The sequence below is a fragment of the Pandoraea terrae genome (assembly GCF_902459695.1).
Classification (GTDB): Bacteria; Pseudomonadota; Gammaproteobacteria; order Burkholderiales; family Burkholderiaceae; genus Pandoraea; species Pandoraea terrae.
The window spans coordinates 57,672-114,334 of sequence record NZ_CABPRZ010000014.1 but is presented as its reverse complement, the minus strand read 5'-3'; the positions used below and the strand labels follow the sequence as shown (position 1 = coordinate 114,334).

Annotated in this window: 53 protein-coding genes and 1 pseudogene (2 of these 54 cut by a window edge); 32 read left to right on the top strand and 22 right to left on the bottom strand. The window is 63.6% G+C overall.

Translation table 11 applies throughout. From position 1 onward, the window contains the following. Positions 1-1,344, bottom strand: partial view of a glyoxylate carboligase gene (gene gcl / locus PTE30175_RS16965; RefSeq protein WP_150698245.1) — the 5' portion only. 423 nt of this gene lie to the left of the window's left edge; the window shows 1,344 of its 1,767 coding nt (coding positions 1-1,344); its start codon is at positions 1,342-1,344; the stop codon falls past the left edge of the window. Positions 1,345-1,465: 121 nt separating this feature from the next. Here gcl and PTE30175_RS16960 point away from each other — a divergent pair, with 121 nt between their 5' ends. The 8 genes from PTE30175_RS16960 to PTE30175_RS16925 all read left to right on the top strand — a co-directional run bounded on the left by PTE30175_RS16960 (position 1,466) and on the right by PTE30175_RS16925 (position 7,371). Beyond that, entirely contained in the window at positions 1,466-2,377 is a 912-nt protein-coding gene (locus PTE30175_RS16960; RefSeq protein WP_150698244.1) for a LysR family transcriptional regulator, read from the top strand. 109 nt (positions 2,378-2,486) lie between these two features. Beyond that, the gene (gene rpsF, locus PTE30175_RS16955; RefSeq protein WP_150698243.1) at positions 2,487-2,864 is read left to right on the top strand and encodes a 30S ribosomal protein S6; all 378 of its coding nucleotides are present in this window, start codon (positions 2,487-2,489) and stop codon (positions 2,862-2,864) included. 46 nt (positions 2,865-2,910) lie between these two features. Further along, positions 2,911-3,210 (top strand): primosomal replication protein N, encoded by a 300-nt coding sequence (priB, locus tag PTE30175_RS16950; RefSeq protein ID WP_150698242.1) that lies wholly within the window; start codon positions 2,911-2,913, stop codon positions 3,208-3,210. A 2-nt stretch (positions 3,211-3,212) separates the two neighbouring features. Beyond that, the gene (rpsR, locus tag PTE30175_RS16945) at positions 3,213-3,494 is read left to right on the top strand and encodes a 30S ribosomal protein S18 (protein ID WP_150698241.1); all 282 of its coding nucleotides are present in this window, start codon (positions 3,213-3,215) and stop codon (positions 3,492-3,494) included. Between the two features lie 27 nt (positions 3,495-3,521). Then, positions 3,522-3,974 carry a 50S ribosomal protein L9 gene (gene rplI / locus PTE30175_RS16940; RefSeq protein WP_150698240.1) on the top strand — a complete coding sequence of 151 codons (453 nt, stop codon included), beginning with the start codon at positions 3,522-3,524 and terminating at the stop codon, positions 3,972-3,974. Between the two features lie 225 nt (positions 3,975-4,199). After that, the gene (locus PTE30175_RS16935) at positions 4,200-5,585 is read left to right on the top strand and encodes a replicative DNA helicase (protein ID WP_150698239.1); all 1,386 of its coding nucleotides are present in this window, start codon (positions 4,200-4,202) and stop codon (positions 5,583-5,585) included. Positions 5,586-5,719: 134 nt separating this feature from the next. Next, positions 5,720-6,346: a DUF47 domain-containing protein gene (locus PTE30175_RS16930; protein ID WP_150698238.1), complete on the top strand. Its 627-nt coding sequence runs from the start codon at positions 5,720-5,722 to the stop codon at positions 6,344-6,346. A gap of 14 nt (positions 6,347-6,360) precedes the next feature. Continuing rightward, positions 6,361-7,371 carry an inorganic phosphate transporter gene (locus PTE30175_RS16925; RefSeq protein ID WP_150698237.1) on the top strand — a complete coding sequence of 337 codons (1,011 nt, stop codon included), beginning with the start codon at positions 6,361-6,363 and terminating at the stop codon, positions 7,369-7,371. A 73-nt stretch (positions 7,372-7,444) separates the two neighbouring features. Here PTE30175_RS16925 and PTE30175_RS16920 read toward each other — a convergent pair whose 3' ends face one another. The 12 genes from PTE30175_RS16920 to PTE30175_RS16865 form a co-directional block, all read right to left on the bottom strand. Beyond that, entirely contained in the window at positions 7,445-8,122 is a 678-nt protein-coding gene (locus tag PTE30175_RS16920; RefSeq protein WP_150698236.1) for a C40 family peptidase, read from the bottom strand. Positions 8,123-8,227: 105 nt separating this feature from the next. Next, positions 8,228-9,214, bottom strand: coding sequence for a hypothetical protein (locus tag PTE30175_RS16915; protein WP_150698235.1), 987 nt, complete (start codon positions 9,212-9,214; stop codon positions 8,228-8,230). 179 nt (positions 9,215-9,393) lie between these two features. Continuing rightward, complete coding sequence (locus tag PTE30175_RS16910; RefSeq protein ID WP_150698234.1) at positions 9,394-11,148, bottom strand: PhoH family protein; 1,755 nt, start codon at positions 11,146-11,148, stop codon at positions 9,394-9,396. Between the two features lie 181 nt (positions 11,149-11,329). Further along, the gene (locus PTE30175_RS16905; protein ID WP_150698233.1) at positions 11,330-11,791 is read right to left on the bottom strand and encodes a peroxiredoxin; all 462 of its coding nucleotides are present in this window, start codon (positions 11,789-11,791) and stop codon (positions 11,330-11,332) included. A 69-nt stretch (positions 11,792-11,860) separates the two neighbouring features. Beyond that, complete coding sequence (locus PTE30175_RS16900; RefSeq protein ID WP_150698232.1) at positions 11,861-12,763, bottom strand: polysaccharide deacetylase family protein; 903 nt, start codon at positions 12,761-12,763, stop codon at positions 11,861-11,863. A 151-nt stretch (positions 12,764-12,914) separates the two neighbouring features. After that, positions 12,915-13,958, bottom strand: coding sequence for a bifunctional UDP-4-keto-pentose/UDP-xylose synthase (locus PTE30175_RS16895; RefSeq protein WP_150698231.1), 1,044 nt, complete (start codon positions 13,956-13,958; stop codon positions 12,915-12,917). Positions 13,959-13,966: 8 nt separating this feature from the next. Next, on the bottom strand, positions 13,967-14,872 hold the full coding sequence (locus tag PTE30175_RS16890) for a formyltransferase (protein ID WP_150698230.1): 906 nt from the start codon (positions 14,870-14,872) through the stop codon (positions 13,967-13,969). Between the two features lie 52 nt (positions 14,873-14,924). Then, positions 14,925-15,920, bottom strand: coding sequence for a glycosyltransferase (locus PTE30175_RS16885; RefSeq protein WP_150698229.1), 996 nt, complete (start codon positions 15,918-15,920; stop codon positions 14,925-14,927). Then, positions 15,917-17,059: a DegT/DnrJ/EryC1/StrS family aminotransferase gene (locus PTE30175_RS16880; RefSeq protein ID WP_150698228.1), complete on the bottom strand. Its 1,143-nt coding sequence runs from the start codon at positions 17,057-17,059 to the stop codon at positions 15,917-15,919. The genes PTE30175_RS16885 and PTE30175_RS16880 overlap by 4 nt, the downstream gene beginning before the upstream one ends. Positions 17,060-17,108: 49 nt before the next feature. Further along, positions 17,109-17,480 carry an SMR family transporter gene (locus PTE30175_RS16875; RefSeq protein ID WP_150698227.1) on the bottom strand — a complete coding sequence of 124 codons (372 nt, stop codon included), beginning with the start codon at positions 17,478-17,480 and terminating at the stop codon, positions 17,109-17,111. A gap of 69 nt (positions 17,481-17,549) precedes the next feature. Then, entirely contained in the window at positions 17,550-19,238 is a 1,689-nt protein-coding gene (locus PTE30175_RS16870; protein WP_150698226.1) for a glycosyltransferase family 39 protein, read from the bottom strand. After that, positions 19,235-19,621: an Mth938-like domain-containing protein gene (locus PTE30175_RS16865; RefSeq protein WP_150698225.1), complete on the bottom strand. Its 387-nt coding sequence runs from the start codon at positions 19,619-19,621 to the stop codon at positions 19,235-19,237. The genes PTE30175_RS16870 and PTE30175_RS16865 overlap by 4 nt, the downstream gene beginning before the upstream one ends. A 231-nt stretch (positions 19,622-19,852) precedes the next feature. Between PTE30175_RS16865 and PTE30175_RS16860 the strand changes: the two genes are divergently transcribed. From PTE30175_RS16860 to moaE, 6 genes are read left to right on the top strand one after another with little or no spacing between them, the layout of a single operon-like run. Continuing rightward, positions 19,853-21,079 (top strand): pyridoxal phosphate-dependent aminotransferase, encoded by a 1,227-nt coding sequence (locus tag PTE30175_RS16860; protein WP_191629109.1) that lies wholly within the window; start codon positions 19,853-19,855, stop codon positions 21,077-21,079. A gap of 49 nt (positions 21,080-21,128) precedes the next feature. After that, positions 21,129-22,439, top strand: coding sequence for a homoserine dehydrogenase (locus PTE30175_RS16855; RefSeq protein WP_150698223.1), 1,311 nt, complete (start codon positions 21,129-21,131; stop codon positions 22,437-22,439). Positions 22,440-22,480: 41 nt separating this feature from the next. Further along, entirely contained in the window at positions 22,481-23,947 is a 1,467-nt protein-coding gene (gene thrC, locus PTE30175_RS16850; RefSeq protein ID WP_150698222.1) for a threonine synthase, read from the top strand. 3 nt (positions 23,948-23,950) lie between these two features. Next, on the top strand, positions 23,951-25,177 hold the full coding sequence (locus tag PTE30175_RS16845; protein ID WP_150698221.1) for a molybdopterin molybdotransferase MoeA: 1,227 nt from the start codon (positions 23,951-23,953) through the stop codon (positions 25,175-25,177). Positions 25,178-25,194: 17 nt separating this feature from the next. After that, a complete protein-coding gene (moaD, locus tag PTE30175_RS16840) occupies positions 25,195-25,452 on the top strand; it encodes a molybdopterin converting factor subunit 1 (protein ID WP_150698220.1) in 258 nt (85 codons plus the stop codon). A 14-nt stretch (positions 25,453-25,466) separates the two neighbouring features. Then, the gene (gene moaE, locus PTE30175_RS16835; protein ID WP_150698219.1) at positions 25,467-25,934 is read left to right on the top strand and encodes a molybdopterin synthase catalytic subunit MoaE; all 468 of its coding nucleotides are present in this window, start codon (positions 25,467-25,469) and stop codon (positions 25,932-25,934) included. On the opposite strand, the gene PTE30175_RS16830 is transcribed toward moaE, so the two are convergent. Then, positions 25,924-26,430 (bottom strand): group III truncated hemoglobin, encoded by a 507-nt coding sequence (locus PTE30175_RS16830; protein WP_150698218.1) that lies wholly within the window; start codon positions 26,428-26,430, stop codon positions 25,924-25,926. The genes moaE and PTE30175_RS16830 overlap by 11 nt on opposite strands. Positions 26,431-26,717: 287 nt before the next feature. Between PTE30175_RS16830 and clpB the strand changes: the two genes are divergently transcribed. From clpB to PTE30175_RS16805, 5 genes are all read left to right on the top strand, one after another. Beyond that, the gene (clpB, locus tag PTE30175_RS16825; RefSeq protein WP_150698217.1) at positions 26,718-29,318 is read left to right on the top strand and encodes an ATP-dependent chaperone ClpB; all 2,601 of its coding nucleotides are present in this window, start codon (positions 26,718-26,720) and stop codon (positions 29,316-29,318) included. Between the two features lie 179 nt (positions 29,319-29,497). Then, positions 29,498-31,096: a GMC family oxidoreductase gene (locus PTE30175_RS16820; RefSeq protein ID WP_150698216.1), complete on the top strand. Its 1,599-nt coding sequence runs from the start codon at positions 29,498-29,500 to the stop codon at positions 31,094-31,096. Between the two features lie 253 nt (positions 31,097-31,349). After that, on the top strand, positions 31,350-31,823 hold the full coding sequence (locus tag PTE30175_RS16815) for a DUF2306 domain-containing protein (protein WP_191629108.1): 474 nt from the start codon (positions 31,350-31,352) through the stop codon (positions 31,821-31,823). After that, positions 31,820-32,962, top strand: coding sequence for a sensor histidine kinase (locus PTE30175_RS16810; protein ID WP_150698214.1), 1,143 nt, complete (start codon positions 31,820-31,822; stop codon positions 32,960-32,962). Before PTE30175_RS16815 ends, PTE30175_RS16810 begins: the two co-directional genes overlap by 4 nt. Continuing rightward, positions 32,959-33,777, top strand: a complete 819-nt coding sequence (locus PTE30175_RS16805) for a LytR/AlgR family response regulator transcription factor (protein ID WP_150698213.1) — start codon at positions 32,959-32,961, stop codon at positions 33,775-33,777. The genes PTE30175_RS16810 and PTE30175_RS16805 overlap by 4 nt, the downstream gene beginning before the upstream one ends. Here PTE30175_RS16805 and PTE30175_RS16800 read toward each other — a convergent pair. Next, positions 33,740-34,666 carry an AraC family transcriptional regulator gene (locus PTE30175_RS16800; protein ID WP_150698212.1) on the bottom strand — a complete coding sequence of 309 codons (927 nt, stop codon included), beginning with the start codon at positions 34,664-34,666 and terminating at the stop codon, positions 33,740-33,742. The genes PTE30175_RS16805 and PTE30175_RS16800 overlap by 38 nt on opposite strands. Before the next feature lie 150 nt (positions 34,667-34,816). Between PTE30175_RS16800 and PTE30175_RS16795 the strand changes: the two are divergent. The 4 genes and pseudogenes from PTE30175_RS16795 to aceA form a co-directional block, all read left to right on the top strand. Continuing rightward, a pseudogene (locus tag PTE30175_RS16795) lies at positions 34,817-34,987 on the top strand (ribonuclease E activity regulator RraA); the annotation flags it as partial. 2 nt (positions 34,988-34,989) lie between these two features. Further along, positions 34,990-35,409 (top strand): gamma-glutamylcyclotransferase family protein, encoded by a 420-nt coding sequence (locus PTE30175_RS16790; protein ID WP_150698211.1) that lies wholly within the window; start codon positions 34,990-34,992, stop codon positions 35,407-35,409. A gap of 105 nt (positions 35,410-35,514) precedes the next feature. Next, positions 35,515-36,450, top strand: coding sequence for a DMT family transporter (locus PTE30175_RS16785; RefSeq protein ID WP_150698210.1), 936 nt, complete (start codon positions 35,515-35,517; stop codon positions 36,448-36,450). Positions 36,451-36,822: 372 nt separating this feature from the next. Beyond that, positions 36,823-38,133 (top strand): isocitrate lyase, encoded by a 1,311-nt coding sequence (gene aceA, locus PTE30175_RS16780; protein ID WP_150698209.1) that lies wholly within the window; start codon positions 36,823-36,825, stop codon positions 38,131-38,133. A gap of 94 nt (positions 38,134-38,227) precedes the next feature. Here the strand turns inward: aceA and PTE30175_RS16775 are convergent, their stop codons facing one another. Together PTE30175_RS16775 and PTE30175_RS16770 are read right to left on the bottom strand one after the other, a co-directional pair. Further along, on the bottom strand, positions 38,228-38,662 hold the full coding sequence (locus PTE30175_RS16775; protein WP_191629111.1) for a universal stress protein: 435 nt from the start codon (positions 38,660-38,662) through the stop codon (positions 38,228-38,230). A gap of 142 nt (positions 38,663-38,804) precedes the next feature. Next, on the bottom strand, positions 38,805-39,773 hold the full coding sequence (locus PTE30175_RS16770; protein WP_150698207.1) for a LysR family transcriptional regulator: 969 nt from the start codon (positions 39,771-39,773) through the stop codon (positions 38,805-38,807). Between the two features lie 119 nt (positions 39,774-39,892). Here PTE30175_RS16770 and PTE30175_RS16765 point away from each other — a divergent pair, with 119 nt between their 5' ends. The 3 genes from PTE30175_RS16765 to pip all read left to right on the top strand — a co-directional run bounded on the left by PTE30175_RS16765 (position 39,893) and on the right by pip (position 43,437). Then, positions 39,893-40,606 (top strand): haloacid dehalogenase type II, encoded by a 714-nt coding sequence (locus PTE30175_RS16765; RefSeq protein ID WP_150698206.1) that lies wholly within the window; start codon positions 39,893-39,895, stop codon positions 40,604-40,606. Between the two features lie 67 nt (positions 40,607-40,673). Next, a complete protein-coding gene (aceB, locus tag PTE30175_RS16760; RefSeq protein ID WP_150698205.1) occupies positions 40,674-42,260 on the top strand; it encodes a malate synthase A in 1,587 nt (528 codons plus the stop codon). Positions 42,261-42,417: 157 nt separating this feature from the next. Then, on the top strand, positions 42,418-43,437 hold the full coding sequence (gene pip / locus PTE30175_RS16755; protein ID WP_150698204.1) for a prolyl aminopeptidase: 1,020 nt from the start codon (positions 42,418-42,420) through the stop codon (positions 43,435-43,437). A gap of 129 nt (positions 43,438-43,566) precedes the next feature. Here pip and PTE30175_RS16750 read toward each other — a convergent pair whose 3' ends face one another. After that, the gene (locus PTE30175_RS16750; RefSeq protein WP_150698203.1) at positions 43,567-45,378 is read right to left on the bottom strand and encodes a DEAD/DEAH box helicase; all 1,812 of its coding nucleotides are present in this window, start codon (positions 45,376-45,378) and stop codon (positions 43,567-43,569) included. A 462-nt stretch (positions 45,379-45,840) separates the two neighbouring features. Between PTE30175_RS16750 and tsaB the strand changes: the two genes are divergently transcribed. From tsaB to PTE30175_RS16730, 4 genes are read left to right on the top strand one after another with little or no spacing between them, the layout of a single operon-like run. Then, positions 45,841-46,575: a tRNA (adenosine(37)-N6)-threonylcarbamoyltransferase complex dimerization subunit type 1 TsaB gene (gene tsaB / locus PTE30175_RS16745; RefSeq protein ID WP_150698202.1), complete on the top strand. Its 735-nt coding sequence runs from the start codon at positions 45,841-45,843 to the stop codon at positions 46,573-46,575. Beyond that, positions 46,575-47,054 (top strand): ribosomal protein S18-alanine N-acetyltransferase, encoded by a 480-nt coding sequence (gene rimI / locus PTE30175_RS16740; protein ID WP_150698201.1) that lies wholly within the window; start codon positions 46,575-46,577, stop codon positions 47,052-47,054. The genes tsaB and rimI overlap by 1 nt, the downstream gene beginning before the upstream one ends. After that, complete coding sequence (locus tag PTE30175_RS16735; RefSeq protein ID WP_150698200.1) at positions 47,041-47,937, top strand: uracil-DNA glycosylase; 897 nt, start codon at positions 47,041-47,043, stop codon at positions 47,935-47,937. Before rimI ends, PTE30175_RS16735 begins: the two co-directional genes overlap by 14 nt. Beyond that, positions 47,910-49,034 carry a DUF1853 family protein gene (locus tag PTE30175_RS16730; RefSeq protein ID WP_191629107.1) on the top strand — a complete coding sequence of 375 codons (1,125 nt, stop codon included), beginning with the start codon at positions 47,910-47,912 and terminating at the stop codon, positions 49,032-49,034. The genes PTE30175_RS16735 and PTE30175_RS16730 overlap by 28 nt, the downstream gene beginning before the upstream one ends. 21 nt (positions 49,035-49,055) lie before the next feature. On the opposite strand, the gene thiD is transcribed toward PTE30175_RS16730, so the two are convergent. Then, on the bottom strand, positions 49,056-49,871 hold the full coding sequence (gene thiD, locus PTE30175_RS16725) for a bifunctional hydroxymethylpyrimidine kinase/phosphomethylpyrimidine kinase (protein ID WP_150698198.1): 816 nt from the start codon (positions 49,869-49,871) through the stop codon (positions 49,056-49,058). Between the two features lies 1 nt (position 49,872). Further along, positions 49,873-51,165, bottom strand: a complete 1,293-nt coding sequence (lplT, locus tag PTE30175_RS16720) for a lysophospholipid transporter LplT (protein WP_150698197.1) — start codon at positions 51,163-51,165, stop codon at positions 49,873-49,875. A 361-nt stretch (positions 51,166-51,526) separates the two neighbouring features. On the opposite strand from lplT, the gene alr reads away from it, so the two are divergent. Next, positions 51,527-52,597, top strand: coding sequence for an alanine racemase (gene alr, locus PTE30175_RS16715; protein WP_150698196.1), 1,071 nt, complete (start codon positions 51,527-51,529; stop codon positions 52,595-52,597). 167 nt (positions 52,598-52,764) lie between these two features. Beyond that, the gene (gene radA / locus PTE30175_RS16710; RefSeq protein WP_150698195.1) at positions 52,765-54,141 is read left to right on the top strand and encodes a DNA repair protein RadA; all 1,377 of its coding nucleotides are present in this window, start codon (positions 52,765-52,767) and stop codon (positions 54,139-54,141) included. Positions 54,142-54,188: 47 nt separating this feature from the next. On the opposite strand, the gene PTE30175_RS16705 is transcribed toward radA, so the two are convergent. Continuing rightward, positions 54,189-56,117 (bottom strand): ATP-binding cassette domain-containing protein, encoded by a 1,929-nt coding sequence (locus tag PTE30175_RS16705; protein WP_150698194.1) that lies wholly within the window; start codon positions 56,115-56,117, stop codon positions 54,189-54,191. Positions 56,118-56,220: 103 nt separating this feature from the next. Then, positions 56,221-56,663: the 3' portion of a cardiolipin synthase gene (cls, locus tag PTE30175_RS16700; protein WP_150698193.1), read on the bottom strand. It continues 985 nt past the right edge of the window; the window shows 443 of its 1,428 coding nt (coding positions 986-1,428); its start codon lies off the right edge, out of view — the gene reads right to left on this strand; its stop codon occupies positions 56,221-56,223.

Below are 56,663 nucleotides of genomic sequence, written 5' to 3'. Positions count from 1 at the left end.
GTCGTAGTCACCCGAAATGGCCACCACATCCGACGACGGCGAAGCCACCTTCACGCCGATCGCGGCAGGGATGGTCCAGCCGAGCGGGCCGGCCTGACCGCAATTGACCCAGTGACGCGGCTTGTTGACCGTCAGGAACTGCGCAGCGGCGATCTGCGACAGACCGATGGTCGAGACGTAGCGCACGTCGCGGCCGAAGAACGCGTTCATTTCCTGATACACGCGCTGCGGCTTGATAGGCACCTGATCGAAGTCCGTGCGACGCAGCATGGTGCGTTTGCGCTTCTGGCAATCGGCGACCCATTGCGAACGGTCCGGCAGGCGGCCTGCGGCCTTCAATTCCTTGGCAACTTCGACGAACAGCTTGAGCGCAGCACGGGCGTCCGACACGATGCCGTAGTCCGGGCCGAACACACGGCCGATTTGCGTCGGTTCGATGTCCACATGCACAAACTTGCGACCCTTCGTGAACACTTCGACGCTGCCCGTGTGGCGATTGGCCCAGCGATTGCCGATGCCCATCACGAAGTCCGAGGCGAGCATCGTGGCGTTGCCGAAGCGATGCGACGTTTGCAGACCGACCATGCCGGCCATCAACGGATGGTCGTCGGCGATGGCACCCCAGCTCATGAGCGTCGGCACGACCGGCACGTTGACCGTCTCGGCGAACTCGACGAGCAGATCGGCCGCGTCGGCGTTGATCACACCGCCGCCCGATACGATCAGCGGACGTTCCGATTCGATCAGCATCGAGATGGCTTTTTCGATCTGGGCTCGCGTGGCTGCGGGCTTGTAGACCGGCAGCGGTTCGTAGGTGTCCGGATCGAAGTCGATTTCGGCGACTTGCACGTCGAACGGCAAGTCAATCAGGACCGGACCCGGGCGGCCAGAGCGCATGAGGTGGAAGGCTTGCTGGAACACGCGCGGCACGAGGGCGGGCTCACGCACCGTCACGGCCCACTTGGTCACCGGCTTGGCGATCGATTCGATATCGACGGCCTGGAAGTCTTCCTTGTACAGACGGGCGCGCGGCGCCTGGCCGGTAATGCACAGAATGGGGATGGAATCTGCCCAGGCCGAGTACAGGCCGGTGATCATGTCCGTGCCAGCCGGGCCCGAGGTGCCGATACACACCCCGATGTTGCCGGCTTCGGCGCGCGTGTAGCCTTCGGCCATGTGCGAGGCGCCCTCGACGTGACGAGCCAGCACGTGCTCGACGCTGCCTGCCTTGCGCATTGCCGAGTAGAAGGGGTTGATTGCGGCACCCGGCACGCCGAATGCGGTCGTGATACCTTCTTTCTCCAGAACCCGCACTGCGGCTTCGACGGCGGTCATTTTGGCCATGATTGCTCCTCCAATGGGAATGTCCGTTATTCGATGGAGCCACTTTAGTCCGGTACGATTTGTTTGATAAGATCACAAAAAATCTGTTTTTTAGAAACAAAAAGTATCGGATGGAGGAGAGATGGACCGCTTCAAGCAGATCGAGACCTTCGTGCAGGTGGCCGAAGCCGGGAGTCTCGCGGCGGCGGCGCTCAAGGAGGGCGTGTCGCCGGTGATCCTCGGTCGGCGTATCGACGCCCTGGAAAAGCGCCTCGGCATCAAGCTGATGTATCGTTCCACCCGCCGGCTCGTCTTGTCGGAAGAGGGCGGCGCGTTCCTCGACCGTTGCAAGCAACTGCTCGGCGACTGGGACATGGCGGAAAACGAGATCAGCGCGGGCCGCCACGCAGTGTCGGGCCACCTGATCGTGTCGGCGCCGGCGGCGTTCGGCCGCAAGCATGTCGCGCCGCACGCGCCGGCTTTCCTGCGGAATCATCCCGAGGTGCAGATTTCATTCAATCTGACGGATCGCGTCGTCGATATCGTGCGCGAGGGCTACGATATGGGGATTCGGATCGGCGGCACCGTCGATCCGAATTTCGTGGCGGTGAAGCTTGCGCAGAACAGCCGGGTCGTATGCGGCACGCCGGCGTATTTCGCGCGCCACGGCCGGCCCAAGACGCTGGAAGACCTCGCGAAGCACAATTGCCTGGCGTTCAACCTGCAGGGCGGGCAGCAGCGGGGCTGGTATTTCCGCCGCCAGGGCAAGATCGTGACGATTCGCGTGGCGGGCAATCTCGACTGCAACGACGGCGAACTGCTGCACCGCTGGGCGCTCGAGGGCCTGGGCCTCGGGTGGCGTTCCACTTGGGAAATCCAGCGCGAATTGGCCAGCGGCGAACTGGAGACGGTGCTCGACGAATACGCGCTGCCCGATTACGACATCCTCGCGGTCTATCCGCAGCAACGCTTCCAGCCCGCCCGCGTGCGATTGTTCATCGATCAGCTGCGGCAGACCTATGCGCGCCCCAATTACTGGATCGATAACGGCTGAATCGAGGTTCCCCTTGAAGCGCGGGGCGATTTCCGTTAGAATCGCGTGTTCTGCAACCTTGCTGCACTGGTTCTGACGCCCGGGCGGCTTTGTCCATAAGGAGCACCATATGCGTCATTATGAAGTCGTATTCATTGTTCACCCCGATCAGAGCGAGCAAGTGCCCGCCATGATCGAACGTTACCGTGGCATGGTGACCGCCCGTGAAGGCAAGATCCACCGCGTCGAAGACTGGGGCCGCCGCCAACTGGCATACATGATCGAGAAGCTCGCGAAGGCGCATTACGTGTGCCTGAACATCGAGTGCGATCAAGAGACCCTGGACGAACTCGAACACGCGTTCAAGTTCAACGACGCCGTTCTGCGTCACCTCGTCGTGCGCATGAAGAAGGCCGAAACGGCTCCGTCGCCGATGATGAAGGAAGTGGCCCGCGAAGAAGCCAAGAAGGCTGCTGCGCCTGCCGCCACCGAAGCCTCGGCTGCGTAAATAGAACTCAGGATCACATCAGGGCGCCATTGCGTACATCGATCGCGTGAATCGTCTCAGGCTCGAAGCGAGCATCGCTGAAATCGGCGTTATTCGCTATACCCCGGCCGGACTTCCCGTCATCGATCTGACATTGGCGCATGCGGGACAGACCGAAGAGGCGGGGATCGCCCGCCAGGTCGAGTTCTCGATGCCGGCAGTGGCGATTGGCCCGATCAGCGCGAAAGTCATTGCGCTGGGGCTGGAGAAACCGGCCCAATGGGCAGGTTTCCTCGCCAAGAAGCATCGCAACAGCCGCACCCTGGTGTTTCACATCACAGCATTGCAAAAGATTGAAGAGGATTGAACATGCCACGTCCTAACGGGAAAAACAAAAAGTTTGACCGCCGCCGCCAACAGCAGAACCCGCTGTTCAAGCGCAAGAAATTCTGCCGCTTCACGGTGGCAGGCGTCGACCAGATCGACTACAAGGATGTCGAAACGCTGAAGGACTTCATCGGCGACAACGGCAAGATCACCCCGGCTCGCCTGACCGGCACGAAGGCGCATTACCAGCGCCAGCTGGACACGGCCATCAAGCGTGCGCGTTTCCTCGCGCTGCTGCCGTACACCGATCTGCACGGTGCTTAAGCGCCGGTCGACGAAGGAGAATAGATAATGCAAGTGATTCTGCTGGAAAAAGTCGTCAATCTGGGTAACCTCGGCGACGTCGTCAAGGTCAAGGATGGTTTCGCTCGTAACTTCCTGATCCCGAACAAGAAGGCCCGCCGCGCCACGCAAGACGCGATCGCCGAATTCGAAACCCGCCGTGCGGATCTCGAAAAGGCTGCCGCCGAGAAGCTGGCCGCTGCCCAAGCCCTGGGCGAGAAGGTTGCCGGCACGACCGTGCAAATCTCGCAGAAGGCTGGCGTCGACGGCCGTCTGTTCGGTTCGGTCACGAACTTCGACATCGCCGAAGCCCTGCGCACGCAAGGCGTCGAACTCGAAAAGTCGCAAGTGCGTCTGCCGAACGGTCCGCTGAAGACCGTTGGCGACTTCCCGGTGCAAGTTGCCCTGCACACGGACGTCGTGATCGAAGTGAACGTGTCGGTGCTGGGCGAACACGCCTAAGCGTCACGCTTCCCGACGCGAAACGGAAGCCGGTTCGCCGGCTTCCGTTTTTTTATGTCCGCGCGCCGCAAATGACCGGGCCGCGCGGCCGCAGCGGCGCACGGCGCCGCCGTCCCTCTGCCTTCATCCGCTGTATCAGCCATCGCCATGCCGCCTGCCGGGAAAGCCCGCCGTCCTCGATCGGACATGCCTGAGCGTGACCGTCCGCAAGGTATAATCTCGGGCATGAACGCTCCCGACCCACAGCTCGAATCGCTCAAGGTGCCGCCCCATTCCGTTGAGGCGGAGCAGTCCGTCCTTGGGGGGCTCCTGCTCGATAACTCGGCGTGGGACCGCATCGGCGACTTCCTGAGCGAATCCGATTTCTACCGGTACGATCACCGGATGATTTACCAGCACATCGGCCGCCTGATTTCGGGCGACCGTCCTGCTGACGTGATCACGGTCTACGAATCGTTGACGACCGCCGGCAAGGCCGACGATGTCGGCGGGCTGGTGTATCTCAATGCACTCGCGCAGAATACGCCGAGCGCGGCGAACATTCGCCGTTACGCGGAAATCGTGCGTGACCGCGCGGTGCTGCGCAAGCTCGTCACCGTGGCAGACGAAATTGCTTCCGATGCCTTCAATCCGCAGGGCAAGGAAGTCCGGCAGATGCTCGACGAGGCCGAGTCCAAGGTCTTCGCGATCGCTGAAGAAGGCTCGCGCGGCACCCAGGGCTTCCTTGAACTCCAGCCGCTGCTGACGCAGGTCGTCGAGCGAATCGACGAGCTGTATCACCGCGAGAGCGGCAGCGACATCACCGGCATTCCCACGGGCTTCATCGATCTCGACAAGATGACATCGGGCTTTCAGGGCGGCGATCTCATCATCGTGGCCGGCCGCCCGTCGATGGGGAAGACCACCTTCTCGATGAACATCGGCGAGCACATCGCCGTCGAGGAAGGATTGCCGGTCGCGGTGTTCTCGATGGAAATGCCGGGCACGCAGCTCGCCATGCGTATGCTCGGTTCGGTCGGCCGTCTCGACCAACATCGTTTGCGTACCGGCAAGCTCGTCGATGAAGACTGGCCGAAGCTTACGCACGCGATGCAGAAGATGAACGAGACGCAGCTGTTCGTCGACGAAACGCCTGCGCTGAACCCCATGGAGTTGCGCGCGCGCGCGCGGCGTCTGTCGCGCCAGTGCGGCAAGCTCGGACTCATCATCATCGATTACCTGCAGCTGATGAGCGGTTCGGGCGGTGGCGAGAATCGTGCGACCGAAATTTCGGAAATCTCACGTTCGCTCAAAGCGCTGGCCAAGGAACTGAACGTGCCGGTCATCGCGTTGTCGCAGTTGAACCGAAGTCTTGAGCAGCGTCCCAACAAGCGGCCCGTCATGTCCGATTTGCGCGAATCCGGCGCTATCGAACAGGACGCGGACATCATCCTCTTCATCTACCGCGATGAAGTCTACAATCCCGACTCGCCCGACAAGGGCTCCGCCGAGATCATCATCGGCAAGCAGCGTAACGGGCCGATCGGCACGGTACGCCTGGCGTTCATCGGGGCCTACACCAAGTTCGACAATTTCGCCGGCGGATTTACCGTTGGCGGGTCAGACTATTGAACCTTGTTTCGGCGTGCGTCGGATGTACGGGCGCCGGACAGGGTAGAATGTGACGTTTTTGTGTCGTCCGGGGCCTGAAGAGGCCTTGGGACGATTACGCCGTACACCCATCCAATCTCCCGGAGTTTTCCAGAATGTTCGGTCGCTTCATGCCCACCGAGGGCAAGTTCTTTGAACTGTTCAACCAGCACGCCGAGTGCATGGTGGCAGCCAGCCATGAACTTGCCGCCATGATCGACGATCTGCCCAATGCAGAATCGCATACGATCGCCGTGCAAAACAATGAGAAGAAGGCAGACCGCATTACGCACGAAACCATCGATCTGATGCACAAGACGTTCATCACGCCGTTCGATCGCGATGAAATCCACAAGCTGATCAGCACGATGGACGACATCATCGACCTGATGGAAGACGTCGCCACCGCCATCTGGATGTACGACATCAAGGGTGTGACGCAGGAAGCCAAGCAACTGGGCCACATCTGCATCAACTGCTGCGAGCGCGTGCAAAGTGCGGTCAAGCTGCTGAGCGATCTCGACCGCGCGCGCGACATCCTCAAGTTCTGCGAGGAAATCGACCGTCTGGAATCGGATGCGGATCGTCTGCTGCGCGGCTCCCTCTCGAAGCTGTTCCGCGAGGAAGATGATGTGAAGAACCTGATCAAGCAAAAAGCCGTGTCGGAACTGCTCGAGTCGGTCACCGACAAATGCGAGGACGTTGCCAACATCATCGAAGGCATTGTGCTGGAAAACGCCTGAGCGGAGACGGATTGATGGCAACCCTCCACATTAGTTTGTGGCTGGTCGGACTCCTGGTCGCGCTTGCGATCCTGTTCGACTTCATGAACGGCTTTCACGACGCCGCCAACTCGATCGCCACGGTGGTCTCGACGGGCGTCCTGAAGCCACACCAGGCCGTGGCTTTTGCCGCGTTCTTCAACATTCTCGCGTTGTTCATATTCCACCTGAAGGTCGCTGCGACGGTCGGCAAGGGCACCGTGAATCCGGAGATCGTCGATCATTACGTCATCTTCGGCGCGCTTGTCGGCGCGATCGCGTGGAACATCATCACGTGGTACTACGGGATTCCGTCGAGCTCCTCGCATGCGCTGATCGGCGGCCTCGTCGGTGCGGCAGTGGCGAAGGCGGGCACCGGCTCGCTGGTGGCGAGCGGCCTGATGCAGACCGTGGCGTTCATCTTCATTTCGCCGCTGCTCGGCTTCGTGCTGGGGTCGTTCTTCATGCTGCTGGTGTCATGGATGTTCTTCCGCACGCCGCCATCGCGTGTCGATCGCTGGTTCCGGCGTTTGCAGCTGATCTCGGCCGGCATGTACAGCCTGGGTCACGGCGGTAATGATGCGCAGAAGACCATCGGCATCATCTGGATGCTGCTGATTGCGGCGGGCCTGTGGCCGCAGACGGCCAGCGAGCCGCCGGTCTGGGTGATCATTTGCTGTTATCTCGCGATTGGGCTGGGCACGATGTTCGGTGGCTGGCGCATTGTCCGCACGATGGGGCAGAAGATCACCAAGCTCAAGCCGGTCGGCGGCTTCTGTGCGGAGACGGGCGGGGCGTTTACGCTGTTCTTCGCCTCGTGGCTGGGCGTGCCGGTCTCGACGACGCATACGATCACCGGCGCCATTGTCGGTGTGGGCGCGACGCAGAAGCTGGCGGCCGTGCGCTGGGGCGTGGCGGGCAATATTGTCTGGGCGTGGGTCCTGACGATTCCCGCGTCGGCATTCATTGCCGCCATCGCCTGGTGGGTCGGCAAGCAGATCCTCTGATCCGTCATCATGCCAGTCTGCGGAAGGTAAGAAAGCGGCTTCGGCCGCTTTTTTGCTTCAGGGGCGTGTGTTCTCAGAACGTGCCGTCGGCGAAACGGGCGATGGGATCGTCGTCGAGCGGGGCCGTAGCGTTGCCGGCGGCGTTGGCCGGCGTTGGGCGGGCACCGGGTGGCGGTAGCGGCGCAGGCGCACGATTTACATAGGTCGTGTCGCTCCCCGGCGCGAGATTGGCGGCGACGCGGCGCACCCCATCGAAGCGGCCGGCCCAGTACGGCAGGCTCATGTTCGCGAGCCGCACCGTCCCGCCTGTCGCGGGCGCGTGCACGAACTGCCCGTTGCCGACGTAGATGCCGACGTGCGAGTGCGAACGGCCTGTCGTGTTGAAGTAGACGAGATCGCCGGAGGCCAGTTGATCGAGGTCGATCGATGTCCCGACGGTGCTCATCTGCTCTGTCGTGCGCGGCAGGTTGACACCGGCGGCGCGCAGCACGACGTAGCGCACGAGGCCGCTACAATCGAAGCCCGAGTCGGGCGTATTGCCGCCGTAGCGGTACGGCACGCCGACGAGCCCCATGGCAGCGAGCGTGATTTCTTCCTGGCCGGCACTTTTCTCCGCGCCATACGGCCGGGCGCGGAGATCGCCGTTGCCGGCATAGCGCGTCGGTGTGCTCGAGCACGCCGCGACGAGGGCGGTCACCGCAAGCATCGGCAGCAAACGCGCCGGCAGGCGGACAAGATCGGAGGAATGCATGGCGACGATATTACGTCGTTTAGCCGTACGATGCACCTGTTGGGCGCATTGCCGGAACGAATGTGTCGCACGCACGTCACAACCCGCAGCCTCACGCGCCATCGCTCAGAACCGGTAGCCCATTGCCAGCATGAAAATATCTGCGTCGCGGCTGTACCCGGTGGCCACGCGGTGCCAGATTGCGCGTGTGACCCATCTCGGCGTGAATGCGTATGCGGCGGTGGCCGAGACGAGTAAGGACACGTCGGGCGCCGATTTCTCTCCCGGATGATGATACTTGTCAATTGCGACGTAGGGACCCATGCCGGCGCCGACCGAGAAGCGCTCCGTCAATTGGTCGTCGAGCCACAATTGCGCCGCGCCGCCCCAACGCCGTTCGAGCCGGGCGTCACCTTCGTTGATGAACGAGACCGAGCCGGTGAGATGGTCGGTCAGCTTCAGGCGCAGGTCGGCGCTCTTCGCAAACGCGTGTTCCGAATGGAAGCTATTGACGACGGTCTTGCCCAATGCGCCGTCGATTTCCCAGCGTCCGTCGCGCCAGTCGTACAAACCTTCGGGTGCGGCGTCGCGCGGTTTCGTCTCACTGCCGAAGCGGTAGCCGAGGCCGGCGATCAGCGCAGTCGAATTGTAGCTGTGGCGCGCCTGAACACGGTTCACGCGCAGCGACGCGAACCAGCCGCTCTCGAAATACCAGTTGGCCGCCGCGCTGGCCAGCACCCCCCACCCGTGCGCATCGGCGAAGCCGGCGCCGTTGCCGGCTGCGGTTGTGTCGAAGAAACGATAGGGACCGGCGCCGACCTCGAAGACCGGGCCGACGTCCGCCTGGCCGCTGCGCCACCAAAGCTGTGCCCCGGTGCCGTCACGGTGATGATCGGGCACGTGGCCTTCGTTCAGGTAGATGAGACTGCCGGAAAAGTGATCGGAGATGGGGTGGCGATATTCGACACCCCACGAGTATGTCTGGGCGCGGTTACTGCCTTGGGACACCTGGAGGCCGCCTTGATAGACAGCCAGTTCGGCCGCGGACGCGGATAAGGATAATGCGGCGCCGGCCAGGCAAATCGCACGGATACGCTGGGTTGTTGTTGGCATCGCGGACTCCGGTTGTTGTTCTCGCGGTTCACAGACCCCAAGTGAGTGTACTCAGGCGTTCCGGCAAAGTCGACAGGGTAATCGCCTATTGAACTGCCAGTCGTCCGATCATCCTCCTCAGCCGCGCGGCGCAAAAAAAGCGCCCCGAGGGGCGCTGTCGATCCGATGAAGCCGACGCGTCAGAGAATATCGGCTGCGTAGTCGGCGAGGCGGGAGCGTTCGCCGCGCGCGAGCGTGACGTGTCCGCTGTGCCCCCATCCCTTGAAGCGATCCACGACATACGTCAGACCGGAACTGCCTTCGGTCAGGTACGGCGTGTCGATCTGGGCGATGTTGCCCAGGCAGATCAGCTTCGTGCCCGGACCCGCGCGTGTCACGAGCGTCTTCATCTGCTTCGGCGTCAGGTTCTGCGCCTCGTCGATGATGACGAACTTGTTCACGAACGTGCGCCCGCGCATGAAGTTCATGCTCTTGACCTTCAGGCGCGAACGGATCAGCTCCTGGGTGGCCGCGCGGCCCCAGTCGCCGGCGGAATCGTCGGTCTTCTGGAGGACTTCGAGGTTGTCGTCGAACGCGCCCATCCACGGCTGCATCTTCTCTTCCTCGGTCCCGGGCAGGAAGCCGATGTCTTCGCCGACCGGTACCGTCGCGCGCGTGATGATGATCTCGTTGTAGCGCTTTTCGTCGAGCGTCTGCGAGAGTCCGGCAGCAAGCGCGAGCAGCGTCTTGCCGGTGCCGGCCTGGCCGAGCAACGTGATGAAATCCACTTCCGGGTTCATCAGCAGGTTCAGCGCGAAATTCTGCTCGCGGTTGCGCGCCGTGATGCCCCACACATTGTTCTTGTGGTGGCCGTAGTCGCGCAATGTCTGCAGCAGCGCCGTCTTGCCGTTGATCTCGCGGACCTGGGCGTAGAACGGTGCTTCTCCGTTATTGGTTTCGAGAAAGACGAACTGGTTGATCAGGAAGTTTGCACACGCCGGGCCGGTGATGCGGTAGAACGTGGTGCCGGTACGATTGTCCTGCCAGCTTTCCATGCCCTTGCCGTGCTTCGTCCAGAAGTCCAGCGGCAGGGCCATGACGCCCGAATACAGCAGGTCGCTGTCCTCGAGCACCTTGTCGTTGAAGTAGTCCTCGGCCGGAAGTCCGAGCGCATGCGCCTTGACGCGCATGTTGATGTCCTTTGACACCAGCACGACCTGTCGATCCGCGAACTTCTTCTGCAGCGCCCGCACCACGCCGAGGATCTGGTTGTCGGCCTTGCCCTGCGGCAGGCCTTCCAGAGGTTCCGTTTGCGGCAGGTCGGTCTGGAAGTACAGCCGTCCTGCGGCGTCCTTGTTGCCCAGGCGGGACAGCAGAATGCCGTCCGCCATGCCAGTGGTGCCGCTGTCGGCAACCAGGCCGTCCAGCGTACGGCTGACCTGACGTGCATTGCGCGCGACTTCGGACATCCCCTTCTTGTGGTTGTCGAGTTCCTCGAGCGTCATCATGGGCAGATAGACGTCGTGTTCTTCGAAACGGAAGAGGCTGCTCGGGTCGTGCATCAGCACGTTGGTATCGAGTACGAACAACTTGGCCGGCTCACCACCGCGCGTGCGCGCGGCACTGCCCTTCGATTGCGGTGCGCCGGATGACGGTTTCGATGCCCCGCCACGCGCGGACTCGCCGCCGGGCGACGGGCGCGGCGAGCGGGCGGACGGGTGTTCGTTGTTGGCGGCAGGGGCTTTCGCCACCACGGGGTTGCCGGCCGCCGCGAGGTTGGATGTTGCACGATTGGGCGCAGCGGCGGATTGTCCGCCGCCGGGTTCGCCCAGGGCCGTCTGTTCAGCTTGAGGAATGGGCTTCTTGGCCTCCGTGCGCGAGGGTTTCAGGCGGGTGGGGAACTGGTCCGGGGCAAGTAGCGTGCCCGGTTTCGTCGGCGCCGATGGCAATGGCATAGATTTCCCGTTCAAGAAAAACACTCGACTGCGACGTTTTCACGTCTCAGCAACAAAAAAGCCGCCTGCCCGGACGCACCGGAGAGGCGGCTTGGCTGCGGGCGCCGCCAATGCCGTGGCGACGCTCACAATCTCTGAGTTCTAGGTTGCGCTCGATCATTACGACCGACTATAACGCCACTTATAACGCTTGTACAGCCGCCAAAACTTCGTCCACATGGCTCGGCACCCTGACCCCGCGCCATGCCTTTCGGAGGACGCCGTCGGCGTCGATCAGGAACGTGCTGCGTTCGATGCCAAGGTGTTCTTTACCATACAATTTTTTCTTCTTGATGACGTCGAACAGATGGCACACGGCTTCGTCACCGTCGGAGATGAGCGGGAAGGGCAGCTCGAGCTTGGCCTTGAAATTTTCGTGCGAGCGCAGGCTGTCGCGCGACACGCCGGCAATCTCGGCGCCGGCGGCCGTGAACTGGTCGTAGGCATCGCGGAAATTCATGCCTTCCGTCGTGCAGCCCGGCGTGTTGTCCTTCGGGTAAAAATAGATCACCAGCTTGCGTCCGCGCAGCGCCTTCAGGGAGAAGTCCCCTCCGGTGGCCGGTGCGGAGAAATCGGCGACGGGGGTATCGATTGCGACCGTCACTATAAGCTCCTTGGATAGTGGGCCTGCGTGCTGCCCATAAGCGTGACTGCGTATTGTTGTTGGTAGCGCTCAGGCGGCGCGGCCTTCGACGATCAGTTCGCCGGACCGGCCTTCCACCTCGCCCCACACAACCGGCCGGGCCGGCAGCGCGGCGAGATCCAGGGTGGCATGATATTCGCCCATGGTGACGAGATCATGGCCCTGCGCACGCCAGCCGGCCAGCAGCTTCGCGAACAGCGGCGCGAGTTTCTGGCCTTCGAGTTCGGCATGCAACGTGAACACGTGATCTTGCGCCGGATTTTCGGTCAGGGCAAGCAAATGCCGGGCCACGCCGTCGGCGTCGCGGCCGTCGATGCCGAGAAGTTCATCAACCGTCGGCAGTGTTGTCGGCATCTGAACATGCGACAGGCGCTTGCCGTCAACGACAGGGTAGTGGGGCGCCTCGCCCCGCCCGTCCGAGGCGTACTTCATGCCCCAGGCGTCGATCTGGCGGAACGCGTGGTTGTTCATCTGCCAGCCAGCCGCACCATGCGTGACAGGCGGTGTGCCGAAGATGTCGGTGAAGCGTTCGTACGCACGCGTCATCTGCTTCCCGGTCCAGGCCGCATCGCGGCCGCGCACGTTGTCCTGCCAGTAGACGTGATCCCACGTGTGGATCCCGGTCTCGTGCCCGGCTCGCGCCACGGCGCGCATGGCGTCGGCGCCGCGACGGCCGATATCGGGGCCCGGCAGCAGCGTGCCGTACATCAATGTCTTGAAGCCGTAGTGTTCTACGACGGAGGTGCGCGATACCTTCTTCAGGAAGCCGGGGCGGAAAACGCGCTTGAGCGCCCAGCCCGTGTGGTCGGGGCCCAGGCTGAACAGGAAAGTGGCGCGTGCCTGCGCGTCGGCGAGCAGCCGAACCAGGTTCGGCACGCCTTCATGCGTGCCGCGCAGCGTGTCGACGTCGATTTTCAGGGCGATCTGGGCCATGGCTCGGAAATTCCCGGGAGCAAGTACGAGGAGAGTCGTGCAGAGGGCGCGCTCGGCAGATCGCGCCGAGTCAAAAAACGCCCGGCGCGACGCAATGCGCGGCGGGCGTTCGGCGCGAAATGGGCTCGCTGGCCAAGCGCGAGCGGCTCGCTTACTCGACCAGGCGTCGAGCCTCGGCCACATGGCCGCGATACGCTTCGAAAATCTTGCGCAGGGCGTCGTCCATGCTCGTCGTCGGCTTCCAGTCGAGTTCGGTCATGGTGTTCTCGATCTTCGGCACGCGATTCTGCACGTCCTGGTACCCGTTGCCGTAATACGCGCCGGACGACGTTTCCACCAGCTGGACCTTCTTGGCCGACTCGGCGTACTCGGGGAATTCGCTGGCCAGCTTCAGCATCATGTTGGCCAGTTCGCGCACCGAGAAGTTATTCTTCGGGTTGCCGATGTTGTAGATCTTGCCGCTGGCGATGTCGTTCTTGTTGTCGATGATGCGCACGAGGGCGTCGATACCGTCATCGATGTCGGTGAACGCGCGCTTCTGGCTGCCGCCGTCGACGAGGCTGATGTTCTCGCCGCGGGCGATGTGACCCAGGAACTGCGTGACCACGCGCGACGAACCTTCCTTCGGCGTATAGATCGAGTCGAGGCCGGCGCCGATCCAGTTGAACGGGCGGAACAGCGAGAAGTTCAGGCCTTCCTGCATGCCGTAACCCCAGATCACGCGGTCCATCAGCTGCTTCGAGCACGCGTAGATCCAGCGCGGCTTGTTGATCGGGCCGTAGATCAGCGGCGAGGCTTCCGGATCGAATTCTTCGTCCGTGCACATGCCGTAGACTTCCGACGTCGACGGGAACACGAGGTGCTTGCCGTACTTTACGGCCGAACGCACGATCGGCAGGTTCGCCTCGAAGTCGAGTTCGAACACGCGCAGCGGCGCCTTCACATAGGTGGCGGGCGTGGCGATGGCGACGAGCGGCAGGATCACGTCGCACTTGCGCACGTGATACTCGACCCACTCCTTGTTGATCGTGATGTCGCCTTCGAAGAAATGCATGCGCTCGTGGTTGAGCAGATCGCCGAGGCGGTCCGTCAGCATGTCCATGCCGTAGACTTCCCAGTCGGTGGTCTCGAGGATGCGCTTCGACAGATGGTGGCCGATGAACCCGTTGACACCGAGAATCAGGACTTTTTTCATAATTGCGGTCAGTGATTGAGCTGGGAAAGTTGTGTCGGCGTCACGGGGACGCCGTCCAGCAATAGTTCTTGAATGGCGATGGCGCGGCCGTCGCCGCACACGCCGAGGATCGCATTATCCACTACTTGCAGGCCGAGGGGCAAACCGGCCGGCGGCGTGATGCGCGACAGGCGGGCGCGCGCGACGACCCAGCGGCGTTGCGATTGATCCGTAAACGCCCCCGGATACGGCGGCGCCACAGCGCGGATCAGGTTGTAGACGGCGCTTGCGGGCTGGGTCCAGTCGATACGGCCGTCCTCAGGCTTGCGGCCGCCGAAATAGCTGCCGGCGGCCAGGTCGTTGGGCAGGCGCGGCGCAGTGCCGGCCAGCAGGCCCGGCAGACACGTCCAGAGCGTTTGCTCAGCGGCGACGGTCACCTTCTCGAAGACTACCCCGGCGGTGTCGTCCGGCAGGATCGGCACCGCCGTTTGGGCAACGATGGCGCCCGCGTCGGGCTTGGCCGCCATTTCATGCAGCGTGGCACCGGTCTCGGTTTCGCCACGCAAAACCGCCCAATTGACCGGCACGCGTCCGCGATATTGGGGCAGCAGCGAGCCGTGCATATTGAATGCGCCATGCCTGGCCAGGCCGAGCAGTGCCACCGGGATCATGTGGCGGTAATAGAAGGAGAAAATGAAGTCCGGCGCGATCGCGGCAATTTGCGCGTGCAGGTCGGCACCGCCGGCGTCCTCGGGCGTGACGACCGGGATGCCGTGCTCGGCGGCCACTGCCGCCACGCTGCCGAACCAGATGTTCTCGTTGGGATTGTCCTGGTGGCTGACCACCAGCGCCACGTCGACGCCGCGCGCGAGCAACACTTGCAGGCAGCGCACGCCAACGTTGTGATAGGCAAAAACGACGGCTTTCGAAGTCATGACGAAAAAGCGGGCCGGCGGCCCGCGTCGCAGTTGAGAGGAAGGCCGGCGTTCAGCGGGCGCCCGCCGTGTCCGATTCGGCCGCCTGGGCGGTTGCGGGGGCCGCCGGGGCGTCGCGCTCTTCGAGCACGGCCTGTACGAGATAGCGCGGGCGCTGGCGAACCTGCTGATAGATCCGGCCGATGTACTCGCCGAGCAGGCCCATGCCGAACAGGATCACGCCCAGCAGGCAGAATGTCACTGCGAATAGCGTGAATACCCCCTGGACTTCCGAGCCGAACAGGAAGCGCCGTGCGATCAGCACGATGAACAGCAGGCCCGAGCCGATCGACAGCGATATGCCGATGCCCGAGAGCCACTGCAGCGGGACGACCGAAAACCCGGTGACCAGGTCGAAATTCAGACGAATCAGGCTGTACAGCGAATACTTCGATTCGCCGGCGAAGCGTTCTTCGTGCGCGACGTCCACTTCCACCGGGTTCTGGGCAAACGTATAGGCCAGCGCCGGAATGAACGTATTGATCTCGCGGCACTGGTTGACGGTGTCGACGATATGCCGGCTGTAGCCGCGCAGCATGCAGCCCTGATCGGTCATGCGGATGCGCGTAATGCGTTCGCGCAGGCGGTTCATGACCCGCGAGGCATTGCGGCGGAACCACGTGTCCTGACGGTTCATGCGGATCGTGCCGACATAGTCGTGGCCCGCTGCGAGCTTCTCGACGAGCTTGCCGATTTCCTCGGGCGGGTTCTGCAGGTCGGCGTCAAGGGTGATGACCCATTCGCCGCGCGTGTGCTCGAAGCCCGCAAGGATGGCCATATGCTGGCCGTAATTGCCGTTGAACAGCACCACGCGGGTGACGTCCGGACGGACGCGGAATTGCTCGGCAAGCATGGCGGCCGAGCGGTCCCGGCTGCCGTCGTTGACGAACACGATCTCGTAGGGCAGCCCCAATTGATCGAGCGCGGGATACAGGCGCGCGAACAACGCGGCCAATCCGGCTTCTTCGTTATAAACAGGGATGACGACGGAGAGTTGCGGTCGATTCATTTTTGATAGTGAGCACAAATTGCGTTGACGGCCTCGCATACGCGGGCAACGTCGGCGTCTTCCATGCCCGGGAAGAGCGGCAGCGTGACGATGCTGCGTCCCAGGCGCTCGGCGTGCGGAAACTGGCCTTCCCGGAAGCCGAGCGAGCGATACAGGGTAAACAGGTGAATAACGGGGTAGTGTACGCCACTGCCGATGCCGCGCTCTTTCAGTTGTGCCATGAATCCGGCACGGTCGAGTGAGAGGCGGTGCTCCGGCAGCACGATCTGGAACATGTGCCAGTTGGTATCGGTGAAGTTGACCGGCGGCAATTCGACCCCGATCGCCGCTGCGGGGCCTTGGCGCAAGCCGTCGAAATACAGGCGCGCCAGTGCGGTGCGGCGCGCGTTGAACGCCGCCAGGTGCGGCATCTGGCCGAGACCGACGCGCGCGGCGACGTCCGTGAGGTTGTATTTGCCGCCGAGCACGTCGACGTCCATGCCGTCGAAACCGGTGCGGGTGACGCCCTGGAGGCGGTATTTTTCGGCCAGGCGGGCTTCGTCGGCGTTGTTGAAGACGAGCGCGCCGCCCTCGATCGACGTCAGGTTCTTGTTCGCATGGAAGCTGAACGACACCAGGTCTCCGATCGCACCGATGCGCTTGCCGCCCCAGGTCGACCCCATGGCCTGCGCGGCGTCTTCGATCACGCGCAGGTTGTGACGGCGGGCGATGTCGTACAGGCGGTCCATGTCGACCGGCAAGCCGGCCAGGTACACGGGCAGGATGGCACGCGTTTTCGGCGTAATGGCCTTCTCGACGAGGTCGAGGTCGAAGTTTCGCGTGACCGGGTCGACGTCGACGAACACCGGCGTCGCACCCACTTCGAGAATGACGTTCGAGGTGGCGACCCACGTCAGGGGCGTGGTGATCACTTCATCGCCGGCTTGCACGCCGGCGATGCGCAGCGCGATCTCCAGCGTGGCCGTGCCGGAATTGAAGGCGCGAACGGGGCGGCCGCCGAAATACTCGGACAATGCGGCCTCGAAGGCCTGGACCTGCGGGCCGGACGTAATCCAGCCCGAGCGCAGCACGTCGACCACGCCGGCGATGGTCGCATCGTCGATCGTGGGGCGCGTAAATGGCAGAAACGGTTGCGTCATGGTGAAACGGTTCCTCGGGTGGGGGGCGGGGAGCTGCGGCCGCCGGCGCTCAACTGCGCGCCAGCACGTAGACGCCGACCAGGATGATGCCGATGGCGGCCATGCGCTGCATCGACAACGTCTCGCCGAATAGATACCAGGCGGCAATGGCGTTGACCACATACCCGAGCGAGAGCATCGGGTAGGCGATCGACACCTGGACGCGCGACAGGGCGAGAATCCAGACGACGACGCTGATCGCGTAACAGAAAAGACCGCCGATGATCGGGACCTGCGTGGCCAGCTTGATGCCGATCGGGACAATGTTCTCACGCGTGAATGCCAGCGCGCCGATGGCACCTGCACCGGCCTTGAGCAGCAATTGCGCACAGGCATTGAGCAGCACGCCGGTCAGGATAAGCGAAAACGTCGTCAGATTCATGGAACGTTTATGAACGTTTGTGAAAGATTATGGAGATTTTTCCGGTTTCCGGTGCACGTTCCAGTGCGTTCACGGCTTCGCAATGATCACGCGGCGCGCATCGCTTGCGATGACGCGCATGGGCAGATGCGCCGCTTCCAGCTTGGGCATCAGCTCCGGATCGACGAGCGCGAGCGCCTTCGGATCGGCGAGCCAGCGGTCATGGAACGCTTCGAGCGTCGGCACCCATTTCTGCGGCTCCTGCGAAATGCCGAAGGCGAGTTCGTCCTGATGGGCGACCATGATCATCGTATGACGCAGATAGAACGGCATCGTATGGTCGAGCGTGCCGACCGAGTAGAACGGCGTATCGGGGCCCAGCTTGTTCATTTCCGACTTGACGGCGGGCACCAGCAGCACGCCGGTGCTGTAGCGGCCGAACGACTCGTGGCCGAGGCCGCCGATCATCACCAGCATGAACATGGCGCCCGCAAAGGCGATGATGCCGCGGCGAGCGCTGTGGCGCGCCAGGCGCCACGCGATGAAGATACCGATCAGGCCGGCCGCATAGGCGAAATACAGCCAGATCTGGAAGGCCTTGTACAACTCGACCGGATTGCGGGCGGAGCCATGGCGGCCGACGAGCACGGCCGTCAGCACGAAGGCCAGCACCAGGAGCACGGCGTAGCCGGCGAGATCGCGGCGCAAGCGCTCTTTCGTCACCTGCGACAGGAACAGGCCGAACAGCAGGGCCATGGCCGGCGCGATCGGCAAGATATAGGAAATCAGCTTCGAATGGGAGTAGCTGAAGAACGCGAAGATGAAGATCACCCAGACCCACATCAGCACGGCCGGCTTGAAGCCATTGGGTTGGCCGGGCATGCGCAGGGTGGCCAGGACCGTCTGGGGCAGCACCGACAGCCACGGCAGGAAGCCGACGAGGAACACCGGCACGAAATACCAGGGCGCGCCCTGGCGGTTATGCTCGTTGGTCAAAAAGCGGCGGAAGTGTTCGTTGACGAAGAAAAAGTCGAAGAATTCCGGATTGTGCTGCTGCACCAGGATGAACCAGGGCGCCGCGATCGCAAGAAAGACGATCAGGCCGCTGCCGAGATACAGGCGCTTCCAGAGCGCCCAGTCGCGCGTAATCAATGAGTAGATGATGAGCACGGCGCCCGGCAGCACGATGCCGATCAGGCCCTTGCTGAGCACCGCCAGCGCCATGCCGGCCCAGCACAGCCACATCCAGCCGCGCACCTGTGCCTTCGGCAGTCCAGGGCGCTGCGCGAGCAGCAAGCCGCACAGGGTGATGGCCATCATGAACGACAGGCCCATGTCGAGCACGTTGAAGTGGCCGAGCAGCGCCCACAGCGGTGCGCCGGCGAGGGCGGCAGCCGCCATCAGGCCCACGCGGCCGTTGAACACGCGGCGGCCGGTGTACCCGACGAGCAGCACGCCGCCAAAGCCGGTCAGGGCCGTCCACAGGCGCGCCTGCCATTCGCCAAGGCCGAATGCCATGAACGTGAGGGCGTTCATCCAGGTCTGCAGGGGCGGCTTCTCGAAGTATTTGTAACCGTTGTAGCGCGGGGTGATCCAATCGCCGGTGACCCACATTTCCCGGGCCATTTCGGCGTAGCGGCCCTCGTCGCTCGAAATCAGGTGGCGATAGTCGAGCACGCCGAACCAGATCAGCGCGAACGAGATCAGGAGAAGCCAGAAGGCGGTGGGCGAGAGGGGGTAGGGGTCGAGCGATGTGTGGCGGGTATCGGGATGGCTCACGCGGGAGTCTCGCTTTCGATCAATAGGGCCAGGGCCACCTTGCGGCCTTCGGCCATCAGGATGTTATAGGTGCGACACGCCGCCTGGAAGTCCATGGCCTCGACGCCGATCCGCGCGCCGGCCAGCGAGGCCGTCAGTCGCGGATGCGGAAAGCGAAGCCGTTTGCCGCTGCCGAAAATCACGACCTCGGGGGCGAAGCTCAGGAGCGCGTCGAAGTGCTCAGGCAGCAGCGAATCGAAAGAGTTCACCGGCCATTTCACGACTTCGCCCTCGGGAACAACCACCACGCTGTGCTCGAAGCGGACCTTGTTGACGTCGATGTAGTCCGGACCGTAGCCGGTGACGGTATTCCACGCCTGCAGCGGATCTTGATGCAGTTTCACTTTCGGAGTATCCCAAAGGGCAATGCGGCACCCGTCGGCGGCCACCGGAATGCCGGCGCAGCGCCGCGCATCTTGCCTTGGCGCGGCCAAACCGTCAATGATGCATTGCCGAAGTCTGTCATAATTGGCTAAATTATAACTTTTTGCCGTTCATCCACGGCAGAAACCGGTGCACTGCAGCATGATGCAGTGCTCGGGTTCGTTTTGCCGCCCGCCTAGAAGAACATCGCCGTGAAACCGATCCTGAAATCGCAGAAATTGCAGAATGTCTGTTATGACATTCGCGGGCCCGTACTGGAACATGCCAAGCGCATGGAAGACGAAGGCCACCGTATCATCAAGCTGAACATCGGCAATCTGGCGCCGTTCGGCTTCGAGCCGCCCGACGAGATCGTCCAGGACATGATCCGCAACCTGCCCAATTCGGCGGGCTACTCGGACTCGCGCGGCGTGTTCGCGGCCCGCAAGGCGATCATGCATTATTGCCAGCAGAAGCGGATCAAGGATGTCCAGCTCGACGACATCTACCTGGGCAACGGCGCCTCCGAACTGATCGTGATGGCGATGCAGGCATTGCTCAACGATGGCGATGAAGTCCTCGTGCCGGCGCCCGATTACCCGTTGTGGACCGCTGCCGTGAGCCTGTCCGGCGGCACCCCTGTGCATTACGTCTGCGATGAGCAGGCCGACTGGCAGCCCGACCTCGACGACATTCGGCGCAAAATCACGCCGAACACGCGCGCCATTGTCATCATCAACCCGAACAATCCTACCGGCGCGCTGTATTCCGACGCACTGCTGCAGGACATTGTGCTGCTCGCACGCGAGCACAAGCTGATCATCTACGCCGACGAAATCTACGACAAGATCATCTACGACGGGGCGACGCATACGTCGATCGCATCGTTGTCGGAGGACGTGCTGACCGTGACGTTCAATGGCCTGTCGAAAAGCTATCGCGCGTGCGGCTACCGTGCGGGCTGGATGGTCGTGTCGGGCGACAAGCGTCCGGCGCACGACTACATCGAGGGGCTCAACATCCTCGCGTCGATGCGGTTGTGCCCGAACGTGCCGGGCCAGTATGCGATCCAGACGGCGCTGGGCGGTTACCAGAGCATCAACGATCTGATCGTGCCCGGCGGCCGGCTGTATGAGCAGCGCGAGATCGCGCATCGTATGCTGACCGAGATTCCGGGCGTGACGTGCGTCAAGCCGAAGGCGGCGCTGTATCTGTTCCCGCGCCTCGACCCGACGCTGTATCCGATTGACAACGACCAGGAGTTCATTCTCCAGCTGCTGCTGGAAGAGAAAGTGCTGCTGGTGCAGGGTAGCGGCTTCAACTGGCTGCATCCCGACCATTTCCGCGTAGTGTTCCTGCCTCACGAGGGCGATTTGCAAGACGCCATTAGCCGCATTGCCCGTTTCCTCGACGGTTACCGCCGTCGTCACGGCAAGTGAGCCGCAAGAGAGCCGCGCAAGCGATTCCGACCATTTGAGTAGAAAACGCATGAAACCGATCAAAGTTGGCCTGCTGGGCCTGGGGACGGTGGGCTATGGAGCCTTCCGGGTATTGGCGCGCAATCAGGAAGAAATTCAGCGCCGGGCGGGCCGCGGCATCGAAGTCACCAAGATAGCGGTGCGCGACGTTGAGCGCGCCCGTGCCTTGGTGGCCGGCGCGTGCGAGGTCGTGGGCGACCCGATGCTGGTGGTGTCCGACCCCGACATCGATATCGTTGTCGAGACGATCGGCGGTTATGACCTGACGCGCGAACTCGTGCTGCAGGCGATCGCCAACGGCAAGCACATCGTCACGGCCAACAAGGCGCTGCTGGCCGTCTACGGCAACGAGATCTTCGCGGCGGCGCGCAAGGCCAACGTCATGGTCGCGTTCGAAGCGGCTGTGGCCGGCGGCATTCCGATCATCAAGGCGCTGCGCGAAGGGCTGACGGCCAACCGCATCCAGTGGATCGCCGGCATCATCAACGGCACCACGAACTTCATCCTGTCCGAAATGCGCGACAAGGGCATCGATTTCGATGCCGCGCTGGCCGACGCGCAGCAGCTCGGCTATGCAGAAGCCGATCCGACCTTCGACATCGAAGGCGTCGACGCCGCGCACAAGGTCACGATCATGAGCGCCATCGCCTTCGGCGTGCCGGTGCAGTTCGACAAGGCCTACGTCGAGGGCATCTCCAGGCTGGCCGCCATCGACATCAAGTATGCGGAAGAACTCGGCTACCGTATCAAGCTGCTCGGCATCACGCGCCGCACGGACGCAGGGATCGAACTGCGCGTGCACCCGACGCTGATCCCGGCCAAGCGCCTGATCGCCAATGTGGAAGGGGCAATGAACGCCGTGCTGGTGCATGGCGACGCTGTCGGTGCGACGCTGTATTACGGCAAGGGGGCGGGCGCCGAGCCGACCGCATCGGCCGTGGTTGCCGACATTGTCGACGTGACCCGCCTGCACACCGCCGATCCGGAGCATCGCGTGCCGCATCTGGCGTTCCAGCACGACGCGCTGTCGAACACGCCGGTGCTGCCGATCGAGGAAGTCACGACCAGCTACTACCTGCGCCTGTGCGTTGCCGATAAGGCGGGCGTGCTGGCCGAGATCACGCGTATCCTGGCCGACCTGAACATTTCGATCGACGCGCTGCTGCAGAAGGAATCGCGCGAAGGCGAGCCGCAGACCGACATCATCATCCTGACGCACGAGACGCAGGAGAAGCATATCAACGCCGCGATCGCCAAAATCGAGGCGCTCGAGACCGTGCTCTCCAAGGTCACGCGCATCCGCATGGAAGCCCTGAGCTGAACGGCGCTCGCGCCATGAATTGTCGATAGGACGCATACGCCATGAAATATCTTTCCACGCGCGGCGCCGGCACCTTGTCCGGTACGCCGCAGTCGTTCTCCAGCATTCTGCTGGGCGGCCTGGCTCCCGACGGCGGGCTGTATCTGCCGACGGCGTACCCGCAAGTCACGAAGGCCGAACTGTCCGCGTGGCGCCAACTGTCGTACGCCGATCTGGCGGCCGAAGTGCTGCACAAGTTCATCGACGACGTGCCCGTCGAGATCCTGCGCGACCTGACGCGCCGCACCTACACCGCCGAGGGATACAAGAACGTGCGTCCGGGGGAGAACGCCGCCGATATCACGCCGCTCGTCACGCTCGGCGAGGAAAACGGCGCGCCGCTGTCGCTGCTTGCGCTGTCGAACGGTCCGACGCTGGCGTTCAAGGACATGGCCATGCAATTGCTCGGCAATCTGTTCGAGTACGCATTGGCCCAGCACGGTGACGCCCTGAACATTCTCGGGGCGACGTCGGGCGACACCGGCAGCGCGGCGGAATACGCCATGCGCGGCAAGGACGGCATCCGTGTCTTCATGCTTTCGCCGGCCGGCAAGATGAGCGCGTTCCAGACCGCGCAGATGTACAGCCTGCAGGACCCGAACATCTTCAACCTCGCGGTCGACGGCGTGTTCGACGACTGCCAGGACATCGTCAAGGCGGTATCCAACGATCACGCATACAAGGCGCGCCACAAGATCGGCACCGTCAACTCGATCAACTGGGCGCGCGTCGTCGCGCAGGTCGTGTACTACTTCAAGGGTTACTTCGCTGCCACCGGCGGCACCGGGGGCAGCGACCGCGAGATTTCATTCACGGTCCCGTCGGGCAACTTCGGCAACGTTTGCGCCGGTCATATCGCGCGCATGATGGGCCTGCCGGTGCGCAAGCTGGTTGTCGCGACGAACGAAAACGATGTCCTCGACGAATTCTTCCGCACCGGCCGGTATCGTGTGCGCAAGTCGGCCGAGACGTACCATACGAGCAGCCCGAGCATGGACATCTCCAAGGCCTCGAACTTCGAGCGTTTCATGTTCGACCTGCTCGGCCGCGACGCCGAGCGGACCGTGGCACTGTTCCGTTCGGTGGAGACGGAGGGCGGCTTCGATCTGTCGGGCACCGACGCCTTTGCGCGCGTGGCCGAATTCGGCTTCGTGTCGGGCCGCAGTACCCATGCGGACCGGATCGAGACGATTCGCGACGTGGTCAAGCGCTACGATATCGTCATCGACACCCACACCGCCGACGGCGTGAAGGTGGCCCGCGAGGCGCTTGAGCCGGGCGTGCCGATGGTCGTGCTCGAGACGGCGCAGCCTGCGAAGTTCGCGGAAACGATCCTTGATGCGCTCGGCAGCGAGCCGCCGCGGCCGGCAGGCTTCGAGAAACTCGAAGCGTTGCCGCAACGTTTCGATACTGTGCCGGCCGATGCCGAACGCATCAAGGCGTTCATCGCCGGCCATACCGGGCTGTAAGCCATGCTCAGCACCCAGGAAGCGCTCAGTGCCGTGCTCGACGCGGCACGTCCCGTCGGCGCGTTCGAGACGATCGACACGCTGTCGGCCAATGGCCGCGTGCTCGCCGCCGATATCGTCGCCACGCTCGACGTCCCGCCCATGGACACGAGTGCGATGGACGGCTACGCCATGCGTTGCGGCGACCTGACCGGTGCCGAGACGGCCTTGCCCGTCACCCAGCGCATTCCGGCCGGCCATCAGCCGGAACCTCTGGAGATCGGCACTGCCGCGCGCATTTTCACGGGCGCGCCGCTGCCCGAGGGCGCTGACACGGTGGTGATGCAGGAGCAATGCGAGGCGGTGGACGACGGTAACCGCGTGATCGTTCGCCACGCGCCGCAAGCGGGCGAGTTCGTCAACCGACAGGGCTCGGATATTCGTAACGGCAGCGTCATTCTGGCGGCCGGCACGCGCCTGGGGCCGCAAGCGCTTGGGCTGGCTGCCTCGGTCGGTTGTGCGTCGCTGACCGTGAGCCGCCGTCTGCGTGTGGCAGTGTTCTACACCGGCGACGAACTGACGATGCCGGGCGAAACCTTGCGCCCGGGGGGCATCTACAATTCAAATCGATTCGTATTGCGCGGTTTGCTCGACAACCTCGGTTGCGAATTGACGGATTACGGCATCGTGCCGGACAACTTGGCGGCGACCCGGGCGATTCTGCGCGACGCTGCGCGGTCGAACGACCTGATCATCACGTCGGGCGGCGTATCGGTGGGCGAGGAGGATCACGTGAAGCCGGCAGTGGAAGCGGAAGGGCGCTTGAACCTCTGGCAGATTGCACTCAAGCCGGGCAAGCCGCTGGCGTTCGGCGAAGTCATCAATGCCGCGGCCGAACCGGCGGCGCGCCGGGCCTGGTTCATCGGCTTGCCGGGCAATCCGGTGTCCAGTTTCGTGACCTTCCTGTTGTTCGTGCGCCCGTTCATTTTGCGGCTGCAAGGGGCGACGGACGTGACCCCGCGCCGCCTTGCGCTGCGCGCCGATTTCACGCAGAAGAAGGCCGACCGCCGCAACGAATTCCTGCGTGCGCGCATCAACGCGACGGGCGGTCTGGACCTGTTCCCGAATCAGAGTTCGGCGGTGCTCACGTCGACCGTCTGGGGCGACGGCCTGATCGACAATCCGCCCGGTCACCGCATCGAAGCGGGCCAGACGGTGGCGTTCCTGCCGTTCGCCGAACTGTTGTCCTGAATGCTGGAGTCATTGCGATGAAAATTGAACTCCGCTATTTCGCGAGCGTGCGTGAAGCGCTGGGCCGCAGCGAAGAAGTGGTCGACTTGCCGGATGAGGTGGTCACCGTTGGCGACGTCCGTCACTGGCTGCAGCGCCGCGGCGATCCGTGGCAGGACACGCTGGCCGAGGGCCGTGCGCTGCGCATGGCGCTCAACCACCAGATGTGCCGGCCGAACGTGCGTATCAGCGACGGTTGCGAAGTCGCGTTTTTTCCGCCCGTCACGGGCGGTTGAGCCGGGAGCCCGCCATGACGGTCCGCGTCCAGACTGAAGATTTCGACTTGTCCGCCGAAGTGCGCGCGCTGCGTGCGGACGATTACCGCGTCGGCGCAATCGCGAGCTTCGTCGGCACCGTGCGGGATTTGAACGACGGGCAGGACGTCGCCCGCATGACGCTCGAGCACTATCCCGGGATGACAGAAAAGGCGCTCGAGGCTATCGTTGAAAAGGCGCGTGCGCGTTGGGACATTTACGACGCGCTGGTCATCCATCGCCACGGCGAACTCGGGCCGGGCGACCAGATCGTCCTTGTGGCGGTCACGTCGGCGCACCGGGGCGAGGCGTTTGCCGCCTGCGAGTTCATCATGGACTATCTGAAGACGGAAGCGCCGTTCTGGAAAAAAGAAGTGACGCCGCAGGGCGAGCGTTGGGTCGATGCCCGCGAGGCAGATGACGCCGCACGCGGTCGTTGGGGCGACGACGCACTCACGCGTTGACGCCGCGGTCCGCCGCGCGCAGACGCTTCACACTCTCCAACAGCGCCCGCTGCGACGGCGGCAGGGCGTACTCCCAGCCGAACAGTCCCAGTTGAAGGCTCTCGGCAATCCGCACGGCCGGCTCGGCGAAGTCGATCGCCGCTTCCGGCGTGAAGCACCGCTCCAAGGTATCGAAAAACAGCGCCAGCCAACGGCTGAAATGTTCGCCGGACAGGTGGGCAAACGACTGGTGCGCCTGCATCACATTGCCGCGATACGTCTTGCTGCCCAGCACAATGCTGCACCAGAACTCAACCATCTTGCCCAGGTGCTGATCCCAGCGGCCTTCCAGCGCGCCGCGGAACACCGGGCCGATCAGGTCGTCATCGCGTACGCGGCCGTAAAAGGTGTGAACCAGCACGCGCACGGCATCGGCATCGACTGTGCCCAAGCGCTTTGCGGCATCGTGGATAGGGGGCGTATCGGCGGTTGCCGCAGGGGAGGTGGAGGCGTTCATTGTCTTGGGCGTCAGTCGGGCAGCAAGTCGGTGCGAGGGGCGCGGCATCACGTCGCGGGCGCACAAAACATGGCGTAAAAATCACTATTATGAACTTCATGCCGGCGCGCGTCCGGCGTTGCCCATTGCCCCACGTTCGGCCCCGAGCTTTTCGGGACAGGCCGCCGTCTGCGGGCCCTGATTTCGTCCTGTTGTATTTCGTTCCATTTTCCGAGACGAATCCTCTTGAAAACTAAGTGGCATGTCCGCACATCCGATCCAGAACGCAATTCTTACCGGAGCACTTGATGCGACAAGACAAATTCACCACGCAGTTTCTGGAAGCGCTGGCTGATGCCCAGAGCTTGGCCGTCGGGCGCGATCAGCAATACATTGAAGCGCCGCACTTGCTGGCGGCGCTGCTCGCGCAAAACGAAGGCGCGGCGCGCTCGTTGCTGGCCCGTGCCGGCGTGCAGGTTGCGGCGCTGGCCAGCGACGCCGAGGCTGCGATTGCACGCCTGCCGCAGGTGCAGGGCACAGACGGCAACGTTCAGGTCGGCCGCGAACTGGCCGGGCTGCTCAATCAGGCCGACAAGGAAGCCCAGAAGCATGGCGACAGCTATATTGCGAGCGAAATGTTCCTGCTCGCGCTGGCCGACGACAAGGGCGAAACCGGGCGTCTGGCGCGTGCGCGCGGCCTGACCCGCAAGGCGCTGGAAGCCGCCATCGAAGCGGTGCGCGGCGGCCAGTCCGTCGACAACCAGGACGCCGAAAGCCAGCGCGAAGCCCTGAAGAAATACACCCTCGACCTGACCGAGCGGGCCCGGGCGGGCAAGCTCGATCCCGTGATCGGCCGGGATGACGAAATCCGCCGCACTATCCAGATCCTGCAGCGCCGGACCAAGAACAATCCGGTGCTCATCGGCGAACCGGGCGTCGGCAAGACGGCCATCGTCGAAGGACTGGCGCAGCGCATCGTCAATGGCGAAGTGCCCGAGTCGCTGAAGAACAAGCGCGTGCTGGCGCTCGACATGGCGGGCCTGCTGGCCGGCGCCAAATTCCGCGGCGAGTTCGAAGAGCGTCTGAAGGCGGTGCTCAACGACCTCGCGAAGGACGAGGGCAGCACGATCGTTTTCATCGACGAACTCCATACGATGGTCGGTGCCGGAAAGGCCGAAGGCGCGATGGACGCGGGCAATATGCTCAAGCCCGCCCTGGCGCGCGGCGAACTGCATTGTGTCGGCGCGACCACGCTCGACGAATACCGCAAGTACATCGAGAAGGATGCCGCGCTGGAACGCCGCTTCCAGAAGGTGCTCGTCGACGAACCGACCGTGGAGGCGACCATCGCCATCCTGCGCGGCTTGCAGGAAAAGTACGAGCTGCACCACGGCGTGGAGATCACCGATCCGGCCATTGTCGCGGCGGCGGAATTGAGCCATCGCTATATCACGGACCGCTTTCTGCCGGACAAGGCGATCGACCTGATCGACGAGGCCGCCTCGAAGATCAAGATGGAAATCGACTCCAAGCCGGAGGTGATGGACAAGCTCGACCGCCGCCTGATCCAGCTCAAGATCGAGCGCGAAGCGATGAAGAAGGAGACTGACGAGGCCTCCCAGAAGCGGCTTGCACTGATCGAAGAGGAGATCTCGCGGCACGAGCGGGAATACGCCGATCTGGAAGAGATCTGGACGGCCGAGAAAGCCGCCGTGCAAGGCAGCGCGCAGTTGAAGGAAGAGATCGAGAAGACGCGTGCCGACATCACGCGGCTGCAGCGCGAGGGCAAGCTCGACAAGGTGGCCGAGCTGCAATACGGCAAGCTGCCGCAACTTGAGGCGCGTTTGCGCGACGCGGCGCAAGCCGAGGCGTCGGGCAAGGCGCAAGAGCGTCCGCGCCTGCTGCGCACGCAAGTCGGCGCGGAGGAAATCGCCGAGGTCGTGTCGCGCGCCACGGGCATTCCGGTGTCGCGGATGATGCAGGGCGAGCGCGAAAAGCTGCTGCACATGGAAGACAAGCTCCACGAACGCGTGATCGGGCAGGACGAGGCGATCATGGCCGTGTCCGACGCCATCCGCCGTTCGCGTGCGGGGTTGGCCGATCCGAACCGGCCGTATGGGTCGTTCCTGTTCCTGGGGCCGACCGGCGTGGGCAAGACCGAACTGTGCAAGGCGCTGGCCATGTTCCTGTTCGATTCGGAGGAGCATCTGATCCGCATCGACATGAGCGAGTTCATGGAGAAGCACAGCGTGGCGCGTCTGATCGGTGCGCCGCCGGGATACGTGGGCTACGAGGAAGGCGGCTACCTGACCGAAGCGGTGCGCCGCAAGCCGTACAGCGTGATCCTGCTCGACGAAGTCGAGAAGGCGCACCCGGACGTCTTCAACGTGCTGCTGCAGGTGCTCGACGATGGCCGCATGACCGACGGGCAGGGCCGTACCGTGGACTTCAAGAACACGGTGATCGTGATGACGTCGAACCTCGGTTCGTCGTTGATCCAGTCGATGATCGGCGAGTCGCAGGATCGCATCAAGGATGCGGTGTGGGGCGAGATCAAGGAGCATTTCCGTCCGGAATTCCTGAACCGGATCGACGAAGTCGTGGTGTTCCACGGCCTCGACCAGAAGCACATCGAGTCGATCGCGAAGATCCAGATCGAGCGCTTGCGCGAACGTCTGGCGAAGATGGACATGGTGTTGTCGGTGTCGCAGGCGGCGCTCACGCACGTGGCGCGCGAAGGCTTCGATCCGGTGTTCGGCGCGCGGCCGCTCAAGCGGGCGATCCAGCAGGAAATCGAAAACCCGGTCGCAAAGCTGATTTTGTCGGGCAAGTTTGGTCCGAAGGATACGGTGCCGGTGGACTGGCGCGAAGGCCGCTTCACGTTCGATCCGGCGCCTGCCGCGCAGTAAGGCGATCGGGAGCGCAGGACAAGACGCCGTGGGTTTTCCCACGGCTTTTTTTTTGTTGCGCCCGGCAGGGCGCACTCACTGAGTGTTTTTCTACCCATGTTGACATTGCGATTGCCTATCTGTAGCATTTTCACTAACGCGTCATGAGTTGCGTTAGTGAAAACAGGAAAACATCATTTATGACCATTCACGCTGACTACGACTATATTGTCGTGGGCGCTGGGTCGGCTGGCTGTGTACTCGCCAACCGGCTTTCGACTGATCCGCTCCACAAGGTTCTGCTTCTGGAGGCGGGCGGATGGGATAGAAGTCCGCTCATTCACATTCCTGGCGGATTCCTTCCGATGCTGCAGGGTGGATTGTTCAGTTGGAAATATGAAACGGCACCGCAACAGAATTTGAACAATCGCGTGCTGCATGATGTGCGCGGTAAGGTCATTGGCGGGAGCAGTTCGATTAACGGCATGTGCTACAGCCGCGGTGCACCGGAAATCTTCGATGAGTGGGCGCGTCTCGGGAATAAGGGGTGGTCCCACGCGGAGGTGTTGCCCTACTTCAAGCGCGCCGAAGGCAATGAACACGGCGAGAACGCGTTTCACGGCGGCAGCGGTCCTCTGCGTGTGACGCAGGCTCGCATTGACAATCCTGCATCGGCGGCTTGGCTGGACGCAGCGCAACAGGCCGGGTTCCCATACAGCGACGATCACAACGGCAGCAAGCCCGAGGGCTTCGGTCCGTCGGATCGGACCATTCTCAACGGACGCAGGATCAGCTCTGCCGTCGCGTACTTGCGGCCTGCCCTTCGCAGAAAGAATTTGAAAGTCGAGACGAAGGCGCACGCCACCAAGCTTTTATTTCAGGGCATGCGTGTCATCGGCGTCGAATATGTGCAGGGCGGGAAAGTCAAACGCGCTTACGCCCGTGAAGAAGTCATTTCGAGCGGTGGCGTGTTTCAATCGGCGCAGTTGTTGATGTTGTCGGGAATTGGTGATGCGAATCACCTGAAGTCGGTAGGCATAAACCCCGTTATCGACCTCAAGGGTGTGGGGCAAAACTTGCATGACCATGTCGGTTCCCAGATTCAGATCGCCTGCCCGCAGCCGGTAACTGACTACAAGTATTTCGAGAGCCGTCTGGCCATGGCCAAAGCGGGGCTAAGCTATTTGTTCAAGCGATCCGGACCTGCGGCAGGAAACAGCACCGACGCCATCGCCTATCTTCGGTCCGGTGCAACGGGTCATTCGGAATTGGATCTCAAGTTTTACCTGATCCCCATCATGCCGAGCGCGACCGGCGTCGTGCCGGAGCACGGCGTATCGAACCTGATTATCCTGACTCGACCGGAAAGTCGTGGAGAGTTGAAACTGCGCTCGGCGGATCCTGCGACGCCGCCGCTCATTAACGCGAACTATTTGGCCCATGAACGGGATCGCGAAGCGCTCAGACGGGGTGTGAGAATTGCGCGCGACATATTCGGTCAGCGAGCCTATGATGCTTTCCGTGGTCGGGAGGTTGCGCCGGGCGTGGATTGCTCGGGCGACGCTCAGTTGGACGATTATTTCCGGGAGACAATCAACCCCAATTATGAGGCGGTCGGCACTTGCAGAATGGGTAACGACGATCTCGCCGTGGTGAACGACAGGTTGCAGGTGCATGGCACCGAGGGGCTGAGGGTTGTTGACGGATCCGTCATGCCGAGAATATCGACCGGCGATCCTAGTGCTTCCATCATCATGATCGCGGAAAAGGCCGCCGAGATGATCACAAACGATGCCTGACGATTGAGCGTCAGAGCGCATGCGCGTGACCGTGGGGGCGCGCATGGCGCAGGGTGGCGCCTGCCGCGTCACTCATGAACCATGCGGCGGACTGCGCCCCGAAGCGTATTCGGTGCCGCCGTTTGCGCCGCAATCCACGCCACCACGCAAACCGTTCGTCTCGAGGAAACCACCGTTCGTCGCATCGATGCGGCGGTGCCGGCAGCCCGGGGCTAACGTCGAATCGTCATACAGGGCCAATGAGGAGAAAGCCATGACGATTCTGACGATTCACTTGCTGGCGGCGTCGGCCGCGCTGGTCTGCGGCACGACGGTCATGATGATGCGGCGCGGCACGCTTGTGCACCGCAGGTTGGGCATGATGTGGGTGGCGGCAATGGCGATCACCGCGCTGACGAGTTTCGGCATCCGTTCCTTGCACCCGGGGCATTTTTCGGCGCTACACGGTTTGGCGCTGGTCGTGCTGTTCGGCCTGGCGCGCGCTGTCTGGGCGATTCGGCATGGCAATGTGCGTGCCCATCGGATGTCGATGACAGGGATGTACGTAGGGCTTATCGTTGCCGGAACCTTGGCGTTCGCGCTGCCTGGGCGGACACTGAACCGGTGGGTCCGCGACACGGTACAGACACGCGTCACGGACGCGGGTAACAGGTACGGAGCGACGGTGGCGGCGAGTGCGGCGCCGGCGCACCGGACGATGGCATCGAACGGAGAGACACGGCAATGAAGACGACGCTTTCCGGTTCGCCCGATGCGGCTGCCGGCGCAAAGCCGGGCGCATGGGCAGGCTTCGGGGTGGAGATCGCGGCCATTGCCGTGTTCAACACGGTCATCGCCGCTGCGCTGTACGCCTTTCACTTTGGCGGCTCATTCTGGCAGAACTGGGTGTTCAGCCAGTGTATCGGCATGTCGATCCTGCTTTTCGTGGACGGTGGCCGTCGGTGGCGCTGGCGCGGCGGCGAGCCATCGCATGCCGGCTTCCTCGGCGTGATGCTTGGCGGATGCCTTGGCGGCTTGCTCGTCGGCGTGGTGCTGGGCACATGGCTGTTGGGCTTGCCGTTCTCGATCTGGCGGCCGAGCGCGGGACATAGCCTCCCAGTGGCGTTGGGCGTGGCGCTCGTCGCGACGGGGTTGGCCTCCTGGTATGGGTGGTCGCGTGCGCGTCTGGCGCAACTCAAGGCAACGGCGGCGCAGCAGGCGCTGGCGCAGGCGGCCGTGGAAAAGCAACTGGTGCAGGCGCAGTTGCAAGCGCTTCAAGCGCAGATCGAGCCCCATTTCCTCTTCAACGTGTTGGCCAACCTCGATTCGTTGATCGCGAGCGACCCGGCGCGTGCCCGCTTGCTGCTTGGCCATCTGAACCGGTTTTTGCGCAATTCGCTGACGGCGATCCGGGCCGGGCGCAACGCCTTGGCCGACGAATTCGCGCTGCTCGACGCCTTGCTTTCCATTCAGCAAATCCGCTTCGGCGAGCGGCTGCGCTACACGATCGATTTGCCCGACGAATGCCGCGCGTTGCCGGTGCCGCCGATGTTGCTGCAGCCGCTGGTGGAGAATGCGGTCAAGCATGGCGTCGAGCCTTCGATGGCGGGCGGCGCCGTGTCGGTCTCGGCACGTCTGGCGCAGGTGGGCTCCGGCGCCGGCCCGGGCGGCCGGCCGTGCCTGATCTTGACGGTCAGCGACGATGGCGCGGGTTTTCCGGCCCGGGGTTCATCGGGGCATGCCACGGCCGGCGTCGGCCTGGCCAATGTCCGCGAACGTTTATATGGCATTTACGGTCCTCATGGCACACTGACGTTGAGCGAAGGCACGCCGCGAGGTGTTGTCGCGACGCTCACCCTGCCGCTCGACACGCGTTTCCAAGCATGACTGCTCCCCTGGCCCTGATCGCCGAAGACGAACCCCTGCTGGCCGCGTCGCTGCATGCGGCGCTGGCGCAGGCATGGCCCGAATTGCGCTTCCTGCCTGCCGCAGCGGACGGCGTGTCGGCCATCGCGAGCATTGCTGCGTCGCAGCCGGACATCGTGTTTCTCGATATCGCCATGCCAGGGGCGACAGGCCTCGATGTTGCCCGTGCCTGCGCGGCACTGTCGCACCCCCCGCAGATCGTGTTCGTGACCGCGTATGACCGCTTCGCGCTGGATGCCTTCGACGCGGCGGCCGTCGACTATCTGCTCAAGCCGGTTGAGCCGGCGCGCCTGGCGCAGACCGTCGCCCGTCTGCGTGCGCGGTTGGCAACCCCGGATGTGGCCGCGCTGGACCGTGTTGTGCACGCGTTGGCCAGGCAATGGGATGCCGGTCCGCGCGCGGAGAAAGGCACGCCGCCGGGCACTGCTCGGGAGACGAACGACGTGGCGGACTATCTGCGCTACGTGCGTGCGTCGATTGGGGGCGAGATACGGATCGTGCCCGTGGAGGACGTCTGCTATTTCGAGGCGGCCGACAAATACGTGACCGTTGCGACGCCGGACGGCGATCTGTTGATCCGCACGAGTCTGCGCGAGTTGCTGCCGCAACTCGACCCGAACCGCTTCTGGCAGGTGCATCGCAGCACGCTGGTGAACGTGGCGGACGTGGTGAGCGCCCAGCACTCCCCGCTGGGCCGCATGACGCTCAAGCTCCGGCGCCGCAAGGACCGCGTGGCAGTCAGCCGCCAGTACGCACACCTTTTCCGGCAGATGTAACGGCGCCGCCCGCGGGCGCGAAGAATTCGCTTGGCGTGCGCCCGAAGGCGCGCTTGAACATCGCGGAAAACGCACTCTGGCTTCGATAGCCGAGTTCGTGTGCGATGCGCGCGAGCGGATAGCCTTTCGACGCCAGCGGAATCGCCTGCGCCAGTACCGCCTGCTGGCGCCACTGCACAAAACTCATATTCAGTTCCTGACGAAACAGCCGGCCGATGGTGCGCGGGCTGGCGCCGGCATAGCGCGCCCATTGATCCAGCGTCCATGCGCGGGCCGGATCCGCCAATATTGCGTTGCACAGCGTCAGGAGACGTTTGTCGCGCGGTAGCGGCACTTGCAGTGGCAACGGCGATGCACGCCGCAGTTCATCGAGAATCAGCCTGCCGAGCAACAGCTCGCGTGCGAGGTCGTTGACGCCGTCGGGGACATCGATCGCGGCGATCAATTCGCGCAGCAGCACCGAGACTTCGACGACGCGGCAATGGTCGAGGCCCGCGGGAATGGCATCGGGGTAGACGTACAACGTGCGCAGGTAGGCGGGTTCGTTGACCTGGAGACTGTGCTCGACGTCGGGCGGTATCCAGATGGCGCGCGACGGCGGCACAATCCATGCGGCATCGGCCACGGCGATCTGAATGACGCCGCGCGCCGTATAGGCGACCTGGGCCCACGCGTGCCGGTGGCCGGGCACCTTGATGCCGTCGCTGAGCGGCCGCGCACGTAACCGGACAGGCCGGTCGGCCGTTGGCACGAACTCAGGCGGGACGACGGGCGACCCGGCGCCGACCGGCTCGATCGACGCGATTGGCGCAATCGGCACAAGCGTAGGCAGCGGGCCAGGGGAGGGCCCGCCAGCGGGCGTGGATACGGCGTCGGACGGAATCGTCATGGCGTGGACGCGACAAATGGAATCTCATAAGTGTAATTCAGCCGTCACGCAACGCGTAGTGCCGATTTTGTGCGCGTGGGCAACACGGCAGTTCCACGCTATGATCGCCGCGAAGGGGCACGTTGCGTTTCATTTATTCGGATATTGCTGATGACATTTGCGACAACTGATCTTTGCGACGCCCATGGGGCTGCCTTGTCGGACGGCCGTTTGCGCGTACTGCCGCCGGTTTTCCTGCGTTTTGGCAAGGCGCAACGGTTCTCGGGACCGGCGGTAACGCTCAAGGTGTTCGGGGACAATTCACTGGTGCGCGAGGCGCTGGCATGAGCGGCGGGGTGTATGTGTTCGTGTACGGCACGCTGCGAACCGGCGAGGCCAATGACATGATGCGGGCGGCGGCGCGCCACGGTTTGCCGGCGCCGGCGCGAGTGGGCGCGGCGCAGATCGCGGGGCGGCTGTACGATTTTGGCGCGTATCCGGGACTGGTACTGTCGGACGACGGGGCGCGAACATGCGGCGAAATCTATCGCATCGCCGATGCGCTGGTGGCGGTGCTCGACGAGATCGAGGAAGTTTATCCGGGCGAGGCGGGCTTGTTCGTGCGCGAGGTGCATGACATCGAGTACGAGGGCACGCGCTATCCGTGCATCGTTTATCCGGTCGCGGCAGCCGCGGTCGACGGCCTGCTCTGCATTGCCGGCGGAGACTGGGTCAGTTATCGGCGCGAGCGCGACGGGCGGTAAGGCTGGCCGGTCACGTCATGCGATGCCGGCATGTCCGATTTCGGCCAGCGAAACTTCGACGGCTGTGCGACCATCGCAGCCTGAATGCTCGTGACTGAGATCTCCATGAAACCTGCCGATATCGCCCGTCTGCTTTTCCTCTCCGCCATCTGGGGCGCCAGCTTCCTCTTCATGCGCATCATCGTGCCTGCGCTCGGGCCGTTGCAAACTGCATTCTTCCGCGTCGGCCTCGGCGCCATCGGACTCGCGGCGATCCTCGCGGTCCTGCGTGTACGATGGAAGTTCAAAGGCATGCTGCCTGCCGCAATGATGCTCGGCGTCATCAACTCGGGCATCCCGTTCGTCATGTACTGCCTGGCCGCACGCGTGCTGCCGGCAGGCTATTCCGCCATCTTCAATGCCACGACCCCGATGATGGGCGTCCTCATTGGCGCATTGTTCTTCCGTGAACGTCTGACCGGCGCCAAGGCCGGCGGCGTGATACTCGGCCTGGCCGGCGTCGCCGTGCTCACGCGCGCGGGGCCGGTGGCGCTGACCGGCCCGGTCCTGCTGGGCGCCTTGGCCTGCCTCGTCGCCACCGCCTGTTATGGTCTGGCCGGCTTCCTGACAAGGCGCTGGATCACCGAGCGCGGCGGCCTCGATGCCAAGCTCGTGGCATTCGGAAGCCAAGTCGGGGCCACACTCGCGTTGCTGCCGTTCTTTGCATTCGTTTCCTATGCGTCACCGTCACCCGGTCACGCCGATGCTGGCGTTTGGGCGGCGATGGCAGCGCTGGGGTTGATATGCAGCGCGCTCGCCTATGCCATCTTCTTCAAGCTCATCGCCGACCTCGGACCGCTTCGCTCGCTCACGGTGACGTTCCTGATTCCGCCGTTCGGCGTGCTGTGGGGCGCGCTGTTCCTCGGCGAACCCGTGACCTTGGCGCACCTCGGCGGCGGGTGCCTGATTGCGTTGGCCGTCTGGCTGGTCTGCAAACCGCCGAAAACGGCTGCGAAGCCGATTCCGGCGACCCAATCGCCCAGCGGGAATGCCGTGCGCTGACGCGGCGGCAATCGCGCGCCTCGGCGACGGTGCCATCCCCCGTTTTCCAGGATGACCGGTAACGCGCGTTACCGGTCATTTTTCATAATGCGGAAAGATGTTTTGGTCCATAAAAATTTGCGCTGCTTGGCACAACGGCGAGATTTCATGAGAGGAGTCATCGTTTCATATTGAGGAATTAGTGTTTCAAGTAATTGATTTTTATATATAAATATCTTAACAACAAGTGGCGATTCGTCCTGTTGCGTCGCATAAGAAATCACTAGACTCTTATACAAGACCTGCCGATCTGGCACTGCCACCGACCCGGTGAGTGCCGCGCAGCGCCAGGTTCAAGCGTTGCTTTTATCCTTCAGGAATCAGGAGATCGCCATGACGTCGCGTCAACAACAAGTGCAGCAACTCGAGCAAGACTGGGCCACCAATCCGCGCTGGAAGGGCATCAAGCGCGGCTACACCGCCGAAGACGTGGTGCGCCTGCGTGGCTCGCTCCAACCCGAACTCACGCTTGCACGCCGTGGCGCGGAACGCCTGTGGGCATCGGTTACGACCAAGCCGTTCGTCAACGCGCTCGGCGCGCTGACCGGCAACCAGGCCATGCAGCAAGTGAAGGCCGGTCTCGAAGCCATCTACCTGTCGGGCTGGCAGGTCGCGGGCGACGCCAATCTGGCCGGCGAAATGTACCCCGACCAGTCGCTGTATCCGGCGAACTCGGTGCCGAGCGTCGTGCGCCGCATTAACAACACGCTCACGCGCGCGGACCAGATCCAGTGGTCGGAGGGCAAGAATCCGGGCGACGAGGGGTTCGTCGATTACTTCGCGCCGATCGTGGCCGATGCAGAGGCCGGTTTCGGCGGCGTGCTCAACGCGTTCGAACTGATGAAATCGATGGTCGAAGCGGGCGCTGCCGGCGTGCACTTCGAAGATCAGCTGGCCTCGGTCAAGAAGTGCGGTCACATGGGCGGCAAGGTGCTCGTGCCGACGCGGGAAGCCGTGGCGAAGCTCGTTGCCGCGCGTCTGGCGGCCGACGTGCTGGGCGTGCCGACCGTGCTGATCGCACGTACCGACGCGGAAGCGGCCGACCTGTTGACGGCTGACGTCGATCCGAACGACCAGCCGTTTTGCACCGGCGAGCGCACCATCGAAGGGTTCTACCGCACGCGCAACGGTCTCGACCAGGCGATTTCGCGCGGCCTCGCGTACGCGCCGTACGTCGACCTCGTGTGGTGCGAAACGGGCAAGCCGGATCTCGAGTTCGCGAAGAAGTTCGCTGAAGGCATCCACAAGCAGTTTCCGGACAAGATGCTCTCGTATAACTGCTCGCCGTCGTTCAACTGGAAGAAGAATCTCGACGATGCCACTATCGCGAAGTTCCAGAAGGAACTGGGCGCCATGGGCTACAAATTCCAGTTCATCACGCTGGCCGGCTTCCATAGCCTGAACTACTCGATGTTCAATCTGGCACACGGCTATGCCCGCCGTCAGATGAGCGCCTTCGTCGAATTGCAGGAAGCGGAATTCGCCGCAGCCGAAAAGGGCTTCACGGCCGTGAAGCATCAGCGCGAAGTCGGCACCGGTTACTTCGATGCCGTGACGCAGACGATCGAGCGCGATGCATCGACGACCGCGCTGAAGGGCTCGACGGAAGACGAACAGTTCTTCGACGACGCTGCCGACGACTGAGCGCACGACGCCGTCCCCGGCGCGTCCCCCGTGGCGATCCCGCAGGTGGCGTGCCGCCAGGACGGCGTTTTCACATCTGCGGGCTCACCGCGCATTACCGGTACACGAGCACCGGAATCTTCGAGTGCACGAGCACGCGTTGCGTTTCGCTGCCGAGCAACAGGCTTGTCAAGCCGCGCCGGCCGTGAGAGGCCATCAGGATGACGTCGCAACGATGCCGTTCTGCGGCGTCGATAATGCCGAGGTAGGGCGCGGGGAATGTCGAGGTATCGCGATCGAAGGGCACACCGGCCGCGGCAGCCTTTTCGGCCAGGCGGTCGAGATGGGCCGCGGCTTCCTGCGCGATGCGTTCACTGAACGTGGAAGGGGCTTCGAGGACGTACTCGCTGAAAGGCGAGTAGGGATATTCGGCGAGACAGCAGTAGCCGGTCACTTTGGCGCCGAGGGCGCGGGCCAGTTCGAGTCCGCCGGTAATGGCCTTGGCAGACAACTCCGAGCCGTCGGTGGGTAAGAGGATATGAGTGAACAGCATATGACCTCCCGCAGGTTGCATGGCCAGAATGACAACTTGATTTTAGTTCCTTGTTTGTAGCCCCTTGATTCTTCAGGATTTGGCGCGTCGCAACAACGGGGGGTTAACCCCCGTGGCGCGCGCTGCGTGCATCCGGCGATCAGGGTACCGGGTACGGACTGGCGATCGATTGGGATGCCTGACCAAGGGGTGCTGGCGCCGCCACGTCGTTCCAATAGCCGGGATTGCCGTAGTGGTGCTTGAGATGATCGATGAACAGGCGCACGCGCAGTGGCAAGTGCTTGCGTTGGGGAAAAACGGCGTGAATGCCGATCGGCGGGGCAGCGAATTGGTCGAGCACGGTGACCAGGCGGCCTTGCCGGATATCGTCGCCCACTTCCCACCACGAGCGCCATGCCAGCCCTTGGCCTTCCAGACACCACTCATGCAGGACGGCGCCGTCCGTGCATTCGAGCGTGCCCGACACACGCGTGATGACGACCTTGCCGTTTTGCGAGAACGTCCAGCCGCGCTGCTGGTTGGCGCTCGCGCCGAAGGCGAGGCAGTTGTGACGTGCCAGATCCTCGAGCGATTCCGGCTGGCCGCAGCGAGCGAGATACGAAGGCGCGCCCACGCACACACGCCGGTTTTCGCCAAGACGCAGCGACACGAGACTCGAATCGGGCAATTCACCGAGCCGCACGGCGCAATCGAACCCTTCGTTGATGAGATCGACCAACCGGTCGGACAGGTCGAGCGTGACGGTCACGTCCGGATGCGCCGCGATGAATCCCGGCAGCATCGGGGCAACGTGGCGCCGGCCGAATCCCGCCGGCGCGGTCACGCGCAGATGACCGCTGGCCTTGACCCCGCCGGCCGAAACCGTGGCTTCCGCGTTGTGCATCTCGTTCAGGATTCGCTGGCAGTCTTCGAGAAACGACGAACCCTCGAAGGTCAGCGTCACGCGCCGTGTGGTGCGAACCAGCAACTTGACACCCAGCCGGGCTTCGAGCGCGTCGATGCGCCGGCCGATGATGGCGGGCGCCACGCCCTCCATGGCAGCCGCTGCGGAAAGGCCGCCTTTGGCCGCCACGGCCACGAACGTTTCGATCTGTTTGAAGCGGTCCACGTGCCAGTCACCCCTCGACTATAGTGAAAAAAGTAAAAAATAAAGTGATCTTTGCGGTCTTTTGTAACTCCATTTATAAATAATACAATCGGGCGGTAAAAACAAGCTATACCTAAGCCATGCCATCTGATAACTCGCCCAAGGCAGTGATTTTCGACGCGTACGGCACGTTGTTCGACGTGTACTCCGTAGCGGCGGCGGCCGAGCAGCTGTTTCCCGGTCAAGGGGCGGCGCTGGCGGCGTTGTGGCGCACCAAACAGATCGAATACACGCAGTTGCGCACGCTTTCGAGTCCGCGCGGCGAGCACTATCGGCCGTTCTGGGATATCACCGCGGATGCGTTGCGTTACGCCGCGGCGAGCCTGCGCCTGACGCTCTCGCCCGTGGCAGAGAAGCGGCTGATGGATGAATACACCTGCCTGTCCGCGTTTCCGGAGAATCTGCCGGTGCTGCGCGCGTTGCGCGCGGCCGGTTTGGGGCTGGCGGTCCTGTCGAACGGCGATCCCCGGATGCTCGATATCGGCCTGAAGAGCGCGGGCATGCGGGACATGTTCGACCATGTCCTGTCCGTCGACGTGGTCCGCAAATACAAGACTGCCCCCGAGGCGTATCAGCTTGGCACGAAGGCGTTCGGCCTGAAGGCAGAGGAAATCGTTTTTGTCTCCAGCAATGGCTGGGACGTGGCCGGCGCGGCCTGGTTCGGATACGTGACCTTCTGGGTCAATCGGGCCGGCCTGCCGGTCGAACAACTCGGCGTCACGCCGCAAGGGATGGGGCGCGACATGCGCGATTTGCAGCGTTTCGTCGAATCGCAAGGCACGGCACGCGCATGAAGCCCCTACATGCATGCCCTCGGCGCGTGTCGTAATGTTTCACCCCTAACAAGATTCAGGAGATCCCATGGCGCTCACGTTGCCTGCCGGCGTGGAAATCAAGGCCGACATTGCCCCCCACCACGAAACCATTCTGACGACCGAGGCGCTGGCCTTTGTCGCGAAGCTGCACCGTGCATTCGAAGCACGCCGCCAGGCATTGCTGGCCGCCCGCGCCGAGCGTACCCGGCGTCTCGATGCAGGTGAAGCCCCCGACTTCCTGCCGGAAACGCGCGCAATCCGCACGGGCGACTGGCGCATTGCGCCGCTGCCGAAGGCGCTGGAATGCCGGCGCGTGGAAATCACCGGCCCGGTCGAGCGCAAGATGATCATCAATGCGCTGAACTCGGGTGCCGACAGCTACATGACGGACTTCGAGGATTCGAATACGCCGAACTGGCACAACCAGATCGACGGCCAGATCAACGTGCGCGACGCCGTGCGCGGGACCATCAGCCTCGAACAGAACGGCAAGCAATATCGTCTGAACGAGAGGACCGCGACGCTCATCGTGCGCCCGCGCGGCTGGCATCTGGATGAAAAGCATGTTTTCGTCGACGGCCAGCGCGTGTCGGGCGGCCTGTTCGATTTCGGACTGCACTTCTTCCACAATGCGAATGAAGCCCTGTCGCGCGGTTTCGGTCCGTACTACTACCTGCCGAAACTCGAGAGCCATCTTGAGGCGCGCCTGTGGAACGACGCGTTCGTGCTGGCGCAGAACGAACTCGGCATGGCGCAAGGCACGATCAAGGCAACGGTGCTCGTCGAGACGATCCTCGCCGCATTCGAAATGGACGAAATCCTCTTTGAGCTGCGCGAACACAGCGCGGGTTTGAACGCAGGCCGTTGGGACTATATCTTTTCGTGCATCAAGAAGTTCAAGGCCGACCGCGATTTCTGCCTGGCCGACCGGGGCCGGATCACGATGACGGTGCCGTTCATGCGCGCCTATGCGCTGTTGCTGCTCAAGACGTGCCATCGCCGCGGTGCCCCGGCCATCGGCGGCATGAGCGCATTGATTCCGATCAAGCACGATGCGGCCGCGAACGAGCGCGCCATGATCGGCATTCGCAGCGACAAGGCGCGCGATGCTACCGACGGTTACGACGGCGGCTGGGTCGCTCATCCCGGGCTCGTGCCGGTGGCGATGGAGGAATTCGTGAAAGTGCTGGGCGACGCGCCGAACCAGATCGGCAAGCAACGCGACGACGTCGATGTGGCGGGCAAGGACCTGCTCGACTTCCGTCCGGAAACGCCGATCACCGAAGCGGGCCTGCGCGGCAATATCAACGTCGGCATTCACTATCTGGGTTCGTGGCTGGCAGGCAACGGTTGCGTGCCGATCCACAATCTGATGGAAGACGCGGCGACGGCGGAAATTTCGCGCTCGCAAGTGTGGCAGTGGATCCGTTCGCCGAAGGGCCATCTGGAAGATGGTCGCAAGGTGACGGCCGCGCTTGTGCAGGGCCTCATCGCCGATGAGTTGGTCAAGGTGAAGGCATTCGTCGGCCAGCCCGCGTCGACGTATGACCGCGCCGCGCAAATCTTCGAGCAGATGTGCATTGGCGAAGATTTCGTCGAATTCCTGACGTTGCCGTTATACGAGGAAGTCTGAGCGGCGGCGCGCGCCCGACTCACGCGATGAAAGGCGGCGGTGGCGACACGGCCGCCTTTCTTCATGCGCCGGAAAACCGGGCGGGTTGCCGCAGGGGCTCGCGTACTTTGCCGGGCCGGCCGGGTTACACTGAAGTGTGATCGAAGCGAGGATATCGATGAGTCAAGACAGCGTTTTCGCACCTGCCGCCCGCAAGGGCATCGTCACCGAGAGCCGGCCCGTCACATTGCGCGGACTTTACCCGGCGCTCGCGCCATTCGCCGCCGGCATGCTCGACGTTGGCGATGGCCATCAGATCTATTGGGAGCAATGCGGCAATCCGCATGGCAAGCCGGCCGTGTTCCTCCACGGCGGCCCCGGCGGCGGTTGTTCACCCGAGCAGCGGCGTCTGTTCCATCCCGACAAATACTGCATCACATTGTTTGACCAGCGCGGATGCGGGCGCTCGTTGCCGCACGCGAGCCTTGATCACAACACGACGTGGGATCTGGTGGCCGATATCGAGCGGCTGCGCGAAAAATTCGGCTTCGCGCAATGGCTCGTATTCGGCGGTTCGTGGGGTAGCACGCTCGCGTTGGCCTACGCCCAGACGCACCCATCGCGCGTGAGCGAGTTGATCGTGCGGGGGATTTTCACGGTCCGCCGCGAGGAGCTGCATTGGTATTACCAGGAAGGGGCGTCGTGGCTGTTTCCGGATCGTTGGGAGGCCTTCCTTGAACCGATTCCGGAAGACGAGCGCCATGACCTGATTGCCGCGTATCGCCGGCGCCTGACCGGCGACGATGAGGTGGAAAAGCTGCGCGCGGCGCGGGCATGGAGCATGTGGGAGGGCGGTACGATCACGATGCTGCCCGACGCGGCGCTGACGGCATCGTTCGGCGATGCCTATTACGCGATCGCCTTCGCGCGCATCGAGAATCACTATTTCACACACGATGGCTTTCTCGCGCCGGATCAGTTGCTTCGCGACGCTTATCTTCTGCGCGACATCCCCGGGGTGATTGTGCAAGGGCGCTACGATGTCGCGACGCCGGCCAAGACCGCATGGGCGCTCCATCGCGCGTGGCCCGAGGCCGATTTTCACTGGGCGATCGACGCCGGGCACGCATTCAACGAACCGCTGATTCTCCATTATTTGATTGAAGCAACGGACAGGTTCGCCAGCGTGCGCCGTTAAGGTCGTGATGGTGTAACGACCGCATGACAGCGGAAAACGCAAAAGCCCTGCGGGTTCAATGAACCCGCAGGGCTTTTGTTTCATGCGTTTGCCAGGCGCGCTGGGCGCGCCGGGTGCACGTACGCGCGATCAGCCGCGGCGATTCGACTTGTTGCCGTAACCGTAGCTGCTGCCGCCGCCGTTGCCGCGGTTGCCGAATGAGCGCTGCTCGCCGCCGCGGTCCTGACGTTGGCCGCCCTCGAACGAGCGCGTGCCGCGGTCTTGACGATAGCCGCCTTCCGTACGGAAGCCGCCGTTGTCCTGACGCTGGCCGCCTTCGAACGGACGCGCCGGACGATCTTGACGGTTGCCGTCGATGGAACGCGTGCCGCGGTCGAAACGGTCGGTGTTGCCGCCATGGCTGAAGCCTTCACGGCGCTCGCCGCCGAACGGGTTGCCGCTCGGCTTCGGGCCGCCGAACGAGCGCTGGCCTTGATAGCCATTGCCGTCACGGTTGCCGCTTTGCCAACGGCCGCCACCGCCCTGGCCATGGCGCGGACCGCCACGACCCGGGCCGCCCGGACGCTTGCCGCCCGGCACCGACTTCGGCGTGGAACGGCGCGGTTCGAAACCGACGACGATGTTCACCGGCAACGGCTGGCGCGTATAGCGTTCAATGCGGCGCACGGCGCCGACTTCACCGTGGGCGGCAAGGCTCACGGCGACGCCACGGCGGCCGGCACGGCCGGTACGGCCGATACGGTGCACATAGTCTTCGGCGAACTTGGGCAGATCGTAGTTGAACACGTGCGTGATGCCCGGTATGTCGATACCGCGCGCGGCGACGTCGGTGGCGACCAGCACGCGGACCTTGCGCTCGCGCAGGGCGCGCAGCGTACGGTTACGCACACCTTGCGGCATGTCGCCGTGCAGCGCGGCGCTATCGAAGCCGGCTTGCTCGAGCTGATCGGCGATCTGGTCGGCATCGCGCTTCGTCGACGTGAATACGATGGCCTGGTCAAGCGCGTCGTTGCCCAGCAGGTGGGTCAGCAGACGGTCCTTGTGGGCACGGTCGTCGACGTAATGCAGCATCTGTTCGATGTTGACGTTCGCGCGCTGGTCGTTGCCCGCCTTGATCTCGATGGTTTCCGGATCGCGCAGCAGGCGGCGGGTGATTTCGCCCATGCGGCCGTCGATCGTGGCCGAGAACAACAGCGTTTGACGCGTGGCCGGCGTGGCGTCGACGATCGTCTGGATGTCGTCGATGAAGCCCATGTCCAGCATGCGGTCGGCTTCGTCGAGCACCAGCATCAGCAGCGACGACAGGTCGATCTTGCCGCTCGAGATGTGGTCGAGCAGACGGCCCGGCGTGGCCACGATGATCTCGGGTTGCTTGGCCAGCATTTCCAGCTGGCGCGGGTAGGGCATCCCGCCCAGAATGCTGACGCACTTCAGGCGGCGCAGTTGCTGGCCGTACGTATCGGCGGCGGTCGAAACCTGCTGGGCCAGTTCACGCGTCGGTGTCAGCACGAGCAGCAGCGGCTTTGCCGGCGCGCGGCGAACCCGTTGGCCCTTGCGCGGCTTTTCGCCAGGCGCGGCCGGTTCGTTGCGCGGATGCGCCGGAGCACGGTTCATCTCGCCGTTGGCTTGCATTTCCGCAAAGCGGTGGATGGCCGGCAGCATGAAAGCTGCCGTCTTGCCCGAACCGGTCGGGCTCGACACGAGCAGGTCGCGGCCGGCGAGCGCCGACGGAATGGCGCGCTGTTGCACCGGCGTCGGGTTCGTGTAACCGGCGGCGGTCAGCGCCGTCAGGATGGCGGGGTTCAGGCCGAGTTCGGCGAACGTGGGGCCCGTGGGCGCCGGCGCAACGGTTTCAGCCTGGGGGGCCGCTTGGGTGGTGTTTTCTTCGGACGAATCGAAATACGTCTGCGCGATGGCAGACAGCTTGGAATGCTGTTCCATGAGTCCTCTTGCGAAGTGAGGGGTTTCTTAAGGCGTTGGCGCCAATCGGCAAACCCAATTCGTCGCAAGCAGGATCAAATCGATGCAAATCGCGGATGGGGCAGAAAGCGGAATCTTCTTCCGAATCGTAGGCCACGGGGCGGGTACCGGTCGCATCGAGTTTCCTCGAGTTCCTCATAAGAGGAGGCAGCGGTGTCGCGCCGAAACTTCGGCCTATCACTGGATTGGGGCAAAACGCAAACAATGTTCGCCGCACGGAACCGACTTCAACGTGCCCGTAAGGCGAAGCGGGCATTATACATAGAATCCTGGAAAAGTGCACGTAGGTATTTCGATGAGGGAAATAGGCCGGAACCGGGCGGGGGCGCATTCTGGATTCGGCGCGCCTCGGACACCCCCGATTTGCGGCAATGGATGCTCGGGTCGTGCTCATGGACGGGCGCTCCCGATTACAATAGCGGCATGCCTTCGATTACGCTTCTTGCCTTGGACACGTCGACCGAGTTCTGTTCGGTCGCGCTGTACCGTGACGATCCCGCCGTGCCCGGCGCGCCGCGCATCGTCGCCCGTCATCTCGATACGGGGCCCGTCTCCAGTACCCGGATTCTTCCCGCCGCGCGCGAAGTGCTTGAATCGGCCGGCCTGCGCCTGGCGGATTGCGACGCGATTGCGTTCGGCGCCGGTCCGGGGTCGTTTACCGGCTTGCGCACCGCGTGCGGTGTGGCCCAGGGCCTCGCCTTCGGCGCGGGATTGCCCGTGGTGCCGGTCGGCACGCTGATGGCCTGCGCCGAAGCCGCGCGTGATCGCGATCCTTCGGCCGATCGCGTGCTTGTCGCGCTCGACGCCCGCATGGATGAGGCCTACTGGGCTGATTTCATCTGGGACGCATCGTCAGGCGACTGGCGGACGCAGCAGGGGCCCGCGCTCGATGCCGCCCAGCGCGTGCCGACGCCCGATACCGCCTTTGTGCTCGCGGGCAATGCGGCGGCGGCATTCGGTGACCGGCTGCCGGCCGCGGCGCAGGCGCGTGCAGTGATGCCCGACGCCATGCCGCATGCGCAGTCGGTGGCCGTGTTGGCGGCGCGCGCATTCGCGCGCGGGGAAGCGATTCCCGCGGATCAGGCGATGCCGTTCTATGTGCGCAACAAGGTGGCGCAAACGACGGCGGAACGGCAAGCGACGAAGGAGGGCCGTTGATGCAGCAGACGGGGGCCCATTACTTCGACCCGATGACGGCCGACGACATCGATGAAGTCGTCGCCATCGAACAGATCGCGTATCCGTTTCCCTGGACACGACAGAATTTCATCGACTCCCTTGACGCCGCGCATCAAGGCGTGTGCTTGCGCGCGGTGAATGGCGAGTTGCTCGGTTACTTCCTGATGATGCCGGTCGTCGACGAGTCGCACTTGCTCAACGTGTGCGTGAGACCGGCCCTGCAGGGCAACGGACTCGGCGTCATGCTGCTCAATGAGATCGTGCGCGTGGCGCGTGCGGACGGCATGGGCGGCATTTTGCTCGAAGTGCGTCCGTCGAACGGCCGTGCGCTACGCATTTACGAACGCTTCGGATTCGCGCAAATCGGCCGGCGCAAGGGCTATTATCCGGCCGACGGCCGGCGTGAGGATGCCATCGTCATGCGTTTGTCCTGGGAGATTGATCGTGCCGTGGCCTAAACCGATTCTCGAAGAATTCGGGCTTTGGCCTGTTTGGGGGGCCAAAGGCGGCGCCACGGCGGCAGCTGCCGATGTGGCGGACGTTGCCGTCGCAGCGGCGGACGACGACGTTGCAATGTTGGAGGCGATGCCCCGCGAAGCGGCGGTGCCCCCTGAAACGGCGGTTCCCGCAGACGCCGCAGGGCCCGTGGACGACTTTCCGGTCTGGGCGTCCGACGACGCCGATGATGCGGCAGACGCGGCACTGTGGTCCATTATGCGTCAGGAGGCTGACGCGCCCGCGCAGGCCAGGCCGTCGCTCGACACGCTCGATTGGGATGCCTTGGCCGAGCGCGTTGCGAATTGCCGGGACTGCGGATTGTGCGAGAAACGTACACAAACCGTGTTCGGGGTCGGCGATCGCCGTGCGGACTGGCTGCTGGTCGGCGAAGCGCCGGGACAGCAAGAGGATTTGCAGGGCGAGCCGTTCGTCGGACAGGCCGGCAAGCTGCTCGACAATATGTTGCGTGCGGTCGCGCTGCAACGGGGCGAGAATGTCTATATCGCCAACGTGCTCAAATGCCGGCCGCCGAATAACCGCGATCCGGCGCCACAGGAAGTGGCCAGTTGCGAGCCGTATCTGAAGCGCCAGGTGGCGTTGCTCAAGCCTCGCGTGATTGTCGTGATGGGGCGTTTCGCCGCGCAGAGCATTCTGCGCTCGCAAGCGAGCATCGCCAGCTTGCGCGGACGTGTGCATGAGTACGAAGGCGTGCCGGTGATCGTGACCTATCATCCGGCCTATTTGCTACGCAGTTTGGCGGACAAGTCCAAGGCCTGGACGGATTGGTGCCTTGCCCGCGCCACTTACGAGTCGATTTGTACACGGACCGCTGCCGAAGACTGATCGAATCCCTGCGCGAGCCGCCAGTGCGCGACCTCGCGTGGCTACTGCTGTCCGACGATCTGCTGGACGCCGGCGCGTTTCCCGCGGCACTCGGGCATGCCGGTGGCGACAGCCACCGAGCCATTGCAGCGCAATTGCTCGCGCTCGATGCCGCCCCCGAACCGCTCGCAAGGTTCCTCGCAGGCGGTGAGCGCACCCGGCTCGGGCGCTATGCGGAACGCCTGCTGCATTTCTTCCTGGATCAGGACCACCAGCACCAATTGTTGGCCGCCGGCCTGCAGGTCCGCGATGCGAGACGCGGGGGCATGACATTGGGCGAGTGCGATTTCCTGCTGCGCCGCCACGCCGATGCCGCGCTGCTGCATTGGGAGTTGGCCGTCAAACTCTATCTCTACGTGCCACCGGCGCAAGCGGCATCCGCCCTGACGGAACGCGCGCTGCAATTTCATTGGCTTGGGCCGAATCTGGCCGACAGTCTCGCCGACAAGGTCGAGCGCCTGCTGGATCATCAATTGCGCCTGACGACCATCGATGCCGCCCGGAGCGTATTGCCGGCGCCCGGACCGTGGCTGCCGCAAGCGTATCTGAAAGGATGGCTGTTCCACCCGCTCGGCGAGGCGTCGCGCGTGCCGGTCATGATCGCCCCCGGTCATGGGCGCGGCTGGTGGGCCGGCATGGACACCTGGTGGGCGTGGGCGAGCGGGGCAGTGAACGGCTCGGCTGCCGAGGCCTGGGCGGTCCTGCCGCGCGTGCGTTGGCTTGCGCCGGCGCGCGTCGCGGCCGACGAGGCGCTCACGCTGCCCGCGTTGCACGCGCGGATCGAAAGTCTGTGGGCGGACATGGAAGCGAGGGGCGGGATGGCGGAGCCGCTCCTGATCGTTGCCTTGCGCCGGGCTGGCGACAGCCTCGATGCGGCCGGCAGGGTGAGCGCCGATGCCGACGTTGCGCCGGCGGGCGAGTGGCACGAGCGCGATCGTGGCTTCGTGGTGCCGCAGGGATGGCGTGAGCGCGCGGTGCGCCGCATTGACGAACTCTCGGCACGCGCACGTGTGCGCGATGCGGCGCGTCTGGCGATTGCGCCGGCGCCAGCCGAATGACAGGCGAACACCTGCGCGAACTCAATCCTTCGGCCAGATCGCGTGGAAGTGATGTACGGGGCCGATGCCGTGGCCGACGTGCAGGCGGTCGCTGGCGGCCAGCGCGCCGTTCAGATACGCCTTCGCGTCGCGCACGGTGCTTGGCCAGTCTTCCCGGCGCGGCCTGAGGGCGGCGAGGGCGGCCGACAACGTGCAACCCGTGCCGTGCGTATTGTGTGCGGCGATGCGCGGGGCATGGAAGCGCGTTACGCCGGCATCGCTGACCAGCCAGTCGGGGCTTTCCGCGCTCGACAGATGGCCGCCCTTGACCAGGACATTGCGTGCGCCGAGTTGGCGCAGCGCCTGGGCCTGTTCCGTCATGGCCGCTTCGTCCTCGGCGGATGCGACGCCGAGCAGCGCCCCTGCTTCAGGCAAGTTCGGTGTAATCAGGTCCGCGAGCGGAAGGAGTTCGTCGCGCAATGCTGCCACGGCGTCGGGCAACAGCAGCGCGTGGCCGCTTTTCGAGAGCATGACCGTATCGAGCACCACGTAACGCGGCTTGTAACGGCGCAGCGCCGCGGCAACGGCGTGCACGATATCGGCGTTGCCCAGCATGCCGAGCTTGACCGCATCGACGTCGAGATCCTGGAACACCGCATCGAGCTGTGCCGTGACGAATTGCGCGGGCGGCGTGTGGATGTCGGTCACGCCACGCGTATTCTGGGCCGTCAGCGCCGTGATCACGCTCGCACCGTACGCGCCGAGCGCCGAAAAGGTCTTCAAGTCGGCCTGAATGCCCGCGCCGCCGCTCGAATCCGAGCCGGCGATCGTCAGGGCGATGGGAATGGATGACTTCATATCAATGCTTGACTTCGCCGATCAGCGCCACCGAATCGAATATGCGCTGATTGGCCCGATGACGTTTCATGACGAGCCACATCGTCCCCGACACGAACAGCCCGAACAGCACGATCACGATATTGACCGAGACGTTGAGCCAGATCAGCAGCGCGTAGAGGCAGAGCATGACGAGCACCGACAGGTTCTCGTTGAAATTCTGCACGGCGATCGAGTGGCCCGCCGAGAGCAGCACGTGGCCGCGATGCTGGAGCAGCGCGTTCATCGGCACGACGAAGAAGCCTGCGAGCGCGCCCACCACGATCAGGAAGATATAGGCGATGACCAAATACAGCGGTACCTTCCAGTCCGCGCCGAAGGTGAGCAGGTCCTTCGAGAAGAAGGCCATGGCGATCACGGCGAGCCCCATGGCGATGCCGACCGGTAATACCGACAACGACCGTTTGAGCGGAATGCGCGCAGCCGCGAGCATGGCACCCATGGCCACGCCGAGTGCGGATACCGCCTGCAGCAACGCACTTTCGGACAGTGTCATGCCGAGTGCCTTTTCCGCCCACTTGAGGACGATGAACTGCAGGGTGGCACCGGCGCCCCAGAAGAGCGTCGTGACGGCAAGCGAGATCTGACCCAGTTTGTCGCGCCATAGCGTCATGAAACAGTCCGCGAAATCGCTGACCAGCTTGATTGGATTGTGTTCCTGACGCGGATAGTGTGCACCGGTGTCGGGGATGCGCAGGTTGACCAGGGCTGCAAGGACGTAAATGCCGACGATGACGATCATCGCCGCTGCCGCCGGCGAGGTGATCACGGCCGGCATGCGCGCCAGGATGGCGTGGGAGATATGCGGGCTGATCAAGGCCCCGCCGAGGACGGTGCCGAGAATGATCGAACTGACGGTGAGTCCTTCGATCCATCCATTCGCCGCCACGAGCTTTTCGGGCGGCAGCAGCTCCGTCAGGATGCCGTACTTCGCCGGCGAATACGCGGCGGCGCCGAAGCCGACGACACCGTACGCGAGGAGCGGGTGCGAGCCGAACAGCATCATGAGGCAGCCGGCGACCTTGATCGTATTCGTAATGAACATGACGCGGCCCTTGGCCATCGAATCGGCGAAGGCGCCGACGTAGGCGGCGAGGATCACATAGGACAGGACGAAGAACAGTTTCAACAGCGGCGTCATCCACTGCGGTGCGTGTAAGTCCTTGAGGAGCGCGATAGCTGCGATGAGTAATGCATTGTCGGCCAGCGACGAAAAAAACTGCGCGGCCATGATGGTGTAAAAGCCTTTCTTCATCGGTACTCGAGTCGATCCCGGGCGGCGTCGTGCGTGCGTGTCTCGGTTATAAGTATCCGTGGCGCCCCAGTGGCGCCCGAACGGGCTTGAACACAGGGGGATTTCCGGCCAATTTGCGCGCAAATAGCATCAATTGCCGTCATTCCGGCAATGGATCGGCCAATGAAACCCCCATGGATGGCGCCCGTTCGCCCGCTGTCCGGGACAGCTGTTCTTGATCGGGATAAATATTGCAAAACAAGTTGTGCGCACGGCTTTATAACACGAAAATATGCGCATGCGTTATGCCTGCCGGTGCGTTGAACCGATCCCCGTGCGCGGGGTCATATGCCCGGCCCCTTGTCTCTCCCACCCGCTTGCCATGCCGCGTCCGATCAAAGTCACGATTCACACTTCCGCACTTGCCCACAATCTCGATGTCGCCCGTCGCCACGCGCCGAATGCGAAGGTCTGGGCTGTCGTCAAGGCCAATGCCTACGGGCATGGCATCGATCACGCCTATCCGGGGCTGCGCGATGCCGACGGTTTCGGGCTGCTCGATCTCGAAGAAGCCGTGCGCCTGCGCGAACTCGGCTGGGCCGGTCCGATCCTCCTGCTCGAAGGGTTCTTTGAGCCGTCGGACCTGGCGATCGTCGACAAGTACGGTTTGACGACGACCGTTCACAGTGACGAACAGCTGCGGATGCTCGAGACTGCGCGTTTGAGCAAGCCGTTGGGCATCCAATTGAAGATGAATACGGGCATGAACCGGCTTGGTTTCACGCCCGAGCGATTTCGTGCCGCGTGGGAACGCGCGCGCACCATCCCGGGGGTGGGGCAGATCGTGCTGATGACGCACTTCTCGGACGCTGACGGGGAGCGCGGCATCGCGTACCAGATGGAAGCGTTCGAGCGTGGCGCGCGCGACGTGCCGGGCGAGCGCAGCCTCGCAAACTCGGCGGCCACGCTGTTTCATCCGCAAGCTCACGGCGCGTGGATTCGTCCCGGCATCATGCTGTACGGGTCGTCGCCGAAGGGCACGGCGGTCACCGCCGAGAGTCTCGACCTGAAACCGACAATGACGCTTGAATCCGAACTGATCGGCATCCAGGAGGTTCCGGCCGGCAGCACGATCGGTTACGGCAGCGTGTTCACGGCGGACGTGCCGATGCGCGTCGGTGTCGTGGCATGCGGCTATGCTGACGGGTATCCGCGCGTCGCGCCGACCGGCACGCCGATTCTTGTCGATGGCGTGCGTACGCGCACCGTCGGCCGGGTTTCGATGGACATGCTGGGCGTCGATCTGGGCCCGGTGCCGCAAGCACGCGTCGGTTCGCCGGTGACGTTGTGGGGCCGTGGCATGCCAATCGACGAGGTGGCCGAATCCGCAGGCACGCTGGGCTACGAGCTGATGTGCGCAGTGGCGCGTCGCGTCAAGGTCGACCCGCAATAATACGCAGCTAGGGCCTGTTCACGCTAATATCGGGCTCGCGATATTAGCGTGAACAGGCCCTCGCATACGTGGCAAAACAGGCAACGCCCGGATTCGGGCGAAGCTTGCTGCCGCCGGCGGCAATCCGCCGTCGGTCATCTGTTTCTCTTTCAAGGTAAATCGTTCGCATGGCCCGTGCCAAGACTGTCTACACCTGCTCCGAGTGCGGCGGCCAGACCCCGAAATGGCAAGGCCAATGTCCGCATTGCAACGGTTGGAACACGCTGGTCGAATCGGTGGCGGAAACGTCCTCGGGACATCGCTACCAGGCGTTGGCCAAAAGCACGCCGGTGCGCAAGCTTGCCGAGATCGAAGCGCAGGATGTTCCCCGTTTCTCCAGCGGCGTCAGCGAGTTCGACCGGGTGCTGGGCGGCGGCCTCGTGGCGGGAGGCGTCGTATTGATCGGCGGCGACCCGGGCATCGGCAAATCGACCCTGCTGCTTCAGTCGCTCGCGCACCTGTCGCGCGAACGCCGCGCGCTCTATGTCAGCGGTGAAGAATCGGGCGCGCAGATTGCGCTCCGGGCGCAGCGTCTGGGATTGGGAGGCGGCTTCGAAGCCGGTGGCGGCGAGCTTGACCTGCTGGCCGAAATCCAGTTGGAGAAAATCCTCGGCGCGATCGAATCGGAGAAGCCGGACGTGGTCGTCATCGACTCGATCCAGACGGTATATTCCGAAGCGCTGACGTCCGCGCCCGGCTCGGTGGCCCAGGTGCGCGAATGCGCCGCGCAGCTCACGCGCTGCGCCAAGCAAAGCGGCGTGACTGTCATCATGGTCGGGCACGTTACGAAGGAAGGCAGCCTGGCGGGTCCGCGCGTGCTTGAACACATCGTCGACACGGTGCTGTACTTCGAAGGCGATACGCATTCTTCGTACCGGCTCGTACGTGCGTTCAAGAATCGCTTCGGGGCGGTCAACGAACTCGGCGTGTTCGCCATGACCGAGAAGGGCTTGCGCGGCGTTGCGAATCCGTCGGCACTGTTCCTTTCGCAGCACGAGCAGACAGTGCCGGGGTCCTGCGTGCTGGTGACGCAGGAGGGTACGCGTCCGTTGCTGGTGGAGGTGCAGGCGCTCGTCGATACCGCCCAGGTGCCGAATCCGCGCCGGCTGGCGGTCGGCCTTGAACAGAATCGCTTGGCCATGTTGCTCGCGGTGATGCATCGTCACGCGGGCATCGCGTGTTTCGATCAGGATGTGTTCCTCAATGCCGTCGGCGGTGTGAAGATTACCGAGCCGGCCGCCGATCTCGCGGTATTGCTCGCGATCCATTCGTCATTGCGCAACAAGCCGTTGCCGCGCGGCATCGTGGCGTTCGGGGAAGTCGGGCTGGCGGGCGAGATTCGTCCGAGTCCGCGCGGTCAGGATCGGTTGAAAGAGGCCGCGAAACTCGGCTTCTCGATTGCGATCATTCCCAAAGCCAACGCGCCGCGGCAGCCGATCGACGGACTCGAAGTCCATGCCGTCGACCGGCTCGAGCACGCCATTTCGACCGTTGCGGGATTCTAGCGTGGGGCAGCGTCCGAGCCGCGGCGGCAAGGCCGCGACCGGGTGGCTCAAACGATCTGTTCCAGCGATTCGTGCGCCATCAGCCATTCGGCCTCGACGTCCGCCAGTTGCGCGGTGACTTCGCCCTGACGCTTCAGGCTCTGCGTCAATAGCGCTTTCTTCGTGTCCTCGTACGTGGCGCTGTCGGCCAGCACGGCGTCGAGCTTCGCCTTCTCTTCGCTCAGCGTTTCGAGCGATTTCTCCAGCTTCTCGATCTTGCGCTGCAACGGCTTGCGCAGTTGTGCCAGACGCTGCCGCTCCTGTGCTTCGAAGCGCTTCTGATCCTTGCGGTTGACGTCCGAGGCGCCGTTGTTGTCGCTGTCCGTTTCGCGCGCGGCGGCGCGCTGGTCGGCGGCATGCTTGAGCAGCCAGTCACGGTAGTCGTCGAGATCGCCGTCGAACGGCTGCACTTCGCCGTGGGCCACGAGCAGGAACTGATCGGTCGTCGCGCGCAGCAGATGTCGATCGTGCGAGACGAGGATCAGCGTGCCGTCGAACTGTGCGAGCGCCATGGTCAGCGCGTGGCGTGTTTCGAGGTCCAGGTGGTTCGTCGGCTCGTCGAGCAGCAGCAGATTGGGCTTTTGCCAGATGATCAGCGCCAGCGCGAGCCGTGCCTTCTCGCCGCCGGAGAACGGCGCAATCGATGCGGTCGCCATGTCGCCGCGAAAATTGAAGCCGCCGAGGAAGTCGCGCAGTTCCTGTTCGCGCGTATCGGGGGCAAGCCGCTGCAAATGCCGGAGCGCCGAGTCGTCATGGCGCAGCGTCTCCACCTGATGCTGGGCGAAGTAACCGATCTGCAGCCCCTTGCCTTGCTTGACGTCGCCGGCCAGCGGCGCGAGCGTGCCGGCCAAGGTTTTGATGAGTGTCGACTTGCCCTGGCCGTTCGCCCCGAGCAGGCCGATTCGCTGTTCGTTCTGTACGGACATCGTCACACGCGGCAGGATGACCTTTTCGCTATCGTCCCCCAGCGTATAGCCGCAACGCACTGCGTCGAGCACGAGCATCGGATTCGGCGCCGAGTCGGCGTGACGGAATTCGAACGTAAACGGAGAGGCCACGTGCGCCGGCGCGATACGTTCCATCTTCTCGAGTGCCTTGACCCGGCTTTGCGCCTGCGTGGCTTTCGATGCCTTGGCCTTGAAACGAGCGATGAACGATTCGAGATGCGCGATCGTTTTCTGCTGCTTTTCGAAGGCGTTCTGCTGCAAGGCAAGTTGTTGCGCGCGGAGGATCTCGAACTGACTGTAGTTGCCGCCGTAACGCTTCAACTGCTGGTTCTCGATGTGCAGCGTGACGTTGCACACGCCGTCGAGAAATTCCCGGTCGTGCGAGATGATGACGAGTGTGCCGGCATAGCGCTTGAGCCAGTCTTCGAGCCAGACGATCGCGTCGAGGTCCAGGTGGTTCGTCGGTTCGTCGAGCAGCAGCAGGTCGGAAGGGCACATCAGCGCCTGCGCAAGATTCAGGCGCATGCGCCAGCCACCCGAAAAACTCGCGACGGGCAGTGCCGTCTGCGCCAGCGTGAAACCGAGGCCCAGCAGCAGCGCTTCGCCGCGCGCCGGCGCAGTGTAGCCGTCGGCATCCGCGAAGGCCGTATGCGCTTCGGCTTCGGCGTGGCCGTCGTGGGCGGTTTGCGCGGCGGCCATGCTCGCTTCGATGTCGCGCAGGCGCGTGTCGCCGTCAAGGACATAATCGAGCGCCGTGCGTTCGACCGCGGGGGTCTCCTGCATCACATGGGCGACACGCCAGCCGCTCGGCACGAAGGCGTCGCCGCCGTCGGCGTGCAACTGCCCGCGCAGCAGCGCGAAGAGGGTGCTTTTCCCGGCGCCGTTGGCGCCGACGAGGCCGACCGATTCGCCTGGATTGATGACGGCCGAGGTGTCCTCGAAGAGCGGTTTGGTGCCGCGGGCGAGGGTCAGGTGTTCAAATCGGATCACGGCAAATGGGGTAAGAGATGCCGTCGAAATTGCGGCAAACGCGTATTTTACCGGCCCGGCGAATCCGTGCCCATATTTGGGTGATTCGGGGCGTGAACAGGCCCTAAAGAATCGGTGCGAACAGCCGCGCAACGCGCATGGCGGTGCGCCACCACCAGGCAAGACTGCGCAGCGCATCCCGCTCGATCGGTGTGCTGTCGGCGAAATCGTTGTCGAGCATGCGGGCGACGCTGGCGGCGAAGTCATGGTCGACCGTCAGCAGCATGAGTTCGAAATTGAGCCGGAACGACCGGTTGTCCAGGTTCGCGCTGCCGACGGCGGCGGCACGGTCGTCGATCAACACCACCTTCTGATGCAAAAAGCCCGGCCGGTAGCGGTAGACCTCGATGCCGCTGCGCACCGCTTCATGCGCGTAGGACTGTGTGGCCACATACACCACCCGATGATCGGGGCGGCTCGGGATCAGGATGCGGACATCGACGCCGCGCAGCACGGCCAGGCGCAGCGCTGCGAACACCGCTTCGTCGGGGACGAAATAGGGCGTTG

Excerpts from the sequence above, each read along its gene's own strand:
- moaE (WP_150698219.1), top strand. The coding sequence starts at position 25,467 with ATGACGGTCCGCGTCCAGACTGAAGATTTCGACTTGTCCGCCGAAGTG.
- PTE30175_RS16885 (WP_150698229.1), bottom strand. The coding sequence starts at position 15,920 with ATGAATCGACCGCAACTCTCCGTCGTCATCCCTGTTTATAACGAAGAA.
- PTE30175_RS16855 (WP_150698223.1), top strand. The coding sequence starts at position 21,129 with ATGAAACCGATCAAAGTTGGCCTGCTGGGCCTGGGGACGGTGGGCTAT.
- moaD (WP_150698220.1), top strand. The coding sequence starts at position 25,195 with ATGAAAATTGAACTCCGCTATTTCGCGAGCGTGCGTGAAGCGCTGGGC.
- rplI (WP_150698240.1), top strand. The coding sequence starts at position 3,522 with ATGCAAGTGATTCTGCTGGAAAAAGTCGTCAATCTGGGTAACCTCGGC.
- rpsR (WP_150698241.1), top strand. The coding sequence starts at position 3,213 with ATGCCACGTCCTAACGGGAAAAACAAAAAGTTTGACCGCCGCCGCCAA.
- PTE30175_RS16800 (WP_150698212.1), bottom strand. The coding sequence starts at position 34,666 with ATGACGATTCCGTCCGACGCCGTATCCACGCCCGCTGGCGGGCCCTCC.
- PTE30175_RS16815 (WP_191629108.1), top strand. The coding sequence starts at position 31,350 with ATGACGATTCTGACGATTCACTTGCTGGCGGCGTCGGCCGCGCTGGTC.
- alr (WP_150698196.1), top strand. The coding sequence starts at position 51,527 with ATGCCGCGTCCGATCAAAGTCACGATTCACACTTCCGCACTTGCCCAC.
- PTE30175_RS16960 (WP_150698244.1), top strand. The coding sequence starts at position 1,466 with ATGGACCGCTTCAAGCAGATCGAGACCTTCGTGCAGGTGGCCGAAGCC.
- PTE30175_RS16925 (WP_150698237.1), top strand. The coding sequence starts at position 6,361 with ATGGCAACCCTCCACATTAGTTTGTGGCTGGTCGGACTCCTGGTCGCG.
- PTE30175_RS16900 (WP_150698232.1), bottom strand. The coding sequence starts at position 12,763 with ATGGCCCAGATCGCCCTGAAAATCGACGTCGACACGCTGCGCGGCACG.
- tsaB (WP_150698202.1), top strand. The coding sequence starts at position 45,841 with ATGCCTTCGATTACGCTTCTTGCCTTGGACACGTCGACCGAGTTCTGT.
- rimI (WP_150698201.1), top strand. The coding sequence starts at position 46,575 with ATGCAGCAGACGGGGGCCCATTACTTCGACCCGATGACGGCCGACGAC.
- PTE30175_RS16820 (WP_150698216.1), top strand. The coding sequence starts at position 29,498 with ATGACCATTCACGCTGACTACGACTATATTGTCGTGGGCGCTGGGTCG.
- clpB (WP_150698217.1), top strand. The coding sequence starts at position 26,718 with ATGCGACAAGACAAATTCACCACGCAGTTTCTGGAAGCGCTGGCTGAT.
- rpsF (WP_150698243.1), top strand. The coding sequence starts at position 2,487 with ATGCGTCATTATGAAGTCGTATTCATTGTTCACCCCGATCAGAGCGAG.
- PTE30175_RS16930 (WP_150698238.1), top strand. The coding sequence starts at position 5,720 with ATGTTCGGTCGCTTCATGCCCACCGAGGGCAAGTTCTTTGAACTGTTC.
- PTE30175_RS16895 (WP_150698231.1), bottom strand. The coding sequence starts at position 13,958 with ATGAAAAAAGTCCTGATTCTCGGTGTCAACGGGTTCATCGGCCACCAT.
- PTE30175_RS16910 (WP_150698234.1), bottom strand. The coding sequence starts at position 11,148 with ATGCCATTGCCATCGGCGCCGACGAAACCGGGCACGCTACTTGCCCCG.
- PTE30175_RS16935 (WP_150698239.1), top strand. The coding sequence starts at position 4,200 with ATGAACGCTCCCGACCCACAGCTCGAATCGCTCAAGGTGCCGCCCCAT.
- PTE30175_RS16875 (WP_150698227.1), bottom strand. The coding sequence starts at position 17,480 with ATGAATCTGACGACGTTTTCGCTTATCCTGACCGGCGTGCTGCTCAAT.
- PTE30175_RS16830 (WP_150698218.1), bottom strand. The coding sequence starts at position 26,430 with ATGAACGCCTCCACCTCCCCTGCGGCAACCGCCGATACGCCCCCTATC.
- PTE30175_RS16920 (WP_150698236.1), bottom strand. The coding sequence starts at position 8,122 with ATGCATTCCTCCGATCTTGTCCGCCTGCCGGCGCGTTTGCTGCCGATG.
- PTE30175_RS16765 (WP_150698206.1), top strand. The coding sequence starts at position 39,893 with ATGCCATCTGATAACTCGCCCAAGGCAGTGATTTTCGACGCGTACGGC.
- PTE30175_RS16915 (WP_150698235.1), bottom strand. The coding sequence starts at position 9,214 with ATGCCAACAACAACCCAGCGTATCCGTGCGATTTGCCTGGCCGGCGCC.
- PTE30175_RS16880 (WP_150698228.1), bottom strand. The coding sequence starts at position 17,059 with ATGACGCAACCGTTTCTGCCATTTACGCGCCCCACGATCGACGATGCG.
- pip (WP_150698204.1), top strand. The coding sequence starts at position 42,418 with ATGAGTCAAGACAGCGTTTTCGCACCTGCCGCCCGCAAGGGCATCGTC.
- PTE30175_RS16845 (WP_150698221.1), top strand. The coding sequence starts at position 23,951 with ATGCTCAGCACCCAGGAAGCGCTCAGTGCCGTGCTCGACGCGGCACGT.
- PTE30175_RS16750 (WP_150698203.1), bottom strand. The coding sequence starts at position 45,378 with ATGGAACAGCATTCCAAGCTGTCTGCCATCGCGCAGACGTATTTCGAT.
- PTE30175_RS16810 (WP_150698214.1), top strand. The coding sequence starts at position 31,820 with ATGAAGACGACGCTTTCCGGTTCGCCCGATGCGGCTGCCGGCGCAAAG.
- radA (WP_150698195.1), top strand. The coding sequence starts at position 52,765 with ATGGCCCGTGCCAAGACTGTCTACACCTGCTCCGAGTGCGGCGGCCAG.
- thiD (WP_150698198.1), bottom strand. The coding sequence starts at position 49,871 with ATGAAGTCATCCATTCCCATCGCCCTGACGATCGCCGGCTCGGATTCG.
- PTE30175_RS16805 (WP_150698213.1), top strand. The coding sequence starts at position 32,959 with ATGACTGCTCCCCTGGCCCTGATCGCCGAAGACGAACCCCTGCTGGCC.
- lplT (WP_150698197.1), bottom strand. The coding sequence starts at position 51,165 with ATGAAGAAAGGCTTTTACACCATCATGGCCGCGCAGTTTTTTTCGTCG.
- PTE30175_RS16790 (WP_150698211.1), top strand. The coding sequence starts at position 34,990 with ATGAGCGGCGGGGTGTATGTGTTCGTGTACGGCACGCTGCGAACCGGC.
- PTE30175_RS16890 (WP_150698230.1), bottom strand. The coding sequence starts at position 14,872 with ATGACTTCGAAAGCCGTCGTTTTTGCCTATCACAACGTTGGCGTGCGC.
- thrC (WP_150698222.1), top strand. The coding sequence starts at position 22,481 with ATGAAATATCTTTCCACGCGCGGCGCCGGCACCTTGTCCGGTACGCCG.
- PTE30175_RS16785 (WP_150698210.1), top strand. The coding sequence starts at position 35,515 with ATGAAACCTGCCGATATCGCCCGTCTGCTTTTCCTCTCCGCCATCTGG.
- aceA (WP_150698209.1), top strand. The coding sequence starts at position 36,823 with ATGACGTCGCGTCAACAACAAGTGCAGCAACTCGAGCAAGACTGGGCC.
- aceB (WP_150698205.1), top strand. The coding sequence starts at position 40,674 with ATGGCGCTCACGTTGCCTGCCGGCGTGGAAATCAAGGCCGACATTGCC.